The organism is Geodermatophilus sp. SYSU D00708 (genome assembly GCF_054050115.1).
In genome coordinates, this window is record NZ_JBJGYS010000025.1 from 1 (window position 1) to 56634 (window position 56634).

Here is a 56634-nt window from a genome sequence, read left to right on the forward strand (position 1 = left end):
CGGGCGGGCGCGGGGGCCCCCGCCCCGCGCGGGGCGGGCCCCCCCCCCCCCCCCCCCCCCCCCCCCCCCCCCCCCCCCCCCCCCCCCCCCCCCCCCCCCCCCCCGTCCGCGGCGGGCGTCCCGGACACGCGGATCAGCCCCGCGGTCGACGACCGTGGCGTGGTGGGGGTGTCGGGGACCGGCGCCGGCGGAGACACGTCTCGCCGGCGCCGGCCGGTCGTGAGGCCTCCCTGCACGGTCCCGCCGCGAGCTGGCGGGGGGCGGGGAGGTCCTTCAGGCGTTCTGCGGGAAGCCCAGGTTCAGGCCGCCGTGGCTGGGGTCGAGCCAGCGGCTGGTGATGACCTTGCCGCGGGTGAAGAAGTGCACGCCCTCGGCGCCGTGCGCGTGCGAGTCGCCGAAGAGGCTGTTCTTCCACCCGCCGAAGGAGTAGTAGGCCATCGGCACCGGGATCGGCACGTTGATGCCGATCATCCCGACCTGCACCTCGTTCTGGAAGCGCCGCGCGGCGCCGCCGTCGTTGGTGAAGATCGCGGTGCCGTTGCCGTACTCGTTGCGGTTGATCAGCTCGACGGCGTGCTCGTAGGTGTCCACCCGCAGCACCGACAGCACCGGCCCGAAGATCTCGTCCTTGTAGACGCTCATGTGCGGCTCGACGTGGTCGACCAACGTCGGGCCGAGCCAGAAGCCGTCCTCGGCGCCGTCGGGCTCCACCCGGCGGCCGTCGACGACGATCTTCGCGCCCTCCTCCTCGCCGGCGTCGACGTAGGAGGCGACCCGGTCGCGGTGCTTCTTGCTGATCAGCGGCCCCATGTCGCAGCCCTTGCGCCCGTCGCCGGTGCGCAGGGTGTGGGTCCGCTCGGCGATGCGCGCCACCAGGTCGTCGCCGATCCCGCCGACGGCGAGCACGGCGCTGATCGCCATGCACCGCTCGCCGGCCGAGCCGAACCCGGAGTTCACCGCCTGGTCGGCGGCGAGGTCGAGGTCGGCGTCGGGCAGCACCACCATGTGGTTCTTCGCGCCGCCGAGGGCCTGCACGCGCTTGCCGTGGCGGGTGCCGGTCTCGTAGACGTACTGGGCGATCGCGGTGGAGCCGACGAAGGACACCGACTGGATGTCGGGGTGCTCGAGCAGCCGGTCGACGGCGACCTTGTCGCCCTGCACGACGTTGAACACGCCGTCGGGCAGCCCGGCCTCCTGCCACAGCTCGGCCATCCACAGCGCCGCCGACGGGTCCTGCTCGCTGGGCTTGAGGACGACGGTGTTGCCGGTGGCGATCGCGATGGGGAAGAACCACATCGGGACCATCGCCGGGAAGTTGAACGGGCTGATGACCGCCACCGGGCCGAGCGGCTGGCGCACCGAGTGGACGTCGACGCCGGTCGAGGCGTTCTCGGTGAAGCCGCCGCGGACCAGCGACGGCACGCCGCAGGCGTACTCGACGACCTCCTGTCCGCGGGAGACCTCGCCGAGGGCGTCGTCGAGGACCTTGCCGTGCTCGGCGGTGATGATCGCGGCCAGCTCGGGCTTGCGGGCGTTGAGCAGCTCGCGGAAGCGGAACAGCACCGCCGTCCGCTTGGCCAGCGAGGTGTCCCGCCAGCCGGGGAAGGCCGCGGTGGCCGCGGCGACGGCGGCGTCGACCTCACCGACGTCGGCGAGTGCGACCTCGCCGATGACCTCGCCGGTCGCCGAGTCGGTCACGTCGCCGGTGCGGCCGCTGGAGCCCTCCCGGCGGGCGCCGTCGATCCAGTGCGGGATGTGCGTGGGCATGGCTGCCTCTCGAGGTCTAGGGAGCGGGAACGGTGGTCCGCTGGGGAGCGGGGCGGGGTGCCACGGTGGCGGAGAACGCGTCGCCGGGGAAGTGCTTGGTGACCAGGTCCCGGATCGCGGCGAGCATCCGTACCCCGGACTCGCGGGCCTGGTCGTCCCAGCCGAACACGCAGGTGGTGAGGACGCCGTCGAAGCCGATCCCCGCCAGGGCGGCGAAGGCCTCGTCGAAGTCGACGTCCCCGCGGCCGATCTCCATGTGCTGGTGCACGCGCACGGGGTTGCCCGGCGGGTTGGTGATGTAGCGCAGCCCGTCGGAGGCGGTGTGGTCCATCGAGTCGGCGACGTGCACGTGGGTGAGCTTCTCGCCCGCGTGCGCGATGATCCCGGCCGCGTCGTCACCCTGGTGGAACGTGTGCGGCAGGCAGTACAGGAACGAGACGTACGAGCTGTCGATGCCGCGGACCATGTCGACGGCGGGGTGCCCGAGCTCGATGAAGTCGTCCGGGTGCGGCTCCAGGGCGAGCTTGACGCCCTCCCGCTCGAACACCGGCAGCAGCTCCTCCATCGACCGCCAGAACATCGCCTCGGCGAGCTCGGGCGCCTCCGGGCGGCCGTTGAACTCGGAGTTCATCGTGTCCACGCCGAGCTCGACGCAGATCTCGATGGCCCGCCGCCAGTACCGGACGGCGGCCTGCCGCTCCACCTCCCCGGGGCCCGACCAGCGCATCACCGGCAGCAGCGAGGTGACGCCCACGCCGGCCGAGGCGAGCTTCTCCCGGAACGCCCGCACCGTGGCGAGGTCGACCCGGGGGTGCTTGAAGAACGGGATGAAGTCCTCGCGCGGCGAGAGCTCGATCCACTCGTACCCCATGCCGGCGACGACGTCGGGCAGCTCCAGCAGCGGCGTGGTCCGCAGCATCTGCGGGTCCAGGGCGATCCTCACCGCGACTCCATCCGCACCTCGGTGCGCTGCCCGGAGCGCAGCGCCGCCACGCCGGCCGCGCACACGGCCGAGGCCGCGTAGCCGTCCCACACCCCGGGCCCGTCGATGGTGCCGCGGCGGGCGGCGTCCACCCAGCGCTGCAGCTCGATGTCGTAGGCGCGGCCGAAGCGCTGCCGGAAGTCGGGGGCGACGGCCGTGCCGCGGGTCGCACCGCCGGGGCCGGCCGACTGCCGGACCAGGCCGAGGTCCAGGCCGATCATTGCGCTGCCGTCCTCGCCGACCACCTCGGTACGCACCTCGTAGCCCACGCCGGTGCTCACGAAGCACTCGACGTCGACGACCCGGCCGCTCGTGGTCTCGAGCAGCACCAGCAGCGGGTCGGACAGCCCCTCGCGGGCGTGCCGCGTCGCCCGCGGCCGGACCACGGTGACCGCGGCGATCTCCTCGTCGAGCAGGAACCGGGTGACGTCGACCTCGTGCACCACCGAGTCGGTGACCATCATCTCGGTGGTGAAGCGCGCGTGGACGCTGGCGTTGCGGTGCGCGCAGTGGACCACCAGCGGCTCGCCGATGTCACCGGACGCGACCAGCGCCCGCAGCTGCGCGTACTCGGGGTCGAAGCGGCGCATGAAGCCGACCTGCACCAGCCGCCGTCCGGTGCGCTCCGCGTACTCGTCCTCGGCCCGGACGACGGCCAGCGAGCTGTCGGCGTCCATGGTCAGCGGCTTCTCGCAGAGCACCGGCTTGTCGTGCTCGATGCAGGCGAGCACCTGCTCCTCGTGGAACTCCCCGGGCGTGGCGATGACGACGGCGTCGACCTCGGGGTCGGCGATCGCGGCCCGCGGGTCCGCGACCACCCGGCACCCGGGCACCGTCGAGGCGACCTGCTCGGCCTTGTCGGCGAAGGCGTCGCTGACGACGGTGACCCGGGCCCCGGAGATCCGGCTGTGGATGCGGGCGACGTGGTCGGCGCCCATCAGCCCCACGCCGAGCACGGCGACGCGCAGCTCGGCGGCGGGGACGTCGGCCAGCTCCGGCAGCACGCCGGCGGCGGTCTCGGTGGTGGTCACGCCGAGGCCTCCGATCCGGCGGCGTTGGCCTTGGGGGCGCCGATCTGCAGCGACGGGAACCCGCAGCTCGCGATGTAGCGGTGGGTCCGCTGGGCGATGGGGAAGGGCACGTCCGGCGGGCACGGGTACAGGTCGTGCTCGACGATCGCGAACACGTCCAGGCCGAGCTCCTCGATGGCCTCCAGCAGCGGCGGATAGGCCGGCACGCCGTTCGGCGGCTCCACCATCGCGCCCATCTTCACCGCCTCGGGCCAGACGATGTCGTCGGCCAGCACGCGGTCGATGACCGCCGGGTCGACCTGCTTGAGGTGCAGGTAGCCGATCCGCTCGGGGTAGCGGCGGATGAGGTCGAGGTTGTCGCCGCGGTAGTAACTGACGTGCCCGGTGTCCAGGCACAGCGGCACGTACTGCGGGTCGGTGTCGGCGAGGAACCGCTCGATGTCCTGCTGGTGGCCGACGTGGGTCTCGGCGTGCGGGTGGAAGGCGATCGAGAGGCCGTACTCCTCCTGCACCGCCCTGCCCAACTGGGTCACGCCGGTCGTCTTCGCCTGCCACGCCTCGGGGGTGAGGTGGCGGGACTCGACGTCCGCGCCGGTCTTCTGGTCGCGGAAGGTGTCGGGGATGACGACGACGTGGGTGCCGCCCATGGCCTGGGTCAGCGCGGCGACGTCCTTGACCTGGCCCCACACGGCGTCCCAGGAGTCGGGCCGGTGCAGGTGCTCGAACACGGTGCCGGCCGACACCCGCAGCCCGCGGGCCCCGAGCTCGTCGGCCAGCTGCGCGGGGTCGGTGGGCAGGTAGCCGTAGGGACCCAGCTCGATCCACTCGTAGCCGCAGGCGCTCACCTCGTCGAGGAACCGCTGCCAGGGCACCTGTTCCGGGTCGTCCGGGAACCAGACGCCCCACGAGTCGGGCGCCGACCCGACACGGATGCGGGCGCGGCCAGCCGCGGGGTGCTGCGCGGTCATGTGTTCTCTCCTCCGGGACGGCGGGGGTGGGTCAGGACTGGGCGGTGGGCTCGGACGGGGCGAGGTAGGCCGGCCGCTGGACGGACTTCCAGCGGTCGTAGACGGCGCGGGCGTCCTGGGTGCTCTGCAGGGTGGAGACCTCGCTGACCGGCACGTCCCACCACGACTCGCTCGAGGGCGCGTCGACCAGCGGGTCGGTCTCGACGTGCACGACCGTCGTCCGGTCGCTCGCCTTCGCCTTGCGCAGCGCCGCCTCGAAGCTGGGCCCGTCCTGGGCGACGAGGACGTCGACGCCGAGGCTGGCGGCGTTGGCGGCGAGGTCGACCGGCAGCACGTCGCCGTCGAGCCGGCCGGACGCCGACCGGTAGCGGTAGCGGGTCCCGAAGCGCTGGGAGCCCAGCGACTCCGACAGCGCGCCGATCGAGGCGAAGCCGTGGTTCTGCACCAGGACGACGACGATCTTGACGCCCTCCTGGACGGCGGTGACCAGCTCGGTCGGCATCATCAGGTAGGAGCCGTCGCCGACCATCACGAAGACGTCGCGGTCGGGGTCGGCCATCCGGATGCCGATGCCGCCGGGGATCTCGTAGCCCATGCAGGAGTACCCGTACTCGACGTGGTAGCCCTTGCGGTCGCGGACCCGCCACATCTTGTGCAGGTCGCCGGGCATGGACCCGGCTGCGCAGACCACCACGTCGCGCGGGGCGGAGACCTCGTTGACGATCCCGATGACCTCGTTCTGGGTCAGCCGGCCGCCCTCGCCCGCGCTCGGCGTCTCCGGGTGGTAGGCGGCCTCGACGGTGGCCTCCCACTGCTCGGCCAGCTCGGCGGTGCGGGTGCGGTACGCGTCGTCGACCGACCAGCCGGCCAGCGCGTCGGCCAGCGCGGTGATCGTCTCGCGGGCGTCGGCCTGCACGGTCACGCCGGCGTGCTTGGCGGCGTCCATCGCCGCGACGTTGACGTTGACGAACCGCACGCCGGGGTCGTTGAAGGCGGTGTGCGAGGCGGTGGTGAAGTCCTGGTAGCGGGTGCCGATCCCGATGACGACGTCGGCCTCCCGTGCCAGCGCGTTGGCCGCGGTGGTCCCGGTCGAGCCGATCGCACCCACCGACTGCGGGTGGTCGTAGGGGAGGGCGCCCTTGCCGGCCTGGGTCTGCCCCACCGGGATGCCGGTGGCCGAGACGAAGGCGTCCAGCGCCTCGGTGGCGTCCGAGTAGACGACCCCGCCGCCGGCCACGATCAGCGGCCGGCGCGCCGACCGGATCACCTCGACGGCCCGTGCGAGGGCGGCCCGCTCGGGCAGCGGCCGTCCCACGTGCCAGGTCCGCTCGGCGAACAGCTCGACCGGCCAGTCGAACGCCTCGGCCTGCACGTCCTGCGGGAAGCACAGCGTCACCGCGCCGGTCTCGGCCGGGTCGGTGAGCACCCGCATCGCGCTCAGCAGGGCGCCCGGCAGCTGCTCGGGCCGCCAGATGCGGTCGAAGTAGCGCGACACCGGCCGGAACGCGTCGTTGACGGTCACGTCGCCGCTGTCGGGCCGCTCGAGCTCCTGCAGCAGCGGTCCGGCCGAGCGGGTGGCGAAGGTGTCGGCCGGCAGCAGCAGCACCGGCAGCCGGTTGATCGTCGCCAGCGCGGCGCCGGTGAGCATGTTCGTCGAGCCGGGGCCCACGCTGGTGGAGACCGCCCAGGTCTGCAGCCGGTCCCTGGCGCGGGCGTAGGCGACGGCGGTGTGCACGACGGCCTGCTCGTTGCGGCCCAGCACGTACGGCAGCGCACCGGGTTCGTCGATCTCGGCCTGCAGCAGCGCCTGGCCCAGCCCGGCGACGTTGCCGTGCCCGAAGATCCCGAAGCAGCCGGCGAACAGCCGCTGCCGCTGCCCGTCGCGCTCGGTGTGCTGCTGGGCCAGGAAGCGGACGACGGCCTGGGCGACGGTCAGGCGCACGGTCTCGGTGCGTGCCGGTGCGGGGTGCTCGCTCACGGTCGGGAGGCTCCGTTCTGCTCGGTGCCGGCGGGGGAGTGCAGGGGCAGCCGGGGGTCGACCGGCTCGTCGTCCCAGGTGCCGCGGATCCAGGCGTGCGCGGGGTCGTCGACGATCCGCCAGGCCCGCTCGGGGCCGGGGCCGGCCATGACGTTGAGGTAGTAGAGGTCGTGGCCCGGCGCGGCGATCGACGGGCCGTGCCAGCCGTGCGGCACCAGCACGACGTCGCGGTCCCGGACCTCGGCGAGGACGTCGATCGGCCGCTCGGCGGTGCCGTACACCCGGTGGTAGGCCAGGCCCGGCTGGCCCTGGGGCCCGGCGGCGACCTCGAAGTAGTAGATCTCCTCCAGCTCGGTCTCGACGTCGGAGGTCTCGTCGTGCTTGTGCGGCGGGTACGACGACCAGTTGCCGCCCGGCGTGATGACCTCGCAGGCGATGACCGCGTCGGCCTCGAAGACGTCGGCGGTGGCGAAGTTGTTGACCTGGCGGCTGCACCGGCCCGCGCCGCGCAGCTCGACCGGGACGTCGGCGGCCGGGCCGTACCGGACCGGGAGCCGGCGACGGGCCCGAGCGCTGCACAGCGCGAACCGCCCGCCGTCCCGGCTGGAGAGGTCGGCGGTCACGCCGAGGGGGAGGTAGGCGAAGTCGGTCGGCCCGGCGAAGACCCCGCTGCGCCCGGCGAGGGTGAGGACCTCGCCGTCGCACTCGACGGTCAGCCCGCCCTCCAGCGGGACGACGACGACCTCGTCGGGGCCGGTGTCCAGGGTGGAGCTGCCACCGGCGGGCAGCTCGAGCACCCGCAGGCCGGAGTGCGTCCAGCCGGCGGACTCGGGGGTCACCTCGAGGGCGTACGGGCCGGCGGCGGCGCTGCCGGCGGGCAGGTGCAACGACGCGGCGGTCGCGGTCATCGGCTGCTCCTTCAGTGGACCAGGGAGACGGCGGTGTCGACGGCGGCGGCCACGTCGTCGTCCGGCGGGTAGAGCAGGGTCCGGCCCACGACGAGGCCGCGCACGGCCGGGAGGGCCAGGGCGTCGCGCCAGGCGGCGTAGGTCTCCTGCGGCCGGCGGGAGGGGTCGCCGCCGAGCAGCAGGGTGGGCAGCGTCGTGGCGTCCATGACCCGCTCCATCTCGGCGACCACCGGCAGCTTCAGCCAGGTGTAGGCCGAGGTGGCGCCCAGCCCCTGGGCGATGTGCACCGACCGGATGACCGCGTCGGGGCTCAGGTCGTTGGTGACCCGGCCCTCCACCCGGCGCGAGATGAACGGCTCGAGCATCGCCACGACCCCGGCCCGGGCCAGCTCGGTGATCGCCCGGCCGGAGGTCTCCAGCATGGCCACGGTGCTGGGGTCGTCGAGGTCGATGCGGTTGAGCATCTTCGCCGCGTCGAAGCGGGCCTCGATGACTCCGGCGACGTCGTAGCCGGTCATGCGGTCGTCGAGCTCGAAGCTGGCACCGGCCAGGCCGCCGCGGTTCATCGAGGCGACGACGACCTTGTCCTCCAGCGCCCCAAGGAGCAGCAGGTCCTCCGCGACGTCGGCGGTGGCCAGCAGCCCGTCGACGCCGGGGCGGTCCAGCGCGGTGCGCAGCCGGTCGAGCATCTCGGTGCGGCTGTACATCGCCGTCGGCCGGCCCTGCGCGGAGAACGCGCCGCGGGCGGGGTGGTCGGCGGCCAGCAGCATCAGCCGGCCGTCCTCCGGGAGGAACGCCGGCCGCCGGCGGCGGGCGGCCAGGGCGCGGCCGACGGCCTCGGGGTCCCGGCTGCGCAGCTCGGTGACGTCGGCGTAGGTCGTGCACACCGGCGGCGGGGCGAGCACCGCGTCGGGGGAGAGGGCGGTGTCAGACACGGGTGTCCTCCAGGGAGGTGGCGGCGGCGACGTGCGCCTCGACCTCGGCGGCGGTCGGCATCGCGGTGGAGCACTCCAGGCGGGAGGCGACGATCGCGCCGGCGGCGTTGGCGTTGCGCAGGAGCTGCTCCAGCGGCAGGCCGGTGAGCAGCCCGTGGGCCAGGGAGCCGCCGAACGCGTCCCCGGCGCCGAGGCCGTTGACGACCTCGACCGGCGTGGGCGGGACGACGACCCGCTCGGTGCGCGTCTTGCCGAGGACGCCCCGCGGTCCCTGCTTGACGATCGCCAGCTCCACCCCGGCGTCGAGCAGCGCGTCCGCGGCACGGTCGGGGTCGGTCTCCCCGACGGCGACCTCGCACTCCTCCCGGTTGCCGACGGCGACCGTGACGTGGGGGAGGGCGGCGCGGACCTGCTCGGTCGCCTCCTCGCGGGAGGCCCAGAACACCGGCCGGTAGTCCAGGTCGAGCACGGTGTGCCGGCGGCGGCCGCGCGCCTGCCAGGCAGCGAGGTGCGCCGACCGGCTGGGCTCCTCGGACAGCCCGGTCACCGTCGCCCAGAACAGGGCGGCGTCCCGGACGGCCGCCCGGTCGAGGTCCTCGGGCCGGATCTGGAGGTCGGGGGCCTTGGGCCGGCGGTAGAAGTACAGCGGGAAGTCGTCGGGCGGGAAGATCTCGCAGAAGGTGACCGGCGTGGGGTGCTCGGGGTCGACGACGACGAACCGGTCGTCCACGCCGAGGTCGCCCAGCGCCCGCCGGACGAACCGGCCGAAGGGGTCGTCACCGACGCCGGTGACCAGCGCGACGGAGTGGCCGAGGCGGGCGGCGGCGACGGCGACGTTGGCCGCGCTGCCGCCGAGGAACTTGCCGAACGTCTCGACGTCCTCCAGGCCGACGCCGACCTGCAGGGGGTAGACGTCCACCCCGCTGCGACCCATCACCACCATGTCGAGGGCGTGTCCCACAGCTCTCCGTCCCCCTGCGTCGTCGGTCGCCGTCCTGTCCGAACTGTGCTCCGGGACACACTGCGGTGTCAAGGGTTTGTAAAGACATACGGGCAACAGGACGTGGCGATGTCGGGCTGCCCCGATGAGGTGAGGACAGGATGGGTGGCCGGGGTGGGATCATGGCCGTCACGGGGGGTGTCGCGGGGTCGGCCCCACCCGCGGCCCACGCCGAGGAGGGACCGGTGGCACCTGTGCTGACGTTCGACATCGACCGCTCCAGTCCGACGCCGCTGTACTTCCAGCTCGCGCAGGCGATCGAGGGTGCGATCACCGGTGGCGCGCTGCCGGCCGGATCGCGGCTGGAGAACGAGGTCCTGCTCGCCCAGCGCTACGGGCTGTCCCGCCCGACGGTCCGGCGGGCGGTGCAGGAGCTGGTCGACAAGGGCCTGCTGGTCCGCAAGCGCGGCGTCGGCACGCAGGTGATCCAGCCGCACGTGCGCCGCTCGGTCGAGCTCACCAGCCTCTACGACGACCTCTCCCGGGCCGGCGAGGCGCCGACCACCGAGGTCCTCTCGCTGGACCGCGGCCCCGCGCCGGCCGACGTCGCCGAGGAGCTCGACCTCGCCGAAGGGGACGAGGTCGTGGTGGTGCGGCGGCTGCGCCGCTCCCGCGGCGAGCCCCTGGCGCTGCTGACCAACCACCTGCCCGGCCGCTTCACGCCGACGATGGAGGACCTCACCGAGCGGGGTCTGTACCAGTACCTCCGCGCCCAGGGCGTGCACCTGCGGGTGGCCCACCAGCGCATCGGCGCGCGGCTGGCGCGGGCCGAGGAGGCCCGGCTGCTCGACGAGCCGCCGCGGTCGGCCCTGCTGACGATGTCGCGCACGGCGTTCGACGACCAGGGCGTGGCCGTCGAGTACGGCCGGCACGTCTACCGCGCCTCCCGCTACGACTTCGAGACGACGCTCGTCGGCCGCTGACCCGCCCGGGCCCTCGTCATGACCTGACGGCGTCAGGGCCGGCGCCGGGTCGTGGTGCCGGCCACACCTGCCACCCCGTGGTGGTGACACTCACACGCCGAGAGCGAGATCTGCCAGGCAGGTTGTCCGAACATGGGAAGGGCGGCACCGCGCCGCCCTTCCTCTCAGTCCGGAGACCCGCCATGCCCCGCAGCCTCCTCGACGCCCTCGGCCGCGCCCGCGCCGAGCGCCGTGCCCGCCGCGTCCTCGAGCAGGAGCTCGCCGACTACGCCACCCCTGCCGACCGCGACGAGCTGGCCGCCCTCTTCGCCGGCCGCGGCCCCTCCGGCAGCGAGGCGGCCGCCATCCTCGCCCGTCAGGCCGGCGTGCAGCTCTTCCGCGTCAGCTGAAGGGGTTCTCGCCGGCCTCGATCTCGGCGGCGAACTCCGCGATCGCCGCGCGGTCCGGGGTCGCGCCGGCGGAGCGCACCACGGCCTCCAGTGCCGCGGCGACCTCCTCGGCCGGCCGGCCGGACAGGCGCTCGCCGACCTCGGCCAGTGCCGGGGCGACCCGCTCGCTGACCAGCTCGGCCCGGCGCGGCACCGGCGGCTGCAGGAACCGCAGCAGCTCGCGCTGCAGGTCCCCCCTCGTCCGGCGCATCCGCACCCCCGGATCTCGTGGCCCGGTCCCGCCCGGGCCCGCACTGTGGACTGTGTCACATCCACTGCCAGGCCTGGGGTGGGCCGGGGGAGCCGCCTAGCCTGGACACCAGACCGTCGACACGAATCCCGGCCCCGGTCCTCGGGGCGCCCGTCGTGGGGAGAGGTCCCATCACCCGTCGTCATCCTCCGGTACGTACCAGCCCGGTGCGCAGCGCGGACGGAACGCTGCTGCGCGCCTGGTCCACCGAGCAGGACGGCGTGCCGGTCCTGCTGTGCAACGGCCTCGGCGCCTCGCCCGCGGCGTGGCCGGCCCTCCTCGCCCCGGACAGCGGCTTCCGGGTGGTCGGCTGGGACCACCGCGGGCTCGGTGCCTCGCACCGGCCCCGGGACCCGTCGCGGGTCCGGGTCGAGGACCACGTCGCCGATGCCCGCGCCGTCCTGGAGGCCTTCGACCTCTCCTCGGCCCTGGTCGTGGGCTGGTCGCTGGGCGTCAACATCGCCTTCGAGCTGGCGCTGGAGGACCCGCAGCGGGTGCTCGGCGTGATGGCCGTGGCCGGTGTCCCGGGGGGCAGCTTCTCGTCGCTGTTCGGGTCGCTCGGTCTGCCGCGGCGGCTGCGCCCGTCGGCCGGGCGGCACGGCAGCCGGCTGCTGCCGGTCGTCGGGCCGTTCCTGCCGCTGGTCACCGGGAGCCTGCGGCAGTGGCAGCCGCTGCTGTCCCTGGCCGCGCCGGAGCGGGCGAGCGACGCCGCCCGGCTGGCCGGCGTCCTGGCCGTCGCCCATGAGTTCGCCGGTCAGGACTGGGCCTGGTTCCGCCACATGGCCGTGGCCGCCGCCGACCACGCCCCGCTCGACCTCTCGCCGTTGTCCGGTCCGGTCACCTTCCTGGCCGGCCGCTACGACGTGCTCGTCGACGTCGCCGACGTGCGGGCCGCGGCGGGCAGCCTCCCCGGCGCGCGGTACCGCGAGCACCCGGCGTCGCACTTCCTGCCGCTGGAGCGGCCGGACGTGATGGTCGACGAGCTCCGCCGGCTCGCCGGGGCGGGCGCCGTCGCGGCCTGATCCGCCGTCCGGCGCCCCCGTGCCGGCCGGTCCCTGGCGCTCGCGGGAGCGGGGCGCGCACCGCTCCGGCGACCGGCGTTTCGTCAGCGGAGGGTGGGGCACACCAGGGACCGGACCGGCCCCGGCGTGGCCGTGAAACCCCCGCGCCGGGGCCGTGGCGTGCCCGCGGCCGGTCGCCCGCTCAGCCTCGCGGGGCGGCGAGCGCGGCGCGGACGGTGTCGGAGAGCGGCCCCTGGGGTGCGTCGGTCCACTGCTGGACGGCGACGCGCCGGGTCGCGAGGAAGCCGGCCGCCAGCACCCGCGAGTGCAGGCCGGCGTCGGGCCCGGTCAGCCGGCGCGCCAGGTCGGCGGCCACCTCGCGCTCGACCGCCGGTCACCGTCGGTAGCGCCCCGGGTGTGAGCGACGTGGACGACCAGGGCCGTCCCGAGCCACCGCTGGCCGGCGACGAGACCGCCACCCTGCTCGGCTTCCTGGAGTACCAGCGGGCGACCCTGGCGTGGAAGTGCCGAGGACTCGACGCGGTCGGGCTGCGGGCGACGGTCGGCGCCTCGCCGGTGACCCTCGGCGGGTTGCTCAAGCACCTGGCCTACGTCGAGGACGACTGGTTCTCGCGGTGGCTTCGCGGGCGGGATCGGCTGCCGCCGTGGGACGCCGTCGACTGGAGCGCCGATCCCGACTGGGACTGGCACTCGGCCGCGGAGGACAGCCCCGAGGAGCTCCGGCAGCTGTGGGAGGACGCGGTCGCGCGGTCGCGAGCAGCGGTCGCGGAGGCGCTCGCCGACGGGGGCCTGGGGCGACCGACCCGGCGCACCTGGCCCGACGGGCGGGCGCCGAGCCTGCGGTGGGTCCTCGTCCACCTGATCGAGGAGTACGCGCGGCACAACGGGCACGCCGACCTCCTGCGCGAGGCCGTGGACGGCCTCACGGGGGAGTAGGGCCGGGTCAGGACGCGGTCTCGGCGAGCAGCCGGCGGACCGCGGGGGAGTGGCGCAGCGCCACCGCCCGCCCCGCCCGCTCGGCGGCGGCCAGGGTGTCGCGCAGGAGGTCGAGCCCGGGGCCGGACAGCGAGGTCACCGACCCGGCGTCGATCGCGGCGACCCGCACCGGCTCCCGGCCGTAACGCCGCAGGAAGGTGTCGACGACGGCCGCGTCGACCGCGCCGGCCAGGCACAGCACGCCGCCGTCGGCGGTGTTCAGCAGCCGGACGACGCCTCGCACGCCAGAGGACTCCGGGCTCACGAGCCCAGTGTGCCGGTGCTCCGCGTCGTCGGCCCGGCCCGGTGAGGGGCGCTCCCGCGGGGTAGGGAGCGGGCGTGGACTGGCTCTCCGACCCGGGCTACTGGTCGAGCCGGCTGGTGTTCACCCGCGGACTCGCGCTGGTCTACCTGGTCGCCTTCGTGGCGGCGCTGCGCCAGTTCCGGCCGCTGATCGGCACGCGCGGGATGCTGCCGGTGCCCCGCTTCCTGGCCCGGACGCCGTTCCGCCGGGCCCCGAGCCTGTTCCACCTGCACTTCTCCGACCGGTTCTTCGCCGCCGTCTGCTGGATCGGCATCGCCTGCTCGGCGGCCGCCCTGGTCGGCCTGGTCGACCGGGCGCCGCTGTGGGCCTGGATGGCGGTCTGGGCGCTGATGTGGGCGCTGTACCTGTCCATCGTCAACGTGGGACAGATCTGGTACGGATTCGGCTGGGAGTCGCTGCTGGTCGAGGCGGGCTTCCTCGCGGTCTTCCTCGGCCCGGCCCACGTGGCACCGCCCACGCTGGTGCTGTGGTTGCTGCGCTGGCTGCTGTTCCGGCTGGAGTTCGGCGCCGGCCTGATCAAGCTGCGCGGTGACCCCTGCTGGCGGGACCTCACCTGCCTGCGCTACCACCACGAGACCCAGCCGATGCCCAACCCGGCCAGCTGGTGGTTCCACCACCTCAGCCCCCGGCTGCACAAGGTCGAGGCGCTGGCCAACCACGCCACCCAGCTGGTCGTCGTGTGGGGGCTGCTGCTGCCGCAGCCGGTGGCCACCGTCGCCGCGCTCGTGGTGATCGTGACCCAGGGCTACCTGGTGCTCAGCGGCAACTTCGCCTGGCTGAACTGGCTCACGCTGGTCCTCGCGACCTCGGTCGTCGACGGCCGCGTCTGGGACGCCGTGCTGCCGGTGGACCCGCCGGCGGACCTGGCCGCGCCGACCTGGCACACCGTCCTCGTCGTCGTGGTCACCGCGGGGCTGCTGGTGCTCAGCTGGCGGCCGGCCCGCAACCTGGTGTCGCGGCGGCAGCGGATGAACGCCAGCTTCGACCCGCTGCACCTGGTGAACACCTACGGCGCCTTCGGGTCGGTCACCCGCACCCGCTACGAGGTGGTCGTGGAGGGCACCGACGACCCGCACCCCGGCCCGGACACCCCCTGGCAGGAGTACGAGTTCCGCGGCAAGCCCGGCGACGTGCGCCGTCGTCCGCCGCAGTACGCGCCCTACCACCTGCGGCTGGACTGGCTGATGTGGTTCGTCGGCATCGACCCCGGCTACGGCAGCCGCTGGCTGCGGCCCTTCCTCCAGCGGCTGCTCGAGGGGGACCGGGCCACGCTGCGGCTGCTGCGCCGGTCGCCGTTCCCGCCGGAGTCGCCGCCGGCGTTCGTCCGCGTCCGGCTGTACCGCTACCGGTTCACCACGCGGCAGGAGCGGCGGGAGACCGGCGCCTGGTGGTCGCGCACCTCCGCCGGCGTGCTGGTCGACCCCGTCTCCCTGGACCAGCTGACCTCGCCGTCACGGTGATCCGGGACGACCCGGTTCGTCGGGCCGCGTTCAACCGCCGGTCACGTCGCTGCCGTGGGGAGGTCGCGCTCGACGGCGAGCGTTCGCGGCGTGATCCCCCTCGACGTCGCCCGCACCCGCCCCGCCCCGCCGCTGGCCCGCGCCCACGCGTCCGGCACCGGCGCCCGCCGTTCCCTCGGGGACGCCCTGCACTCCGGCTGCACCAGCGTCGAGGTGGGCGTCCGGCTGGTGGACGGCGAGCTGCGGGTGGACTGCGACCGGGCCGGCACCCGGCCCGGGGTCACCCTCTCGGCGCTCTACCTGGACCCGCTGGCCGCCCGGGTGGCCGCGCTCGGGGGCGCGGTGCACCGCGGCTGGGCCGGGTCGCTGCAGCTGCTGGTCGACGTCCGCAGCGAGGACCGGACCACGCACGCCGCGCTCGAGGGGCTGCTGCGCCGCTCCCCGCGGCTGGTCACGCACTGGACCGGGGGCACCGTCCGGCGCCGCCCGGTCACCGTGGTCGTCAGCGGCAACCGCCCGCCGGTGGCCCTCGCGGCCGCGCGGCTGCGGTTCTGCGCCCTCGACGGCCGGCCCGCCGACCTCGGCACCGGCTTCCCGCCGTCGCTGGTGCCGGTCGTCAGCGACGACTGGAGCGCCCGCTTCACCTGGACCGGCGTCGGGGCCATGCCCGCGACGGAGCGGGAGGACCTGCGCGCCCTGGTCACGGCCGCCCACGCCCGGGGCCACCGGCTGCGGTTCCGGGCGACGCCGGAGGGCTCGGCCGCGGTCCGCGAGGCCGTCTGGGGCGAGCTGCTCGCGGCCGGCGTCGACCACATCGGCAGCGACGACCCCGCGGCCCTGCAGGCGTTCCTGCGCCGCGCCGACGCGGTGGTGGACGAGCACGTCGCCTGAGGGAGCGCCGCGCCGCGGCTAGCGTGGGCGGCGTGCGGATCGCCTCCCTGCTGCCGGCGGCCACGGAGATCGTGACGGCCCTGGGGCTGGCCGACCGGCTCGTCGCGGTGACCTTCGAGTGCGCGCCGCAGGCCCGGGAGCGCTGCCCGGTCGTGGTGGACACGGTGATCCCGCCGGGCCTGACGCCCGCCGCGATCGACGCGCTGGTGCACGAGCGGGCCGCCCGCGGGCTGCCGCTGTACGAGCTGGACCGCGCGGCGCTGGCCGCGGCCGATCCCGACCTGATCCTCACCCAGGACCTCTGCCGGGTCTGCGCGCTGCCGGCGGCGACGGTGGAGGAGGCCTGCCGGGCCATCGGCACCGACGCCGCGGTGCTGTCGATCGACCCGCACAGCCTCGACGACGTGCTGGCCGCCGTGGCCGCGGTCGGCCGCGCGGCCGGCGCCGCCGACGCCGGCGAGGCGCTGGTCGCGGACCTGCGGGCCCGGCTGCGGGAGGTCGAGCGGGCGGTCGCCGGGCGGCCCCGGCCCCGCGTGCTGGTGCTGGAGTGGACCGACCCGCCCTACCTCGCCGGGCACTGGGTGCCCGAGCTGGTGCGCCGGGCCGGCGGGGAGCCGGTGGGCGCGGTCGAGGGCGGGCGCAGCGTCGCCGTCGCCTGGGCCGACCTGCCGTCGGCCGACCTCGTCGTCGTCGCGCCGTGCGGCATGGGGCTGGCGGCGGCCCTCGACCAGTGCGGCCCGGTCGGCGAGCACCTGCCGGGGGTCCCGCTGCTCGCGATCGACTCGGCCGGCTACGTGGTGCGGGCCGGCCCCGCCCTCGTCGACGGCGTGGCGGCGCTGGCCTGGGCGCTGCACCCGGACGCCGTCCCGGCACCCCCGCCCGGCCGCGTGGCGCGCCCGGCCTGACCGATCAGCCGGCCCCGTCGAGGAGCAGGTCGAGGAACGCGCGGGCGCTGGGCGTGGAGGGTGCGGGGGCCCGGTGCACCAGCCCGATGGGGTGCCGCGCCGCGGCGTCGTCGACGGGCAGGACGGCGACGCCGGGCACCTGCGCGGCCGTCGACGCGGGAACCAGCCCGGCGCCGAAGCCGAGCCCCGCGAACCGGGCGACGGCCTCGGAGGTGCCGAGCTCGAAGGCGAGCGCCCGCTCGACGCCGGCGCGGGCGAAGGCCGCGTCGGCCTGCAGGCGCAGGCCCGACTCGTCGGGCATCTCCACGAACGGACCGGTTGCGGCCAGCTCCCGCAGCGAGACGCCGGCGCGCCCGGCGAGGGGGTGGGTGCGGGCGACGACGGCCACCAGGGGCTCGTCGGCGAGCAGGTGGTGGACGACGCCGGGCGGGACCTGGTCGCCGAACAGGCCGACGAAGGCCAGGTCCAGGTCCCCGGTGCGGACCTGCTCGGCCATGCTCCGGCTCCCGGTGTCCTGGACGGCGATCTCCACCGCGGGGTGCCGCTCGTGGAACGCCAGCAGGGTCTGCTCGACCAGGGGCACGCCCCTCCCGGCCGTGCCGACCATGCCCAGCCGCAGCCGCCCGGTGACGACCCCGGCGAAGGCGTCCAGCTCGGCCCGGGCCACCTCGGCGCCCCGGAGGAGGGCCCGGGCGTGGGGGAGGAGCAGCTCCCCGGCGGGAGCCAGCCGGACCGAGCGGCTGGTGCGGTGGAACAGGGTCACGCCCAGCTCCCGCTCGAGCCGGGCGACCTGGGCGCTGAGCGCCGACTGGACGACGTGGCAGCGGGCGGCCGCCCGGGTGAAGCTGCGCTCGTCGGCCACAGCCACGACGTACTCCAGCTGGCGCAGATCCATCGCCGTCTCCGATCAGTGGGGCCGCATCGACGAGGTCGACAGTGTGGCCGAGGCGCCGGCAGGGCACTGTCGACACGATTGTTGACAATTCTGTCGACGGGTTTAGGGTGATCGGCAGAGGTCACGGGAGGGCGCATGGAGGACGGGGCGCACGGCCGCGTCGCGGCCGAGAGCCGGCTGCGGCACGCCATCACCCGCGGCGACCTGCCGCCGGGGCACCGGCTCGTTGAGGCCGACCTCGCCGAGGGGTTCGGCGTGAGCCGCAACGCCGTCCGCCTGGCGCTCGACGCGCTCATCGCCGACGGGCTGGTCGAGCGGATCCCCAACCGCGGCGCCCGGGTCCGCACGGTCTCCGTCGCCGAGGCGATCGAGATCACCGAGTGCCGCGCCGTGCTCGAGGGCCTGCTGGCCGCGAAGGCCGCCGAGTGCGTCACCGAGGCCGAGGTCGACCGGCTGCGCGACCAGTGCGAGCGCATGCGGCAGGCCGTGGCCGACGGCGACCTGCTGGAGTACTCCGCCCTCGTCGCCCAGTTGCACGCGCTCATCCGCGAGGCCGCGCGCCAGGCCACGGCCGGCCGGCTGATCGAGCGCCTGCAGGCGCAGATCGTGCGCCACCAGTTCCAGTTGTCGCTGCGGCCCGGCCGCGCGCAGCAGTCCCTCGCCGAGCTCCGGCGGGTCGTCGACGCCATCGCCGACCGCGACCCGCCGGCCGCCGAGTCGGCGGCGCGCAGCCACTTCCGCAGAGTCGTCGCCGCCCTCACCGAGTCCGTCGCCGACTGATGTCCCGTTCCCCCCACCCCCGAGGAGCCGTCCGTGTCCCACCCCCACTCCGCGAAGCGCGCCGTTGCCCCGGCGGTGACGGCATGAGGACCGTCGTCGTCACCGACCCGCCCCGGGCGGACGCCGGCGAGGCCGAGAAGCTGGGCACCTTCGGCGTGGCGACCGTGCACGAGGCGCTGGGCCGGGTCGGCTACCTCGGCCCCGAGTACCGGCCGGCGTGGCCGGGCGCGCGGATCGGCGGTACCGCCGTCACGGTCGTGTGCTGGCCCGGGGACAACCTGATGATCCACGTCGCCGTCGAGCAGTGCCGGGCCGGCGACGTCCTCGTGGTGGCCACCAACTCGCCGTCCACCGACGGGCTGTTCGGCGAGCTGTTCGCCACCGCGCTGGCCCGCCGCGGCGTGCGGGGCGTGATCCTGGCCAGCGGCGTCCGCGACGTCGCCGAGTTGCGCGAGATGGGCTTCCCCGCCTGGTCGCGGGCGATCAGCGCGCAGGGCTCGGTCAAGGCCACCGCCGGCGCGGTCAACGTGCCGGTGGTCCTGGGCGGCCAGACGATCCACCCCGGCGACGTCGTGCTCGGCGACGACGACGGCGTGATGGTGGTGCCCCGGGCCGACGTCGCCCGCGCGCTGACCGCCTCGCAGGCCCGCCTGGACAAGGAGGCCGCCGCCCGCGCCGCCTTCCAGGAGGGGCAGCTGGGGCTGGACCGCTACGGCCTGCGGGAGCGGCTGCCCGAGTTCGGCATCGAGTACCTGACCTACGAGGAGTACCGGAAGGAGGCCGGCGGTGACTGACGCCTCCGGCTACGACGACGCCGGCGTCCGCTGCACGATGCTGCGGGGTGGCACGTCCCGGGGGCTGTTCTTCGAGCCGGGCGACCTGCCCGCCGACCCCGCCGCCCGCGACGACCTGCTGCTGCGGCTGATGGGCACCCCCGACCCGCGGCAGATCGACGGGCTGGGCGGCGGGACGTCGCTGACCAGCAAGGTCGCCGTCGTCGGGCCGTCGGAGCACCCGGACGCCGACGTCGACTACCTGTTCCTGCAGCTGGGGGTGGACGAGGCCACCGTCGGCACGCAGCAGAACTGCGGCAACATCCTGGCCGGCGTCGGCCCGTTCGCGGTCGAACGCGGCCTGGTGCCCGCCGGCGCGGAGGAGACCACCGTGCGGATCCGGATGGTCAACTCCGACAGCGTCGCGGTCGCCACGTTCGCCACCCCGGGCGGCCGGGTCGAGTACCGCGGCGACGTGGCGATCGCCGGCGTGCCGGGCACGGCCGCGCCCGTGGTGCTCGCCTTCACCGACACCGAGGGGTCGGCGACCGGCAGCCTGCTGCCCACCGGCCACCTCCGCGACACCGTCGACGGGGTCGAGGTCACCTGCGTGGACAACGGCATGCCGGTGGTCGTCGCGACGGCGGAGTCCCTCGGGCTGACCGGCTACGAGCCGCACGAGCAGCTGGCCACCGACACCGCGCTGCTCGAGCGGGTCGACGCGCTGCGCACCAAGGCCGGGCAGCTCATGGGCCTCGGGGACGTGAGCCGCTCGTCGGTGCCCAAGACCGTGCTGGTCGCCCCCGCCCGGGACGGTGGCCAGGTGTGCACCCGGTCGTTCATCCCGGTGCAGCCGCACACCTCGATCGGCGTGCTGGCCGCGGTGAGCGTCGCGACCGGCATGCTCCTGCCCGGGGCGGTCGGGCACGAGCTCACCGCCGCCTGGGACGCCGGCCGGTCGCAGGTCGACGTCGAGCACCCCACCGGCCACCTGCTGGTCGACGTCGTCGTCGACGCCGCGGCCACCCCGCCGCGGGTGGTGCGCTCCGGGGTCGTGCGGACGGCGCGCAAGCTGTTCGACGGGACGGCGTTCCCGCGTGCCGCGGCGGGTGCCCGGTGACCGCCCGCATCGCGCTCCTCGGGCTGGGCGAGGCGGGATCGGAGATCGGCCGCGGCCTCGTCGCGGCCGGCGCCGACGTCCGGGGCTACGACCCCAAGGGGATCGTGGTCGAGGGGGTGCAGCCGCGCGGCAGCGAGGCCGAGGCGGTCGCCGACGCCGACCTGGTGCTCAGCGCGAACAGCTCGCACGACGCGGTCACGGCGCTGGTCAACGCCCTGCCGGCGCTGCGTCCCGGCACGGTCTGGGCCGACCTGAACACCGCGTCTCCCGGGGTGAAGGCCGCCCTGGTGGAGCAGCTGGCCGGCCGCGACGTCCCGGTCGTCGACGTCGCGCTGATGTCGCCGGTGCCCGGCAAGGGGCTGCGCACCCCGATGCTGGTCTCCGGCGAGGGCGCGGAGCGCTACGCCCAGCTCCTGGCCGGCTTCGGGATCTCGGTGACGATCCAGCCGGGTCCGGCCGGGGAGGCGATCTCCCGCAAGCTGCTGCGCAGCGTCTTCTACAAGGGGCTGGCCGCCGCGGTGGTCGAGGCGCTCGCCGCGGCCGAGGCCGCCGGCTGCGCCGACTGGCTGCGCGGCAACATCAGCGCGGAGCTGGCCGGCTTCGACGAGCGCACCATCGACCGGCTCGTCGACGGCACCCACCGGCACGCCCGGCGCCGCGCCGACGAGATGACCGCCGCCACCGACCAGCTCACCGAGCTCGGCGTGCCGCCCCGGATCGCCGCGGCCGCCCGCGACCTGCTCGGAGAGCTGCGCGACCGGCAGGACGGCTGAGCGGCACGGCGCCCCCCACCCCCACGCGAGGAGAGACCGCATGATCATCGACTGCCACGGCCACTACACGACCGCGCCGGCGCCGCACACCGCCTGGCGCACGGAGCAGGAGCAGGCGTTCGCCGCCGGCGCGGAGCCGCCCGCCTACCCGCAGATCTCCGACGACGAGATCCGCGAGACGATCGAGGGCAGCCAGCTGCGGCTGATGAGCGAGCGGGGCATCGACCTCACCGTCTTCTCGCCGCGCGCCTCGGCGATGGGCCACCACCTGGGGGACGAGGCGGTGAGCACCCACTGGGCCCAGGTCAACAACGACCTCATCGCCCGGGTCGTGGAGCTCTACCCGGACAACTTCATCGGGGTCTGCCAGCTGCCGCAGTCGCCCGGCGTCCCGATCGGCAACTCGGTGGCCGAGCTGCGCCGGTGCGTCGAGGAGCTCGGTTTCGTCGGGTGCAACCTCAACCCCGACCCCAGCGGCGGCTCCTGGACGTCGGCGCCGCTGACCGACCGCAGCTGGTACCCGTTCTACGAGGCCATGGTCGAGCTCGACGTCCCGGCCATGGTCCACGTGTCCGCGGTGACCAACCGGAACTTCCACGCCACCGGGTCGCACTACCTCAACGCCGACACGACGGCGTTCATGCAGTTCGTCCAGGCCGACCTGTTCAAGGACTTCCCCGACCTGCGGTTCGTCATCCCGCACGGCGGCGGGGCCGTGCCCTACCACTGGGGCCGCTTCCGCGGGCTGGCCGACATGCTCGACCGGCCCGCCGTCGAGGAGGCGGTGATGGGCAACGTCTTCTTCGACACGTGCGTCTACCACCAGCCGGGCATCGACCTGCTCTTCGACGTCATCGACATCGACAACATCCTGTTCGGCTCGGAGATGGTCGGCGCCGTCCGGGGGATCGACCCGCGCACCGGGCAGTACTTCGACGACACCCGGCGCTACGTCGAGGCGCTCGACCTGACGCCGGAGGACCGCACGAAGGTCTTCGAGGGCAACGTCCGCCGGGTGTACCCCCGGCTCGACGCCGCCCTGGAGGCCCGCGGCCGCTGAGCGGAGGGGGGGGGGGGGGGGGGGGGGGGGGCGGTGGCCGCCACCGTTGTCGGCGGCGGGGGCGGCGTGGGGGGGCGGGTGGGGCGGGGGGGGGGGGGGGGGGGGGGGGGGGGGGGGGGGGGGGGGGGGCCCCCACCCCGGTGCGGTCGTCGCGGCCGCGGCCGATCGCGCCCCGCGATCGCTGCGGCCACACCATGGCGTTGGACTGATCGCTGGGCCTCTCGCAGACTCGGGGCGTGACGCGAGCCACGCCCTCGGCCCGTCCGCCCCCGCACCCCGGATCGTCGACTGGAGAGGTCATGCCCCCGCTGCACGAGATCGCCCACCTGGCCCACGTCGAGCTGCGCACCCCGGTGCTGGAGGAGAGCGTCGAGTTCTTCACCCGGTACCTCGGGATGACGGAGAACGGGTCGTCGGGCGACTCGGTCTACCTCCGGGCGTGGGACGACTACGAGCAGGCCACCATCAAGCTCACCGCGCACCGCACCTCCGGCGTCGGCCGGACGAACCTGCGCGCGGCCAGCCCCGAGGCGCTCCAGCGGCGGGTCGAGGAGATCGAGGCGACCGGGCGGGGGATCGGCTGGCAGGACGGCGACCCGGGGTACGGGCCGACCTACGTGTTCACCGACCCCGACGGCCACGAGCTGGGGCTGTACTACGAGTCGGAGTGGTACACCCCGCCGGCCGACCTCAGGCCGGCGCTGAAGAACCAGGCCCAGGCCTACCCCTCCTCCGGGGTCGCCGTGCGCCGGCTGGACCACATCAACTACCTCGGCGTGGAGCCGGTGGTGAACCGGGACTTCCTGCGCGACACCCTCGGTGCGCTGGTCACCGAGCAGATCGTGATGGACGACGGCACCGTCGCCGGCAGCTGGACCACCTTCACCAACAAGACCTACGACGCGGTGTACACCCGCGACTGGACGCAGACCCCCGGCCGGCTGCACCACATCGCCTTCGCCGTCGACACCCGCGACGGCATCCTGCGCGCCGCCGACATCGCCCTCGAGCAGGGCGTGCACATCGAGACCGGGCCGCACAAGCACGCCATCCAGCAGACGTTCTTCCTCTACGTCTGGGAGCCCGGCGGCAACCGGATCGAGCTGTGCAACGCCGGGGCGCGGGTGATGCTGGCCCCCGACTGGCAGCCGGTCGACTGGACCGAGGCCGAGCGGGCCAAGGGTCAGGCGTGGGGGCTCAAGACGATCGAGACCTTCCACACCCACGGCACCCCGCCGGTCGACACCCCGGGGCACTGACCGCCCGGCACCCCCTCCGCACCGACGCCCCTCCCGCAGCCGCGGGAGGGGCGTCGATGCCGTTGCGGGCGTTGCCGGCCGGTCACGAGCCGGGCGTCTCGGGCGCCCCGGGGGTCTCGGGCGTCCCGGGTCCCTCGGCGAGCAGCAGGTAGATCGACCGGCGGGCGTCGGCCAGGACCCGCGCCGCCGCGGCGCGCTGGGCGTCGGTGCCGGTGCGGGCGACCTCGCGGACGGCGCCGTGCAGCTGCTGCACCAGGCCGGGCAGGTCGTCGCCCGGGCCCGCCTCGCCGCGGCCGGCGAACGGGTCGGGCCAGGTCTGCTGCCGGGTCTCCAGGTGCTCGCGGCCGGCGTCGGTGAGCGTCACGAGCTTGCGGCCGGCCTCGGCGGTGACCGTCACCAGGCCCTCGTCCTCGAGCTGGGCGATGGTCGGGTAGATGGCCCCCGGGCTCGGGCTCCACCGCCCGCCGCTGCGCTCGGCGATGGCCTGCATCAGCTGGTAGCCGTGCATGGGCTCCTGGGCCAGCAGCAGCAGGACCGCGGTGCGGACGTCGCCGCGCGGGGCGCGTCCCCGGCCGCCGCGGCGGTGCGGCCGCGGGGGGCCGTCGGGCGGCCCGAAGGCGCCGTGCCGGGGGTGGTGGTGGCGCAGGCCGGGGTGCCGGCCGTCGTGGTCTCGCATGGGTCTCATGCTGTCCTCCTGTCGTATCGGATGACGGTAACGATACATCGTTACCGTCATCCGTCGAGGGGCTTCGGGAGCGGATCCCGCGGGAGGGCCGCCGCCCTCGCCGCACGGCGCGCGGAAGGCGACGACGTCACGGGTCCGGCGCCCGGGGAACGGGCGGCAGCGCCCCGACGTGTTCACAGCGACCGCCCAGCCGCCGCACCGGATCCGTCGAGGAGGGGCGTGCACCGTCGTCCTCGACCGAGGAGGCGCCCATGCCCACCGCACCCGCCCCGACCGCGCCGGCGCGGCCCGTGGCCGGCGACGCCCGCGTCCTGGTCGTCGTCGCCGGCCTGCCCGGCAGCGGCAAGACGACGCTGCTGCGGCGGCTGCTGGGCCCCGGCGTCCCCGGGGTGGCGGCCTACGACTCCGAGCAGGTTGCCGCCCGGCTCCGCAACCCGCTGCGCCTGCCCTACCGCCTGCTGCGCCCGTGGGTCCACCTCCGGCACCGGGTGCGGGTCCTGCGCGGCGTCGGCGGGCCGGCGCCGGTCGTCGTCCTCACCGACCCGTGGACCAGCCGGACCTGGCGCGCCGCCGTGCTGTGGGCCGCCGGGCGGGCCGGCCGGTCGGTGCGCCTGGTGCTCCTCGACGTGCCCCGGGAGCTGGCCGAGAGCGGGCAGGCCGCCCGGGGACGGCGGATCCCGGTCCGCCGGATGCGTCGGCACGCCGCCCGCTGGGCGCGGCTGCTGCAGGACCCGGGCCCGGGGGAGGTGCGCCGCCTCGACCGGGAGCGGGCCGGCCGGACGAGCCTCGCCGAGGTCCTGGGCGCGCGGACTCCGTAACAGCGGCTCAACAGGGGCGACACGTCGCCGGGGGACCGTGAGGAGGTGGGCACCACCGGGCGGGGGACGACGGCGTGACGCGCGGCTACCTGCCCATCGAGGAGCACGCGGTCATCGGCGACCTGCGCACCACCGCGCTGGTGGGCACCGACGGCACCATCGACTGGTACTGCCCGGGCCGCTTCGACGCGCCGTCGCTGTTCGCGGCGCTGCTGGACGCCGAGCGCGGCGGCTCGTTCGCGCTGTCCTGCCGGACGGCGGCGCGGCCCAAGCAGCTCTACCTGCCCGACACCAACATCCTCATGACCCGGTTCCTCGCCGCCGACGCGGTGGGCGAGGTCGTCGACTTCATGGTCCCCGAGACCAGCAGCAGTGCCGCGCCGCGCGACCTGCTGGTCCGGCAGGCGCGCGCCGTCCGCGGGCGGGCCACCTTCGAGCTGTCCTGCACCCCGGCCTTCGACTACGGCCGGGCCACGCACACCGTCGACGTCGTGGAGGGCGTCGGTGCGGTGTTCCGGTCGGCCGCCGGCACCTGCGTGCTGCGCACGCCGGTGCCGCTCAAGGTCGAGGACGGCGGGGGAGTGGGCGCGACCTTCACCCTCGACGCGGGCGAGACGGTCGACTTCGAGCTCGAGTGGCGCGGCGAGGTGCGGCCGCTGCAGCCGGGAGAGACCGACCGGCACTTCGAGGAGACCTCGCAGTTCTGGCAGCGCTGGCTGGCGCAGTCCCGCTACCGCGGCCGCTGGCGGGAGATGGTGCAGCGGTCCGCGCTCACCCTCAAGCTGCTCGTCTACCACCCCACCGGCGCCCTGGTCGCCGCGCCGACGACCTCGCTGCCGGAGGAACTCGGCGGCAGCCGCAACTGGGACTACCGCTACGCCTGGCTGCGCGACGCCGCCTTCACCACCTACGCGCTGATGACGCTCGGCTTCCTGGAGGAGGCCGCGGCCTTCATGGAGTGGATCCAGCAGCGCTGCGAGGCCGCGACGCCGGAGCGCGACGTCATGATCATGTACGCGGTCGACGGCAGCGAGCACCTGCCCGAGACGGTGCTCGACCACCTCGAGGGCTACCGCGGGTCGGCGCCGGTGCGGATCGGCAACAACGCCGTCGGCCAGCGGCAGATCGACGTGTACGGCGAGCTGATGGACTCGGTCTGGCTCTACAACCGCGAGGTCCCGATCTCCTACGACCTGTGGACCGGGCTCTCCAAGCGCCTCGACTGGCTGGCCGACCACTGGGAGGAGCCCGACGAGGGGGTGTGGGAGGTCCGGGGGCCGCGGCAGCGGTTCACCTACTCGGCGCTGATGACCTGGGTGGCCTTCGAGCGGGCCGGCCGGCTGGCCCGCGACCGCGGCCTGCCGGCGCCGGTGTCGAGGTGGCGCAAGCTGGCCGGCGCCGCCTACCGCTTCGTGCAGGACGAGTGCTGGGACCCGCGGATCGGCGCCTACGTCATGCACCCGGGCAGCACCGCCCTGGACGCGTCGCTGCTGTGCATGCCGCTGGTGAAGTTCGCCGGCCCCACCGATCCGCGCTTCCTCTCCACCCTCGACCGGATCGGCGAGCAGCTCGTCTCCGACAGCCTCGTGCACCGGTACGCCATGACCGGCCACGACGGGCTGACCGGCAGCGAGGGGACCTTCAACCTCTGCTCGTTCTGGTACGTGGAGGCGCTGACCCGGGCCGGCCGGGTCAAGGAGGCCCGCATGGTCTTCGAGAAGATGCTCACCTACGCCAACCACGTCGGCCTCTACGCCGAGGAGATCGGCCCCTCCGGGGAGGCGCTGGGCAACTTCCCGCAGGCGTTCACCCACCTGGCGCTGATCAGCGCCGCGGTGAACCTCGACCGCGCGCTCGGCGGCTCCTGACCTCCTCGGCTCAGCGGCCGCCGGCCACGTCGACGACGGTCGCCGTCACGTAGGAGGCCTCCGGGGACAGCAGCCAGGCGACGACGGCGGCCACCTCCTCGGGGTCCCCGCCGCGGCGCATCGGCACCGTCGGCGCCAGCCGGTCCACCCTCCCCGGCTCCCCGCCCGACGCGTGGATGTCGGTGCGGATGAGCCCGGGCCGCACCGAGTTCACGCGGATCCCGTCGGCCGCGACCTCCTTGGCCAGCCCGACCGTGAGCGCGTCGACGGCGGCCTTCGCGGCCGCGTAGTCCACGTACTCCTCCGCGCCGCCCAGGACGGCGGCCCGCGAGGAGACGTTGACGATCCCGCCGCCGTCCCCGCCGTGCCGGGTGGACATCGCGCGGACCGCCTCGCGGGCGCACAGGAACGCCCCGAGCGTGTTGACCGCCAGCGTGCGCTCGATGCGGGCCGCGTCGAGGTCCTCGACCCGCGACTGCAGGCCGAGCGCCCCCGCGTTGTTCACCAGCCCCCGCACCGGGCCGAGCGTGGCCGCGGTCGCGAACAGGCCGAGCACGTCGGGCTCCCGGGACACGTCGGCCCGGACGGCGACGGCCTGCCCGCCGGCCGCCCGGCAGGCCGCGGCCACCTCCTCGGCCGGCTCCTCGCGGCTGGTCCAGGACAGGCACACGTCCCAGCCGTCGCGGGCCAGCCGCAGGCTCGTGGCCGCGCCGATGCCACGGCCGCCCCCCGTCACCACGCACACCCTCCGGCCCACCGCCGACACCTCCGGGAACGCTCGGGACACCGGTCGGCGAGTCTGGCAGGCGTGGGGTCAGTCGTCGTCCCAGTCGTCGTCCTCGTCGTCCCAGCCGCCGTGGTGGCCCCAGTCCTCGCTCCAGCCGCCGCCCCCGCCGCTGCCGTCGTCCGACATCGCGGCCCCACTCAGGGCCCCGACGAAGAGGAGGAACAGGGCGGCGACGACGAGCACCACCGCCACCCGCGCCGCCCGCAGCCGGCCGGTGACCGAGGAGGTCAGCGAGGCCCGCACCTGCTCCCCGGCGAGCGTCCCGAGCGACCGCCAGCCCGGCGCCGTGCGGGGGGCGGGCGCCGGCGGGAGGTCCTCGGTGAGCGGGCCGAGGTCGTCCCGGTGGACGGCGGCGAACGCGTCGGCCATCCGCTCGCTGCCCTCGTCGGGCGTCAGCAGGCCGCGGGCCACGGCGTCCTGCAGCTGCGTGACGGTGGCCAGGCGGTCGGCGTCCGAGGCGCGCATCCGCGGCGGGGCCTGGGCCGCGGTGTCCAGGTCGATCAGGGGTGGCATGGCTGCTCCTCCCGGTGGCGCGACGTGGAGAGGGGCCCAGGGTGCACCCGCACCGGGGGGTGCGGGCGGGTCCCGGCGCACGCCGGTCCGGAAACGGCGCGAGGCCCCTGCCCGGCGGGTGTGCCGGGCAGGGGCCTCGTGCCGTGCGGTCAGGCGCCGACCGGCGCGGACAGCGGCTGCGGGGTGAACATCGGCGGCTCCTGTTCGGGGGTCAGCGCCGTGGGCCCGTAGAGCCAGTCCACGAAGCCGTAGTCGTGGACGTCGCGCTCCCGCAGGAGGTGGTTGCGGTCCTCCCGCTCCGCACCGGTGAGGTGCCACAGCTCGCCCCAGGCGCGGGCGGTGGTCAGCACCCGCCGGCAGTGCTCGGGCCGCACCGCGTCGTAGGCGGCGAGCGCGACGTCCCAGTCCAGCCGCCCCTCCGCCAGCTGCGCGCCGACGTGCTCGGACAGCACCCAGGCGTCCTCGATCGCCATCACCGCACCCTGCGCGAGGTACTGCAGCGGCGGGTGGGCGGCGTCCCCGGTCAGCGCCAGCCGGCCCTGGACCCAATGCGGGATCGGGTCGCGGTCGTACATCCGCCACCACCGGTCGCGCCACATCAGCGGCAGGCCGGCCCGCACCTGGTCGCAGGCGCCGGCGAAGGCGGCGTCCAGCTCGTCGGGGGTGCCCCAGTCCTCCTCGCCGGCCAGCGCCTTCGGCGACCGGAACACCGCCACCTGGTTGAACATCTCGCCCCGGCGCAGCGGGTACTGCACGAAGTGGCAGTGCGGGCCGACGTAGAGCACGACGTCGCTCATCGAGACGTCGGCCTCCGCGACCTGCTCGGCGGGGATCGCGCCGCGGTAGGCGACGTAGGCGGAGCTGACCGGCTGGTCGTCGCTGATCAGCCTGCGGGCCACGGAGTACAGGCCGTCGGCGGCGAGGACGACGGGCGCGGTCTCCCGGCCGCCGGCGGAGACCACCGTGACGCCGCCGTCCACGTGCTCGTAGCCGGTCACCTGCACGTCGTTGACCAGGTCCACGCCGGCGGCGCGGCAGGCCCGCAGCAGCGTGCCGTGCAGGTCGCTGCGGTGGATGACGACGTACGGGGAGCCGTACCGCTGCCGGGCGTCGGCCAGGTCGAGGCGGGTGAGCACCGAGCCGTCGACGGCGTCCCTCATGACCAGGTTCTCCGGCTGCACGCCGAGGGAGAGCACCTCGTCGAGCAGCCCCCAGGACTCGAGGATGCGGGTGCAGTTGGGGGCGATCTGCAGGCCGGCGCCGACCTCGCCGAACTCCGACGCGCGCTCGAGGACGCGCACCCGCAGCCCCCTGCGGGACAGCGCCAGGGCGTTGGCCAGCCCGCCGATGCCGCCGCCGACGACCAGGACGTCGGGAGTGGTGCTCATCAGATCCCCTCGAGGGCCACCGGGTCGGCGACGATCGTGTTCTCGCACCGCCCCAGGCCGCTGATCTCCGTGGTCAGGCGCTGCCCGACCTCCAGGTAGCGGGCCGGCTTGCGCGCGTGGCCGACGCCGCCGGGTGTCCCGGTGGCGATGACGTCGCCCGGCCGCAGGGTGGCGATCGTGGACACGTACTCGACCAGCGCGACCGGGTCGAACAGCAGGTCGCCGGTGGTGTCCTCCTGGACCGTCTCGCCGTCGATCCGCGTGCTGATCTCCAGCTTCGGGCGGACGCCGCCGGGCAGCTCGTCCGGCGTGACCAGGTAGGGGCCCAGCGGGGTGGTCGCCTCCCAGTTCTTGCCCTGCAGCCACTCGCGGGTGCGGAACTGCCAGTCGCGGCAGGTCACGTCGTTGAGCACCGTGAACCCGGCGATCGCCGCCTCGGCCTGCGCTCCGGTGGCCCGGCGGACCGGCGCGCCGATGACCACGGCCAGCTCGCACTCCCAGTCGAACTCGGTGGTCTCCGGCGGCTTGACGATGTCGTCGTTGGCCCCGACGAGGGTGTCGGCGAACTTGGAGAACAGCGTCGGGTACTCGGGCAGGTCCCGGCCCATCTCGAGGATGTGGCTGCGGTAGTTGAGCCCGACGCAGACGACCTTGCCCGGCCGCGGGACGACCGGCGCGAAGGCCGCGCCCCGGGAGTGGGACACCTCCCCGGACGCGGCGGCGGCCCGCTCCGCCCAGCCCGGGTCGGCGAGGAACGCGCCCAGGTCGTCGGCCCCGAGGTCGACGAGGCGGTCGTCGTCCACCCGGACCGCGCGGGTCGCGCCGTCGAGGGTGCGGATGGTGGCCAGCTTCATCGGGTCGTGTCCTCCACGTGGACGCGGTCGAGGTGCAGGGCCTCGAAGATCGGGGTGTCGCTGAACCGGAACAGGTCCAGCGCGCCGGAGTCGGAGTCGCTCGGGCCGGCCTCGGAGCGCACCGACAGCGGCTGCCACGAGGGGACGACGACCAGGTCGCCGCGCTCCACCCGCCAGGAGGCCTCGCCCACGGTCACCGTGCCCGTGCCGTCGAAGACCTGGAACACCGAGGAGCCGGCCTCGCGCCGGGGCGCGGTCTCGGTGCCGCTGCGGACGCGGTGCACCTCGGCGCGGATGGTCGGCAGCACGTCGCCGCCGGTGGTCGGGTTGGTGTAGCGGACCGCGGCGTGGCCGGGCTCGACCACGCCGGGCGCGCCCTCGGCCTCCAGCTCGAGCTGGTCGGTGAGCGCCGCGTCGGTGTCGGCCCACCGGTAGTTGAGCAGCGGCGTGCCGGGCGTGGCGCCGGGCGCGGACACCGGGCGCAGGCCGGGGTGTCCCCACAGCCGCTGCGACCGCGACCGCTCCGGCGTCGTCTTCTCCTCGTCGCTGATCCGGTCGCGGCCGAACTCGAAGAACTGCGACTCGGAGTTGTACTGGAAGGGGATGTCCAGCCCGTCGATCCAGGCCATCGGCCGGCTCGCGGCGTTGTGGTGGGCGTGCCAGTTCCAGCCGGCCTGCGGCAGGAAGTCGCCGCGGTTCATCGGCACCGGGTCGCGGCCGACCACGGTCCACACGCCCTCGCCCTCGACGACGAAGCGGAACGCGTGCTGGGTGTGCCGGTGCTCGGGGGCGTCCTCGCCGGGCATGAGGTACTGGATGGCCGCCCACAGCGTCGGGGTGGCGTAGGGCTTGCCGCCCAGCGCCGGGTTGGCCAGGGCGATGGCCCGCCGCTCGCCGCCGCGCCCGACCGGGACCAGCGAGCCGGCGCGGTCGGCCAGCTGCAGCAGGTTCTGCCACCGCCACACGTGCGGCACGGCCCGCGACCGCGGGTGCACCGGCATGAGGTCGCCGATCTCGGTCCACAGCGGGACGAGCAGCTCCTGCTCGAAGCCGCGGTACAGCTCCTCCAGCTCCGGCGTCGGCGTCGGCTGGTCGGGGGAGTCGACGGCGGTCAGCGAGACCGGCGAGGCGAGTTGCTGCGTCATGACAGGGGTACCTCCCGTGCGGCGGTGGTCGAGTCGGGGGGACGTCGCCCTCCCCGGTGGTCCGCGTGCTCCAAGCGTCCCGATTTTCCGCAGCAGGGGATACCGTTTTCTGTTGTGAAGAACCGCCCTGCGTACGCGATCGCGTCGGTCGACTCGGCCCTGCTCCTGGCCACCCTCCTGCAGCAGGAGGGAGCGATGCGGGTGACCGACGCCGCCGAGCGCCTGGGGGTCTCGGTGTCGACGGCGCACCGGCTGCTCGGGATGCTCGTCTACCGCGACTTCGCCGAGCAGCTGCCCGACCGCCGGTACGGGGCCGGGCCCGTGCTGCGCAGCGGTCCCGTGCCGCAGGAGCCCGCCGCCCGGCTGCGCGAGGTCGCGGTGCCGCACCTGCGGCGGCTGGTCGACGCGCTGGGGGAGACGGCCAACGTGATGGTCCTGGCCGGCACGGAGGTGCGCTTCGTCGCGACCGTGGAGTGCGACCAGGTCCTGCGGGTCGGCGACCGCACCGGTCGCACGCTCCCGGCGCACCAGAGCTCCGGGGGCAAGGCGGCGCTGGCCACCCTCGGCCGCGAGCAGCTCGCCGCCGCCGTGGCCGGGCTCGACGAGGCGTCGTCCGCGCGGCTGGAGCGGGAGCTGCGCACGATCCGGCGGCGCGGCTTCGCGGTCAACGACCAGGAGACCGAGACCGGGCTGACGGCGATCGGTGTCGCGGTGCCCGACCCCGCCGGTGCCGCCCGCGCCGCGCTGTCCCTGGCCGTGCCGACGGCCCGCTACTCCCGCGACCGGCTGCCGGTCTGGAGCTCCGCGCTGGCCTCGACCGCCGCGGCGGTGGCCCGCGACCTCGCCCTGACCTGACCTGACCTGACCCGGTCCCGCGGGTCACCGGCCCGCGGCGGCGGTCAGACCTGCGGCCGCAGCGCGCCGAGCGCCGGCGAGGACCGGACGGCGACGGTGAGGTCGTGCAGCGCCGCCCCGTGCGCGGCCGCCAGCGCGGCGCTGTCCTCGGTGAGCGTGGTGCGGTCGACGTACCCGCCGTGGTCGAGGTACAGCCCCGGCGCCAGCACCTGGACGGCGAAGAAGCCGGCGAGCACGTCGCGCAGGTCGTTGACGGCGAGGAAGTGGGAGCCGCTGGCGCCGGTGAGCACGACCGCGGCGGCCTTGCCCTGCAGCGGCGCGGTCGTCTCGCCCCACTTGCCGCGCTCGAGGCGCTCGAGGACGCCCTTCAGCAGGGCGCTGTAGGTGGCCCGGTACACCGGGCTGCCGACGACGACGGCGTCGGCGGCCTCGACCGCGGCGACCACCTCGTCCTGCGTCACGGCGCTGAGCTCGAGGGCGGACACCCGGGCGCCGGACTCCTCCGCCCCGGCGAGGACGGCCGCGATCGCGGTGCTGGTCCGGCCTCCGGTCTCGGGCCCGCCTGCCAGTCCGACGATCGTCGTCATCGCGCCTCCAGGTCAGGGGGCGGTGCCCGGTGGCACGGCCCTGCCCTCCCGAGGCTAGGGCGGCGCGCAGCGCTCGTCAGGATGGTCCCGTGACCTCTGCGACCCCCGGTCCGGCACTCCGCGTCGATGCTCCGCCGACGTCCCCGGCGGTCCCCGCCGACGGCTTCCCCGCCGAGGTCCGGGCGGCCGCGCGGCGGCTGGTGGGCGTGGCCGAGCGCACCCCGCTGCAGCGCAACGCCCGGCTGTCGGCCGCGACCGGCGCCGACGTGTGGCTCAAGCGCGAGGACCTGCAGGTCGGCCGCTCCTACAAGGTCCGCGGCGCGTACAACACGATCAGCCAGCTCGACGAGGCCGCGCGGGCGGCCGGCGTGGTCTGCGCCAGCGCCGGCAACCACGGGCAGGGGGTGGCGTACGCCTGCCGGGCCCTGGGGGTGCGCGGCAAGGTGTTCGTCCCCGGCACGACGCCGCGGCAGAAGCGGGACCGCATCACCGCACTCGGCGGGGACGTGGTGGAGCTGGTCGTGACCGGCGACTCCTACGACGAGGCGGCCGCCGCCGCGCTCGCCGCCGCCCGCGCGGGCGGGGCCACCCTGGTGCCGGCGTTCGACGCGCTGCCGACCGTCGTGGGGCAGGCGACGGTGGCGGCGGAGGTCCTCGAGCAGTTGCCGCAGCCGCCGGACGTCGTCGTCCTCCCGGTCGGCGGTGGGGGACTGCTGGCCGGTTGCGCGACCTGGCTGCGGGCGCACCACCCTGCCACCCGGGTGGTGGGTGTCGAGCCGGCCGGTGCGGCGAGCATGGCCGCCGCGCTGGCCGCGGGCCAACCGGTCGAGCTGGCGGACATGGACACCTTCGTCGACGGTGCCGCCGTCCGCCGGGTCGGCGACGTGACCTTCCCGCTGGTCCGCGACTCCGGCACGGAGCTGGTGGCGGTGGCCGAGGGGCAGATCTGCACCGAGATGCTCGACCTCTACCAGGTCGACGGCGTCATCGCCGAGCCCGCCGGTGCGCTGGCCACGGCCGCGCTGGCCGGCGGGCTGGTGACGGTCGAGCCGGGGCAGACGGTGGTCTGCCTGCTCTCCGGCGGCAACAACGACGTGAGCCGCTACGCGGAGGTCGTCGAGCGGTCGCTGGTGCACCGCGGGCTCAAGCACTACTTCCTCATCGAGTTCCCGCAGGAGCCGGGGGCGCTGCGGCGGTTCCTCGACGAGGTCCTCGGCCCGGACGACGACATCGTGCTGTTCGAGTACGTCAAGCGGGACAACCGGGAGACCGGCGCGGCGCTGACCGGCATCGAGCTGGGCAGCGCCGCGGACTTCCCCGCCCTGCTGCGCCGGATCGAGGCCAGCCCGCTGCGCATCCAGCACGTCGCCCCGGGGACGACCGCCTACCGATTCCTGGTCTGAGCCCGGGGTCGGGCCGCCGGTCGGCTCGTCGAGGGCGGCGCCCGGCGGCCGCATTCTGGCCTGCAGAATCCGCTGCGGAAAACGACGTGCCGTGGGTCACGATCCGCTCGGTACCGCGACGAGGAGCAGGGAGGGCACGTGCCGGATCAGGGCGAGCAGGCCGAGGACCAGCGGAGGGCACTGGCCGAGGCGAACCAGATCCTCGTCGACCAGCGCATCCTCGACGGCTTCGGGCACGTCAGCGTCCGGTGCGCCGACGACCCCGGCGCGTTCCTGCTGTCGCGCAACCTCGCCCCGGGGCTGGTGCAGCCCGACGACGTCCAGCGGATCACCCTCGACGGGACGACGGACGACCCGCGGCCCTCCTACCTCGAGCTGTGGATCCACGCCGAGATCTACCGGGCCCGCCCCGACGTCTCCGCCGTCGTGCACAGCCACTCGCCGGCGGTCATCCCGTTCGGGGTGTCCACGACGCCGCTGCGGCCGGTCCTGCACATGGCCGGCTTCCTCGCGCCGGAGGTCCCCGTCTTCGAGGCCCGGGACACCCTCGGGCCGGCGTCGGACCTCCTGATCCGCGACGCCGGGTCCGGTGCCACCCTGGCGGCGTCCCTGGGGCCGGCCTCGGTGGTGCTCATGCGCGGCCACGGGTCCACCGCGGTGGGCGCGACGCTGCCGGAGGCCGTCTACCGGGCCGTCTACACCGAAGTGAACGCCGGCGTCCAGGCCGAGGCCCTGCGCCTGGGGGAGCCGACGTACCTCACCGACGAGGAGGCCGCCGCCACCGTGGCCACCATCACCCCGCAGATCGCCCGCGCCTGGGGCTTCTGGCGCGACCGCGTCCGGTGACCTCGCCGCACCCCCGTCCCCCGTCGCACGAAGGAGTTCGACCGTGATCGCAGCCAGGGCGCGCGCCGTCGCCGCCGGTGCCGCCGCACTGCTCACCCTCGCCGCCTGTGGCGGCTCCGACGACGCCGGCGGCGGGGGAGGGGGAGCCGACGGCGGCCTGACCCCCGTCACCATCGGCACCCAGCCGATCGTCGACTCAGCGCCGCTCTACCTCGGCGTCGACCAGGGGTTCTTCGAGGAGGAGGGGATCGACCTGACCATCGAGAGCGCCTCGGGCGGGGCGGTCGTCGTCCCCAGCGTGGTCTCCGGTGACTACCAGTTCGGCCGCGGCAACGTGCTCTCGACGATGATCGCCGTCGACCAGGGCCTGCCCCTCACCTGCATCACGAACGCGAACTCCACCGCCGGCAACCCCGACTTCGGCGCCGTGGTGGTCCCGGCGGACTCGCCGATCCAGTCGATGGCCGACCTGGGCGGCACGACGGTCTCGGTGAACACGCTGAACAACATCGGCGACACGACCATCCGGGCCGTCGTCGAGGACGCCGGCGGTGACCCGCAGGCGGTCCAGTTCGTCGAGATCCCGTTCCCCGACGCCCCGGCCGCGCTGCAGAGCGGCCAGGTCGACGCCGCCTGGATCCTCGACCCGTTCCTCACCGAGGCGGTGGACGCCGGTGCCCGGGTGCTCTCCTACAACTTCTCCGACTTCCACCCGGAGCTCGACATCTCCTGCGTGTTCACCTCGCAGCAGCTGATGCAGGAGGACCCGGAGCTGGTCGCGGCCTTCCAGCGGGCCATGGACAAGTCGCTGGAGTTCTCGCAGCAGAACCCGGACGAGGTCCGCCGGATCACCGGCACCTACACCGAGATCGACCCCGCCGTGCTCGAGCGGATCGTCATCCCGACCTTCCGCACGGAGTTCAGCGAGGAGGCGATGGCGCTGCTCGGGCAGAAGGCGACCGAGTACGGGACCCTCTCGAAGGAGCCCGACCTGGACCAGTTGCTCCCCTGAGCGGCACGTCCCGCCGGACGAGAGGGGCGGCGCCGGGCGAGTGCCCGGCGCCGCCCCTCTGCGTCTCCACGCTCGCCCCGAGCGTGCGAGTGGTGAGGAGGACGGGGTCCTTCCTCAGTCGCAGTCGCCGTCGTGACAGTTGCAGCCGCACTCGCCGGTGCAGAAGGTGTGGTTGCCGTGGTCGCACGGGGTCATCGAGAGGGCTCCTCGGGCGTCGTTGCCGGTGGGTGCGCGCCGGCACCTCCGGTGAACGGAGTGTGGCGGCGGCCACACCGTACGTGCCGGACCGGCGTTCCGCCTGACGAGCGGACCGAGTCCCGGTGGCGTGTCGCGGTCCCTGCCATCGGCGCCGTTCGTCGACCAGACTGGAGGGGCGACGAGCGGAGGCGACGCTCATGACGCGTCCGTCGAACCGAGGACCAGGAGGCCCCGCACGCGCGGGCCGGCCGCCGTGGGGATGGCCGCCGGGCCGGAGCGCGGTGTTCTCCGACGGCCCGGTCGTCATCGGCCACCGGGGCCTCGGGTGCGGCGTCGTGTCGGGGCTCCGCGAGAACACGCTGGCGTCGTTCGCGTCCGCGGCCGCGCTCGGGATGGCCTGGGTGGAGGCCGACGTCCGCCGTACCCGGGACGACGTCCTCGTCGTCGAGCACGACGAGGCCTACCCGGACGGCACCCGGCTGGCCGACGTCCCGGCGGCCGAGGCCGACCGGCGCGGGACCCTGCGGCTGCAGGCGCTGCTGGACGGGCTGCCCGCGGGGGTGGGGCTGGACCTGGACCTCAAGTCCTGCATCGAGGACGGCCTCCGGGAGCCGGCCCGCACCACCGCGGGGCTGCTCGGGCCGGTCGTGGCCGCCGCGGCCGACCGGCGCAGCCTCGTCGTCTCCTCGTTCGACCCCGCCGCCCTGGCCCGGCTGCGCGCGGTGGCACCGCGGGTCCCACTGGCCTGGCTGACCTGGCGCTCGTTCCCGCTCGGGCCGGCGGTCGCCGGGTGCGCGCACATGGACGTCGACGTCCTGGGGCTGCACGTGGGGTCCCTGGGCGGGGACCCGGGCGGCGGTGCGGTCGACCCCACCGCGGTGGAGCGCGCGGTGGAGTACGTGCACGGGGCCCGGCGCCGGCTCATGGTCTGGTGCCCGGCGGTCGCGCCGGCGCGCGCACTCGTGGCGGCCGGCGTCGACGCGGTCGTCGTGGACGCGGTGCCCGGCGCCCTCGACGTGCTCAGCGCCGACGTGCTCCGCGCCGACGTCCGCCGGTCCGCCCGGGCGCGCCCGGACGCGCGGTCGGCATAGCGCGGTCGGCCCAGCGCGGTCGGCCCAGCGCGGTCGGCCCAGCGCGGTCGGCCCAGCGCGGTCGCGCCGCGCGCCGTTGCGGGCGCTCGCGGCCCGGCCCATGCTGCTGCCACCCGGCTCGAGCGGAGACCCGCGTGGACGCTGTCGACGTGCTCGCCGACGCGGTGGAGAACCTCTACCCCGCGCGGATGCAGATGGCGCTGTCACTGGGCTGGCACATCATCTTCTCCTGCTTCGGGATCGCCTTCCCGCTGCTCACGGTGTTCGTGGAGTGGCGCGGCCACCGGCGCCGCGACGAGGTGCTGCTCGGCCTGGCGCACACCTGGTCGAAGGCGATGGGCGTGCTGTTCGCCGCGGGGGCGGTGTCCGGGACGCTGCTCTCCTTCGAGATGGGCATCCTCTGGCCCGGCCTGATGGACCGCTTCGGGGAGGTCTACGGCTTCCCCTTCGTGCTCGAGGGGTTCGCCTTCTTCATCGAGGCCATCTTCGTCGGCGTCTACCTGTTCGGCTGGAACCGGCTGTCCCCGCGGGCGCACATGCTCAGCGCGCTGCCGATGATCGTCTCGGGCATGGCCGGGGCGTTCTTCGTCGTCGCGGCGAACGCCTGGATGAACAACCCGACCGGGTTCCGGCTCGACGCGCAGGGGCGGGTGATCGACGCCGAGCCCTGGGCGGCCATGTTCGGCCCCTCGACCTGGCCGCAGGTCGTGCACATGCTGCTGGCCGCGTACATGGTCACCGGCTTCACCGTGGCGTCGGTCTACGCCGTGGGCATGCTCCGCGGCCGCTGCGACCGGCGGCACCGGCTGGGGCTGCTCGTACCGCTGGCGATGGGCGCCGTGGCCGCTCCCGTGCAGCTCGTCGTCGGTGACTGGATCGCCGCGACCGTGGCCGAGAACCAGCCCGCCAAGCTCGCCGCCATGGAGGGGCTCTACGAGACCACCGCCGGCGCCCCGCTCACCATCGGCGGCTGGTTCTCCGACGACCGGATGCGCTGGGGCCTGGAGATCCCGAACGGTCTGTCGCTGCTGGTGCACCGCGACCCCGACGGGGTCGTTCCCGGCCTGGCGGAGTTCCCGCCCGACGAGCGGCCGCCGGTCAACGTCGTGCACCTGGCCTTCGACACGATGGTCGGCCTCGGGTCCGCGCTGCTGCTGCTGGCCCTCTGGTTCGGCTGGGTGTGGTGGCGGCGCCGCCGGATCCCGGACACCCCGTGGTTCCTGCGGGCGGTCGCGGTCTCCGGCGTCGCGGCGGTCGTCGCGCTGGAGGCGGGATGGGTCACCACCGAGGTGGGCCGCCAGCCGTGGGTCGTCTACGGCATCCTGCGCACCGCCGACGCGGTCAGCCCAGCCCCCGGGCTGTACCTCGGCTTCTACGCGGTGGTGGTCGTCTACCTCGCGCTGACCGCCCTCACCGTGTACGTGCTGCGGCGGTTGGCGCTCAGCGCCGACACCCCCGCGCCGCAGGAGGTGGGTGCCCGGCCACCCGATCCGCACAGCGGCGAGGTGGCGGTCCGATGACCCTGGCCGACGTGGTGCTCAGCGTCATGTTCGTCGGGCTGGTCGCCTACGGGCTCTTCGGCGGCGCGGACTTCGGCGCCGGCATCTGGGACCTGCTGGCCGGCGGGACCCGCCACGGCGCCCGCCAGCGCGAGCTCATCGAGCGGTCGATCGCCCCGGTGTGGGAGGCCAACCACGTCTGGCTGATCTTCGTCCTCGTCGTCCTGTGGACGGCGTTCTCCGGGGCGTTCGCCGCCGTGGTGACCACCCTCTACGTCCCGCTCACCCTCGCCGCCTTCGGGATGATCGCCCGGGGGGCGGCGTTCGCCTTCCGCAAGAGCATCAGCACCCTGGGCATGCGCCGGTTCCTCGGTGCCGGGTTCGCGCTGTCGTCGCTGCTCACCCCGTTCTTCCTGGGTGCCGTGGTGGGTGGGGTCGCCTCCGGCCGGGTCCCGCCCGGCATCGCGGCCGGGAACGTGGTCACCAGCTGGCTGAACCCGACGTCCGTGCTCGGCGGGGTCCTCGCCGTGCTGGTCTGCGCGTACCTCGCCGCGGTGTTCCTCTGCGCGGACGCCCGGCGGGAGGGCGCCGACGACCTGGTCGCCCAGTTCCGCACCCGTGCCCTGGGGACGGCGGCGGTCACCGGCGCCGTCGGCATCGCCGGCCTGTTCGTCCTCCGCGCCGACGCGCCGCAGCTGTTCGAGGGCCTCATCGGTCGGGCGCTGCCCGTGGTGCTGCTGTCGGTGGTCGCCGGCCTGGCCGCGCTGCTGTTGCTCTGGACGCGGCGGTACGTGCCCGCGCGGGCGGCCTCGGGAGTCGCCGTGGCGGCGATCATGTGCGGCTGGGCGGTCGCCCAGTACCCCTACGTCCTGGTCCCGGACCTCACCATCGAACAGGCCGCCACCGGCCGGGCGACGCTGGTCGCGATGCTCGTCGCGCTGGTCGCGGGCTCGCTGGTCCTCCTGCCGGCGCTGGTCTACCTGTACTGGCTCTTCCAGCACTCCGAGCGCCGCGGCGGCGAGGCCGGGCGGGCGCCGGCCGTGCGGTCCGGCGCCTCCTGACGCCGGGTCCCCGGTCCTCCGCAGCGGACGCGGGGTCTCCGGGCGGACGCGGGGTTTCCGCCCCTGCCCGTCCGGGGCAGACCCCGGCCGTCCGGACGGCTCGGCGAGGGGGAGGCCCGATGCGGGCGATGGTGTACCGGGGGCCCTACCGCGCGGCACCACCTCATGGACCCCGTCGTCGTCGCCGCACCGTGGGTCCTCGCCGGGCTCGGCGCCTGGGCCGGGCTGCGCCGACTCGCGCGGGCCGTGCGGGGGTGAGCCCGCTGCCCGGCCGCGGGGTGCCGCCGCCCCGGCGGCCTGGCACCGTGGAGGCGTGACCCCGCTGACCGGCCTGCCCGAGGCCGTGCGGACCCGGTTCCGGGCACGGGTCTCCGGCGACCCCACCGGCGTGCCCGGCTGGGTCCGCGACATCGGGCGGGTGGGGGAGGGGCCCGGCTGGTTCGAGCCCGGCGGCGTCGTCTGGTGGGTCCACGGCGACCTCTCCACCCTCGTCGGCGGGATCGCGGCGCTGCTCGGGCAGGCCGCGCACCCGCTGGCCCTGGCCGGGGTGCGCCGCCACTCGGCCTACCTGGCCGACCCGTGGGCGCGGCTGGCCGGCACCGCCCGCTGGCTGGTGGTCACGACGTTCGGGTCGGCGGAGCTGGCCGAGCTGGAGGCCGCCCGGGTCCGCGGCCTGCACGCGCGGGTGCGGGGCCGGGCCGAGGACGGCCGGGCCTACTCCGCCGGGGACCCGGAGCTGCTGCGCTGGGTGCACCTGGCGTTCACCGACGCCTTCCTCGCCGCGCAGCGGGCCGTCGGCCGACCGCCGGAGGCGCGCTTCGGCCGCCGCTGGCCCGACACCTACGTGCACGAGTGGGCCGCCAGCGCGCAGGCCCTGGGCGCCGGCGACCTGCCGGAGACCGAGGCGGAGCTGGCCGAGGCGCTGGCGGCCCTCCGGCCGGGACTGGAGCCGGTGCCGGCCGAGCTGCGGACGTTCCTCACCGCGCCGCCCGGGCTGGGCCCGGCCGAGCAGGTGTTCTACCAGGGGCTCGCCTCCGCCGCGGGCCTGGTCGTGTCGCCGGCGCTCGCGCCGTTCGCCGGGGTGCCGGGGCGGGGGAGCGGCGTCGTGCGGCTGCCGGTGACCCGCGCGCAGCTGCGGGCGCTGCAGGTGCTGCTCGGGCCGCGCAGCCCCTCGGAGGAGGCGGCGCGCTGGCGGCTGGGGATGGGCCCGGCGCCGACGTGGGCCGCCGACCGTACGGTCAGCGCGGCAGGGTGATCTTGTACTGCGCCATCTTGCGGTAGAGGGTGGCGCGGCCGATGCCGAGCTCCTCGGCGGCCCGGGTGATCGTCGTCCCGGGTTCGGTCAGGCAGCGGACGATCTCGTCGCGCTCGAGCCGCTCGAGCCGGGTGAGCGATCGGCCGCCGGCGTCGAGCACCTCCGGCGGCAGGTGGTGGACGTCGACGAGGTCGGCGCGGGCCGCCGCGTCCCGGACCACTCGCCGCAGCTGGCGCACGTTGCCGGGCCAGGAGCAGGCGGTCAGCGCGCGCTCGGCGCGGTCGGTGAAGCCGACGGCGCGGTGCCGCTCCTGCTCGGCGAACCAGCGGGCCAGCGGCACCACGTCGTCGGTGCGGTGCCGCAGCGCGGGCACCTCGACGACGGTGTCGACCAGCGTGGCCAGCTGACCGGGCACCGCGGTGAAGTCGGCCGCGGTGAGCACGTACGGCTGCGGCCGGCCGGTGCGGCGGACCGCGCCCAGGATCTGCCCCAGCTCGTCGGCGGCCCAGGCGGGCAGGTGCGGCAGCCCGGAGACGACGACGAGGGTGTCGGGGTCGCGCAGCTCCGGCGTCCACAGCTCCAGCCAGGCCGCGACGTCCCCGCCCTCCGGCGCCCGGGCGTGCAGCACCCGCTGCCGGGGCGCGACCCGCCGGCGGGCCAGGGCGGCCAGCGCCGCCTTGCCTGCACCGGGCTCGCCGACGACCGCGGTGACCCGGTCGGCCGCCGCGGCGGCGTCGGCGAGCGCCGTCCGCCAGCCGGCCGACACGCACGGGTCGCCGGTCTCGGCGGCGCGGTGCCCGCCGACGACGTGGAAGACCTCGCCGCGCGGGGCCGGTCGCACCGTCCGCCCGCCGGCGCGGACCAGCATCAGCGCGCTGGTCGCGCTCGCCGCCGCCTGCGCCAGGCCGAGCAGCAGCTCGGAGGAGGAGTCCGACCAGGTGGTCAGGTTGATGCTGCCAGCGAGGTCCCCGCTGACCGGGTCCACGACCGGCACCGCGGCGCAGGTGAACCCGCGCAGCTCGGCGCACCAGTGGTCCTCGGCACGGACCAGCGAGGGGGCACGGTCGGCGAGGGACAGGCCCAGCCCGTTGGTGCCGGCGTTGCGCTCGGCGTAGGAGAACCCCGGCGCGAGGTGCACCCGGTCCAGCGACCGCAGGATGCCGGCGTCGCTGCACAGCCTGGCGAGCACCAGCCCGTCGGCGTCGGCGACCATGAGGCTGACCGGCTCGTTCGGGATGGTCGCATGCAGGTCGGTGAGCACCCGGTGCGCGCACTCGTACAGCAGCGAGCCGGTGTCCAGGGAGCCGGTGAAGACCGGGACGACCTCGTCGGGGGTGACCCCGTAGCCCTGGCTGCGGCGCCACGAGGCCCGCAGCCGGGACGGCGCCGGCCGGGCGGCCAGCGCGGGGTCGGCGAGGGGACCGGGGGCGGCCCGGGGCACGTCCACGGGACACCTCCTGGGCGGGACGAGAACCGGTCGTTGTGGCCCGCGCCACAGCAATGTAACCCCGCAGGACGCCGTCCGGGGGGCGTTCCAAAGTGAGACACCGACCGGCTTCTGCCGCCGTCCGGCCCTGCCTAGCGTCGCTGGCACCAGCGTGACCGGCGCCACAGAGAGGACCGGAGATGTACACGAAGGACGGCGAGAAGTACTACGTGGTCGACGCCCACATCGCGCTGTGGGACGGGCGCCCGGAGAACCAGCGCAACATCCACGGCAAGCAGTTCATCGACTGCTTCTACGACTACCACCGCAACCTCAGCCCCGAGTCGGAGGTCTGGGGGTACGAGGAGTACCTCTACCAGGGCGGCGAGCGGCTGATGCGGGACGTGTTCGTCGACGGGATCGTCGACCACGCGATCTTCCAGCCGGCCCGGCTGGCCGAGTTCTACCACCGGGGCTTCGGCCAGACCGACGAGGCGTTCGCCCTGACCCAGGCCCACCCGGACAAGCTGACCTACAACCACTACTGGGACTCCCGCGACGGCGAGAACGGCCTGGAGCAACTGCGGGCCGACGCCGAGCGATTCGGCCTCAAGGGCGTGAAGCTCTACACCGCCGACTGGCACGGGGAGTCCCGCGGCTGGAAGCTCGACGACCCGATGGCCTACCGGTACTTCGAGCTGTGCCGCGAGCTCGGGATCACCAACATCCACATCCACAAGGGCCCGACGATCCGGCCGCTGGACCGCGATGCCTTCGACGTGGCCGACGTCGACCACGTGGCCAGCGACTTCCCCGACCTGACCTTCGTCGTGGAGCACTGCGGCCTGCCGCGGCTGGAGGACTTCTGCTGGATCGCCACCCAGGAGCCCAACGTGCACGCGGGCCTGGCCGTCGCGATGCCGTTCATCCACACCCGGCCGCGGTACTTCGCGCAGATCATCGGCGAGCTCGTCTACTGGATCGGCGAGGACCGCATCCTCTTCTCCAGCGACTACGCGCTGTGGACGCCGAAGTGGCTGGTCGAGCGCTTCGTGGACTTCCAGATCCCCGAGGACATGACCGAGTACGCGCCGCTGACCACCGCGGTGAAGAAGAAGGTGCTCGGCCTCAACGCGGCGCGGCTCTACGACCTGCCGGTGCCGCAGGAGCTGCAGCTGCCCGAGGCGGGGGAGCCCGCGACCGGCCCGCGCGAGCCCGGTGCCGCCGACCTGGCGATGGCCTGAGGGCGGCGCGATGACCGCGGTCCTGCCCGACCTCGCCGCTGAGGTCCGCAGTGCGCTCGGCGCCGTCGTCGACCCCGAGCTGGACGAGCCGATCACCGACCTCGGCTTCGTCCGCTCGGTGTCGGTGGACGGGTCCGACGTCGAGGTGCACCTGCGCCTGCCGACGTCGTTCTGCGCGCCCAACTTCGCCTGGCTGATGGTCTCCGACGCCCGGGAGGCGGTCGCCGCCGTCCCCGGGGTGGCGCGGGTCGTGGTGGCCCTCGACGACCACTCCGACTCCGACCTCATCAACCGGGGGCTGGCGGCGGGCGCCGACTACCGGACCACCTTCGCCCACGAGGCGGAGGAGTCCCTCGACGAGCTGCGGGCCACCTTCACCCGCAAGGCGCACACCGCGGCGATGGAGCGGGCGCTCACCGCCCTGCTGCGCGCCGACCCGTCGCGCTCCGAGGCCGACGTCGCCGGCGTCATCCTCGCCGACCTGCCCGCCGACGCCCCCACCACCGCGGCGCTGCTGCGCCGCCGCGCCGCCCTCGGGCTGCCGGTGGACGGCGACGCGCCGGTGCTGGTCGGCGAGGACGGCAGCCGCCCGGACCCCGCGCAGGCGCCCCTGGTCCTGCGCCGGGCGCGGTCGGTGCGCATCTCCGTCGACGGCAACGCGCACTTCTGCCGCGGCCTGCTGGCCACCCGCTACCCCGGCGCGGAGGCCGACCAGGTGCCCCGTCCCGAGGACCGCCCCCTGCTCCCGCTCACCGTCTCGAAGGGAACCCGCCCGTGAAGGCCGTCCGCGTGCACGAGTACCACGCCGACCCCACGATCGACGACATCCCCGAACCGCAGATCCAGGGCCCGCTCGACGTCATCGTCAAGATCGGCGGCGCCGGGGTCTGCCGGACCGACCTGCACATCCTCGAGGGCCAGTGGGCCGATCTGCAGAACCCGGACCTGCCCTACGTGATCGGGCACGAGAACGCCGGGTGGGTGCACGCGGTCGGGGAGGGGGTCACCAACGTCGCCGTCGGCGACACGGTGATCCTGCACCCGCAGCCCAGCTGCGGCCTGTGCACCGCCTGCCGCGCCGGCCGGGACATGCAGTGCGACAACGCCTTCTTCCCCGGGTTGTCGAACAACGACGGCGGCATGGCCGAGTACCTGCGCACCACCGCCCGGGCCTGCGTGAAGCTCGACCCGTCCACCAACCCCGCCGACGTCGCCGCACTCGCCGACGCCGGCATCACCGCCTACCACGCCGTGCGCAAGGCCCTGCCGCTGCTGCACCCGGGCACGACGGCGGTCGTGCAGGGCGCGGGCGGTCTCGGCCACATCGGCGTCCAGTGCCTGGCCGCCCTGTCGGGCACCCGGATCATCGTCGTCGACCGCAACCCCGACGCCCTGGAGCTCGCCCGGCAGATCGGCGCGGACGAGACCGTGGTCGCCGACGGCAATCAGGTGCAGGCCGTCCAGGACCTGACCGGCGGGGGCGCGAACGTCGTCCTCGACTTCGTCGCCGAGCAGGGGGCGGAGATGGACGGCTGGCACATGACCGGCCCGGCCGGCTCGTACTTCGTCATCGGCTACGGCGGCGAGCTGCGCATCCCGACGCTGGACTTCGTCGCCGGCGAGAAGAACATCGTCGGCAACATCGTCGGGACCTACACCGACCTGGCCGAGCTGATGGTGCTCGCGCAGGCCGGCAAGGTCACCCTGCACACCCAGCAGTACCCGCTCGACCGGGCCGTGGACGCCCTCCGCGACCTCGACGCCGGGAAGGTCCGGGGCCGGGCGATCCTCGTCCCCTGAGAAAGGACCTCCCTGCCCCCCACCGCTCGCAGGCTCGCGGCGGGCCCCTGCAGGGAGGCCGCCCTGCCCCTGTGCTCGCCCGGGCCCGGCCCCCGTCAGGCCCGGGCGAGCACGGCCACGGCGGCCTCGGCGCAGGTGGTGTCCTCCTGCGGCGTCGCGCCGCTCACGCCGACGCCGCCGACGACCTCGCCGTCGCGCAGGACCGGCAGGCCGCCGCCCAGCGTGGTCGGACGGAACCCCAGGTGCTCCCCGGCGGCGAGCAGCACCTCCGGGCGGCGCTCGGCCACCTCGGCCAGCTCCCAGGAGGGACGGCGGAACGCGGCGGCCGTGGCCGCCTTGGACCGGGCGATCCCCGGCGTGAACCCGGGGGTGCCGTCGCCGCGCGCGACGACGACCTCGTGGCCGGCGAGGTCGACCACGGCGACGCTCACCCGCACCCCGATCTCGGCCGCGCGCGCCAGCGCGGCCTCCGCGGCCGCCCGTGCCTCCTCGTACCGCATGCCCTGTCCCATCCCCGTACTCCTCGTCTCGGCGTCCGGAGGCCCACCCTGCCCGACGCGGGTCTCAGGTGTGCCGGGCCAGGGCGGCCGACTGTTCCGCGCAGAGCTCGGACAGGGCCTGCGGCGCGGAGCGACAGATCCGCGGGAAGCTCAGGTAACCGTGCGGCATCGCGACGTACCCGGTCAGGCGCACCGGGACGCCGGCCCGGCGCAGCGCGGCGGCGTAGCGCAGGCCGTCGTCGCGGATCGGGTCGTGCTCGGCCACCTGGACCAGGGCCGGCGGCAGGCCGGAGAGGTCGTCGGCGAACAGCGGCGAGGCGTAGGGGTGGGTCGGGTCCTGGCCGCCGAGGTAGTGGTCGCGGAACGACAGGCAGTCGGCCTTCGTGAGGATCGGCGCGTGCGCGTTCTCCTCGATCGAGGGGCTGCTCATGGTGAGGTCGACCGCCGGGTAGACCAGCCCCTGGTGGGCGATCCGCGGACCGGAGCGGTCGCGGGCCATCAGGCTGACCACGGCCGCGAGGTTGCCCCCAGCGCTGTCACCCATCACCGCGACACGGCCGGCGTCGGCGCCGAGCTCCGCCGCCCGGTCCACCACGTCGACGAGGGCGCCGTAGCAGTCCTCGGCCGCCGCCGGCCAGCGGTGCCCGGGCGCCAGCCGGTAGTCCACCGAGACGACCACGGCGCCGGTGGTCACCGACACGTGGCTGCACAGCCAGTCCGCCATGTCGAGCGAGCCGATCGTCCAGCCTCCGCCGTGGAAGTTGACGACGAGCGGCAGTCGTCGGTCGGCGGCGCGAGTGGGGCGGTAGACCCGGATCGGCACCGGCCCGACCTCACCCTTCGCCGTCCCGTCCTCGAGGGACACCCCGCCGGCGACGGCACCGAACAGCAGGTCGGTGACCGGGTTGTGGCCCATGTGCTGCTGCTGTGCCCGCCGCAGCCGGTCGTCGTCCATCGAGGACACCGACACGAGGCCGGCCAGTCGGCCCAGCAGCCGCACGCGCAGGTCCATCCGGGTCATGCGGCCATCCTCTCCCCGCGGGGCGCAGCACGCTGACCAGCGGGTCCGTCGGCGTGCGCGACGGGTACGCCGACGGGGCGCCGCCGCACCGCGACCGAGCGACCTGCTCCCAGGGGTGGTTGTCGACTGTCGCCACCTCGATGTCGACACCCCCCGGATACCATGCGGCGGACGAGGAGGTGCACGGTGGACGTCGAGCCCCTGGCCAGCCTGGACCGCAGCACGCTGCGGGAGCGCGCCCTGGAGGTTCTCCGGTCGGCCGTCCTCTCCGGCCGCTACCGCCCCGGCGACCACCTCGGCGAGGTCGAGCTCGCGTCGTCGCTCGGGGTCAGTCGCGGCACCGTGCGCGAGGCCCTGCGCCACCTCCAGCAGGAGGGCCTGGTGACCGCCGGCAACCGGGGGATGCTGCGGGTCAACAGCCTCACCCCCACGGAGGTCCGCGAGCTCTTCCAGGTCCGTGCGGCGCTGGAGGGGCTGGCGGTGCGGGACATCATCGGCTCGCCCCGGCGGGAGGACGCCGTCACCGCGCTCCGGGCGGCCCTCGAGCACCTGTCCGACGAGGAGGACCCGGCCGCGCGGATGGCCGCCGACCTGGCCTTCCACCTGCTGCTGTGCCGGCTGTCGGGCAACTCCATGCTGGTGGAGGCGTGGCAGCGGCTGGAGGGCCGCATGCGGGTCGCCATCCTCAACGGCGCGTCCTGGCAAGCGCCCATGATGGCGCGCGACCGGCACGCCCCGATCGTCGACGCCATCGAGCGCGGCGACGTCGACGCGGCCGTCGAGGTGGTCGACGAGCACATGGCCGCGGCCGCGGAGCACTTCGCCCAGGCCACGTCCGCCTGACCTCCCCGCGCAGGCGGGCAACGTCCGCCTGGCCCTCCCCACCGGCGACGACCGCGCCGGGCTGACCGGCCCCCGACGTCTCCACCGGCGACGGCCGCACCGGGCTGACCGGCCCGACGGCCGCACCGGCTGCCCGGCCCGCGCGCGACCGGCCCCGCCGTCGAGGGCCGCGCGGCTCCGGAGCCTTCCGCCGCGGCTCCTTCTCCGCTCACGCCGGGCCGGCAGGCGCTGCTCGCCAGGGCCCAGAAGTGACTCTTGACACCGTGACACACGCCACCCACACTCGGTCGGGAGTTGACTGTTAACAGTCAACGTAAACGGGGATCACGGCCCATCGCTCACCCGGAGACCACCATGACCGAACGGCACCCACCCGTCCGCGACCCGCACCTCGAGGAGGTCGCCGCCTGGCACCCGATCGAGGGCACCCCGACCAAGAAGAGGGTCGCGGTCGGCTGCTCCGTCGGGGCGACGATCGAGACCTACGACTTCATCGGCTTCGGCATCGCGGCCGCGCTCTACTTCAACACCGCCTTCTTCCCCGCGGACGACCCGCTGTCGGGCACGCTGCTCTCCTTCGCCACCCTGGGCATCGGCTTCGCGGTGCGCCCCCTCGGCGGGATCATCGGCGGCTACCTCGGCGACCGCATCGGCCGCAAGCCGGTCCTCGTCGGCTCCCTGCTGCTCATGGGGATCGCGACGGTGCTCATCGGTTGCCTGCCCACCTACCAGCAGGTCGGCGTCTGGGCCGGGGTCCTGCTGGTCGTCGTCCGGGTCGTGCAGGGCCTCGCGTTCGGCGCGGAGTGGGGCGGGGCCATCCTCATGTGCTTCGAACACGCCCCGTGGCGCAAGAAGGGCCTCTACACCGGCGTCACACAGGCCGGCTTCCCGGTCGGGCTGCTGCTGGCCAACCTCGCCTTCCTGGCCAGCGTCCCGCTGGGCGGGTCGTGGGCCTGGCGGGTGCCGTTCCTGCTCAGCGCCGTCCTGATCGTCGTGGGCATCGTGATCCGGCTGAAGGTCGAGGAGTCGCCCGAGTTCGAGGAGCTCAAGGAAGAGGGCGAGATCTCGAAGAACCCGCTCCTCGAGGTGCTGCGCGACGACTGGCGCAACATCCTGCGCGCCTTCTGCCTGCGGATCACCGAGACCGCCGGCTACGCGGTGTCGGTCACGTTCATGCTGTCCTACGTCGCCGCAGAGGGACTGGCCGACCGCTCGGTCACCCTCACCGCGACGATGATCGCCGCCGGCATCGGCATCTTCGCGACCACGTACTGGGGCGCGCTCACCGACCGCGTCGGGCGGCGCCCGGTGTACCTGCTGGGCACCGCGCTCCACCTGCTGTGGGGCATCCCGCTGTTCCTCGTGGTCAACACCGGCGCGGCCGTGGCGATCGTGATCGCGTTCGTCATCAGCTACGCGGTCCTGCAGAACTGCCTGGCCGGGGTGCAGGGCGCCTGGTTCTCGGAGCTGTTCGCGACCAAGACCCGGACCACCGGCGCGTCGCTGGCCTACCAGATGTCGGCTGTCGTGTCCGGGTTCACCCCGCTCATCACCACCGCGCTCTACGCCGGCTACGGCTGGATCGGCCCGGCGCTGCTGTTCAGCGGCTACGGCCTGCTCGGCCTGGTCGCCGCGCTGCTGACCCGCGAGACCTGGGGGCGGACCGAGCGCGACGAGGTCGCCGCCCTCGAGCGCAGCCTCCGGACGCCGGCTCCGGGCGGGGTCCCCGCGCCCCGCACCCGGGTGGAGGCCACCCGGCCGACGGCCGACTCGGCCACCGACTGACCCGACGACGAGGAGGAACACGTCATGACCTCGCTGACCACCCCACGACCGGCCGGGACCTCGGTCGACCGCACCGAGCGGATCGCCCGCATCCGCCAGGCCGCGTACCGGATCCGCCGCAACGCCCTGGACATGGGGGAGGTGCAGGGCCAGGGCTACATCGGGCAGGCGCTCGGCGTCGCCGACGTCCTCGCCGCCGTCTACACCGACCAGCTGCGGTACCGGCCCGAGGACCCGCACTGGGCCGACCGCGACCGCTTCCTGCTCTCCATCGGCCACTACGCCATCGCCCTCTACGCGGCGCTGGCCGAGGCCGGGACCATCCCGCTGGAGGAGCTGGAGACCTACGGCTCGGACGACTCCCGGCTGCCGATGTCGGGGATGGCCTCCTACACCCCCGGCATGGAGATCTCCGGCGGCTCCCTCGGCCACGGCCTGGCGGTCGCCACCGGGATGGCCCTGGGGCTGCGGCACCTCGGCAACCCCGCCCGGGTGTTCAACCTGCTCTCCGACGGCGAGCTGGACGAGGGCTCGACCTGGGAGGCCGCCATGGCCTGCGCCCACCACGGCCTCGACAACGTCACCGCGATCGTCGACGTCAACGCCCTGCAGGCCGACGGCCCCACGGTCGGCGTCCTGCGGACCGAGCCGGTCACCGAGAAGTGGCAGGCGTTCGGTTGGCACGCCCTGCGCGTGGACGGCAACGACGTCGGCGCGCTCGTCGACGCCCTCGACGAGATCCGGGAGCACCGCGGCTCGCCCTCGGTGCTCATCTGCGACACCCGCATCGGGCGCGGGGTGCCGCTGCTCGAGAACCGGGAGAAGGCCCACTTCATGCGGGTCGAGGAGCACGAGTGGCAGATCGCCCGTGACCAGTTGCAGGAAGGACAGGACCGATGACCAGCACGACCCCCCGGAAGAAGCTGACCACCTCGGCGATGATCGCGTCGTTCGCCGACCCGGGTCAGCGCACCACCAGCGCCCCGTTCGGGCACGCGCTGAACCGGCTGGCCGAGGAGCGGCCCGAGATCGTCGGGCTGTCGGCCGACCTGGCCAAGTACACCGACATGCACGTGTTCCGCGACGCCCACCCGGACCGGTTCTTCCAGATGGGGATGGCCGAGCAGTCGCTGCTCGGGACGGCGGCCGGGTTGGCGGAGGTCGGGCTGGTGCCCTTCGCCTCCACCTACTCGGTGTTCGCGACCCGCCGGGCCTACGACTTCCTCTGCCTGGACATCGCCGAGCCCAACCTGAACGTCAACGTCGTCGGCGCGCTGCCCGGCCTCACCACCGGGTACGGCCCGAGCCACCAGGCCACCGAGGACCTCGCGATCCTCCGCGGCTGCCCCAACCTGACGATCGTCGACCCCTGCGACTCGGTGGACATCGAGCAGGCCGTGCCGGCCCTGGCGGCGGCCCCGGGCCCCACCTACCTGCGGCTGCTCCGCGGCGCGGTGCCCACGGTGCTCGACGAGTACGACTACCGCTTCGAGCTGGGCAAGGCCGCCGAGCTGCGCACCGGTCGGGACGTCGTCCTCATCTCCACCGGCCTGATGACCATGCGGGCGCTGCAGGCGGCGGCCCGCCTCGAGGCCGACTCCGTCGACGTCGCCGTGCTGCACGTCCCGACCATCAAGCCGCTGGACACCGAGGCGATCCTGCGGGCGGCGCGCACCGACCGGCTCGTGGTCACCCTGGAGAACCACACCGTCGTCGGTGGGCTGGCCGAGTCGGTCGCCTCGACGCTGGCGTTCGCCGGCGTGGGCACCCGCGTCGTGCCGATCGCCCTGCCCGACGAGTTCCTCGCCGCCGGCGCCCTGCCCACCCTGCACGACCGCTACGGCCTGTCCACCGACGCCGTCGTCGCCCGGGTCAAGGCCGAGCTCGGCGGCCGCGCGCACGCCCCCTGGGCCGCCGACCCCGCCCCGGCCACCGCCTGACACCCCCACATCCCTGAGATCCCCCGGAGGACCCCCATGACCGTCACCGACAAGACCGCCGTCATCACCGGCGCCGGCTCCAAGCGCGGCATCGGCCGCGCCACCGCCCACGCCCTCGCCGCCGCCGGCTGGAACGTCGCCGTCCTCGACCTGGACGAGGCCAGCGCCAAGGACGCCGCCCACGAGGTCGCCGAGCGCAACGGCGTGCAGGCCGTCGGGATCGGCTGCGACATCACCGACGAGACGTCGGTGGACAACGCGCTGGCCGTCCTCGACGGCGCGCTGCCCCCGGTCGGCGCCCTGGTCAACAACGCCGGCATCACCTCGCCCACGCCGTTCCTCGAGGTCACCGGCGGCGAGTGGGACCGCATCTTCGCCGTGAACGTGCGCGGTGCCTTCAACGTCACCCGGCGCCTGGCACCCGGGATGGCCGAGCGCGGCTTCGGCCGGATCGTGTTCCTCTCCTCGGTGTCGGCGGAGCGGGGCGGCGGCGTCTTCGGCGGGGTGGCCTACTCCGCCGCCAAGGCCGCCGAGCTCGGCTTCACCCGGGCGCTGGCCCGCGAGCTCGGCCCCTCGGGGATCACGGTCAACGCCGTCGCCCCCGGGCTGATCGACACCGACATCACCGGCGGGGCGCTGGAGGGCGAGCGCAAGCAGCAGCTGGTCGCCGGGATCCCGGTGGGCCGCAACGGCCGGGTCGCCGACGTCGCCGACCTGATCACCTACCTGTGCCGGGAGGAGACCGGCTACGTCACCGGGGCCACCTACGACGTCAACGGCGGCTCGCACATCCACTGAGGAAGGGCCTCCCTGCCCCCGCCACTCGCACGCTCGCGGCGGGACCCTGCAGGGAGGCCGACGGCCGGCGACCGGCGGCGGTGTCCCCGCGGACGCACACGGGTGACACCGCCGTCCGGACGTGGTCGAGTACGTACTCCGGTGTCCCGCGGTGTCGCACCCGGGGACCCCCGACCCGACGACAGGCTGTGAGGAACGAGATGTTCGGCAAGGTCCTGGTCGCCAACCGTGGTGAGATCGCCGTCCGGGCGTTCCGCGCCGCCTACGAGCTGGGCATCGGCACGGTCGCCGTCTTCCCCTGGGAGGACCGCAACTCGGTACACCGGCTCAAGGCCGACGAGAGCTACCAGATCGGCGAGGTGGGCCACCCGGTGCGCGCCTACCTGTCGGTCGACGAGGTCGTCGGGGCCGCCCGGCGGGCCGGGGTGGACGCGGTCTATCCCGGCTACGGGTTCCTGTCCGAGAACCCCGATCTCGCCGAGGCCTGCGCGGCGGCGGGAATCACCTTCGTCGGCCCGCCGGCGGACGTGCTGACCCTGACCGGCAACAAGGCGCGGGCGATCGCCGCCGCCCGGGAGGCCGGGCTGCCGGTGCTGGCCTCCACCGAGCCCAGCGCCGACCTCGACACCCTGCTGGCCGCTGCTGACCAGCTGCCGTTCCCGGTGTTCGTCAAGGCCGTGGCCGGCGGCGGCGGGCGCGGCATGCGCCGGGTGGAGGATCCCGCGGAGCTCTCCGCGGCGGTGCAGGCGGCCATGCGCGAGGCCGAGTCGGCGTTCGGCGACCCGACGGTCTTCCTCGAGCAGGCCGTGGTCGACCCGCGGCACATCGAGGTGCAGGTCCTCGCCGACGGCGAGGGCAACGTCGTCCACCTCTTCGAGCGGGACTGCTCGGTGCAGCGCCGCCACCAGAAGGTCATCGAGCTGGCCCCGGCGCCCAACCTCGACCCCGCGCTGCGGGAGCGCATCTGCGCCGACGCGGTCGCCTTCGCCCGCCACATCGGGTACGTCAACGCCGGCACGGTGGAGTTCCTCCTCGACCGCGAGGGCCGGCACGTGTTCATCGAGATGAACCCGCGCATCCAGGTCGAGCACACGGTCACCGAGGAGGTCACCGACGTCGACCTGGTGCAGTCCCAGCTGCGCATCGCGGCGGGGGAGACCCTCACCGACCTGGGCCTGTCCCAGGACACCATCCGGCTGCGCGGCGCGGCCCTGCAGTGCCGGATCACCACCGAGGACCCGGCCAACGGCTTCCGCCCGGACACCGGCCGGATCACCGCCTACCGCTCACCCGGCGGCGCCGGCATCCGGCTGGACGGCGGTTCCTCGCTGGGCGCGGAGGTCGGCGCGCACTTCGACTCGATGTTGGTGAAGCTGACCTGCCGCGGCCGGGACTTCGGCATCGCGGTGGCCCGCGCCCGGCGCGCCGTGGCGGAGTTCCGCATCCGCGGCGTGGCCACCAACATCCCGTTCCTGCAGGCGGTGCTCGACGACGAGGACTTCCGCGCCGGGCGCGTGACGACGTCGTTCATCGAGCAGCGGCCCGAGCTGCTGACGGCCCGCAGCTCCGCCGACCGCGGCACCAAGCTGCTGACCTACCTGGCCGACGTCACGGTCAACCGGCCGCACGGCGAGCGGCCGCACCTGGTCGACCCACTGGAGAAGCTGCCGCCGGTCGACCTGCGCGCCACCCCGCCGGACGGGTCCCGGCAGCGGCTGGTGGCGCTGGGCCCGGAGGGGTTCGCCGCCGAGCTGCGGGCGCAGACGGCGCTCGCGGTCACCGACACCACCTTCCGGGACGCGCACCAGTCGCTGCTGGCCACCCGGGTGCGCACCAAGGACCTGCTGGCCGTCGCCGGGCACGTGGCCCGCACCGCGCCGCAGCTGGTCAGCCTGGAGTGCTGGGGCGGGGCCACCTACGACGTCGCGCTGCGCTTCCTGCACGAGGACCCGTGGGACCGGCTGGCCGCGCTGCGCGAGGCGGTGCCCAACATCTGCCTGCAGATGCTGCTGCGCGGCCGCAACACCGTCGGCTACACCCCCTACCCGGAGGCCGTCACCGACGCCTTCGTGGCCGAGGCGGCGAAGACGGGCATCGACGTGTTCCGCGTGTTCGACGCGCTCAACGACGTCGCCCAGATGCGCCCGGCCATCGACGCGGTCCGGGAGACCGGGACGGCGGTCGCGGAGGTCGCGCTGTGCTACACCGGCGACCTCTCCGACCCGGGCGAGGACCTCTACACGCTCGACTACTACTTGCGGCTGGCCGAGCAGATCGTCGACGCCGGCGCGCACGTCCTCGCGATCAAGGACATGGCCGGCCTGCTCCGCCCGCCGGCCGCCGCGACGCTGGTGACCGCGCTGCGTGAGCGGTTCGACCTGCCGGTGCACCTGCACACCCACGACACCGCCGGCGGCCAGCTGGCCACGCTCCTGGCCGCGTGGCAGGCCGGGGTGGACGCCGTCGACGGCGCGGTCGCCTCCATGGCCGGTACCACCAGCCAGCCGCCCCTGTCGGCCATCGTGGCCGCGACCGACGCCACCGAGCGGGCCACCGGCCTGGACCTGACGGCCGTCAACGACCTGGAGCCCTACTGGGAGGCGGTGCGCCGGATCTACGCGCCGTTCGAGTCCGGCCTGCCCTCGCCGACCGGCCGCGTGTACACCCACGAGATCCCCGGCGGGCAGCTGTCCAACCTGCGCCAGCAGGCCATCGCCCTGGGCCTCGGGCAGCGCTTCGAGGAGGTCGAGGACGCCTACGCCGCCGCCGACCGGCTGCTCGGCCGGCTGGTCAAGGTCACCCCGAGCTCCAAGGTGGTCGGCGACCTGGCGCTGCAGCTGGTGGGCTCGGGTGTCACCGTGGACGACTTCGCCTCCGACCCGGGCAAGTACGACCTGCCCGACTCGGTGATCGGCTTCCTCCGCGGCGAGCTCGGCGACCCGCCCGGCGGCTGGCCCGAGCCGTTCCGCAGCCGCGCCCTGGAGGGCCGCCGGGAGGCCCAGCCGCCCGCCGAGCTGACCGACGACGACCGCGAGGGGCTGGCGAAGGAGCCCCGGGCGACGCTCAACCGGCTGCTGTTCCCCGGCCCGACGAAGGAGTATCTGGCGCACTCCGAGCAGTACGGCGACGTGTCGGTGCTGCCCACCAAGGAGTTCCTCTACGGCCTGCGCACCGGCACCGAGCACGCGGTCGACCTCGAGCCGGGCGTCACCCTGCTGATGGGCGTCGAGGCGGTCTCCGACGCCGACGAGCGCGGCCTGCGCACCGTCATGTGCACCCTCAACGGGCAGCTGCGCCCGGTGAGCGTGCGCGACCGGTCGATCGAGGCCGCGGTGAAGGCCGCCGAGAAGGCCGACCGCAGCGACCCCCGCCAGGTCGCCGCGCCGTTCGCCGGCGTCGTCACCCTGTCGGTCAAGGAGGGCGACACCGTCGAGGCCGGCCAGGGCATCGCCACCATCGAGGCGATGAAGATGGAGGCGGCCATCACCGCTCCTCAGGCCGGCACCGTCTCCCGCGTGGCGATCAGCGAGGTGCAGCAGGTGGAGGGCGGCGACCTGCTCATCGTCCTCGGCTGAGGGGGGGGGGCACGGCTCCCGGGTCCGGGACTCCCAGGCGATCCCCAGGGGAGTCCCAGGCCCGGCCCCGGTCGGGCGCCCAGCATCGGTCCTCCCACCGCGAGAGGACGGAGAACGCATGGCACCCGACCGGGCAGCGACGTACGAGGGGCGGCCCCTGCCGCGACCGCGGGAGGAACTGGTCGACCAGGGGCTCGGCTTCGACGTCGGCACGCTGCTGAGCCGGCGCCGGCTGCTGGCGCTGCTCGGCCTCGGCGCGGCGGGCGCGGGACTGGCCGCGTGCGGCGCGGACGGCGGCGGCCGCGTCGGCATCGAGCTCGGCGTCGGCGGGCGGGACGGTGTCGGCGGGGGAGATCCCCGACGAGACGGCCGGCCCCTACCCGGGCGACGGCTCCAACGGGCCGGACGTGCTCGAGCAGAGCGGCATCG

The 56634-nt window shown here is 74.9% G+C and carries 55 protein-coding genes (1 of these 55 only partly in view); 33 read left to right on the plus strand and 22 right to left on the minus strand.

The window, feature by feature from the left end; all coding sequences use genetic code 11:
• Positions 1-273: 273 nt before the first annotated feature.
• The 8 genes from ACI79D_RS18880 to iolC are packed head-to-tail and all read right to left on the minus strand — an operon-like array spanning position 274 to position 9530.
• Positions 274-1767 carry a CoA-acylating methylmalonate-semialdehyde dehydrogenase gene (locus ACI79D_RS18880; RefSeq protein WP_456920009.1) on the minus strand — a complete coding sequence of 498 codons (1494 nt, stop codon included), beginning with the start codon at positions 1765-1767 and terminating at the stop codon, positions 274-276.
• 16 nt (positions 1768-1783) lie between these two features.
• On the minus strand, positions 1784-2710 hold the full coding sequence (locus ACI79D_RS18885; protein ID WP_456920010.1) for a sugar phosphate isomerase/epimerase family protein: 927 nt from the start codon (positions 2708-2710) through the stop codon (positions 1784-1786).
• Positions 2707-3780, minus strand: a complete 1074-nt coding sequence (locus tag ACI79D_RS18890) for a Gfo/Idh/MocA family protein (protein ID WP_456920011.1) — start codon at positions 3778-3780, stop codon at positions 2707-2709. The genes ACI79D_RS18885 and ACI79D_RS18890 overlap by 4 nt, the downstream gene beginning before the upstream one ends.
• A complete protein-coding gene (locus ACI79D_RS18895; protein WP_456920012.1) occupies positions 3777-4748 on the minus strand; it encodes a sugar phosphate isomerase/epimerase family protein in 972 nt (323 codons plus the stop codon). The genes ACI79D_RS18890 and ACI79D_RS18895 overlap by 4 nt, the downstream gene beginning before the upstream one ends.
• Before the next feature lie 31 nt (positions 4749-4779).
• Positions 4780-6726 carry a 3D-(3,5/4)-trihydroxycyclohexane-1,2-dione acylhydrolase (decyclizing) gene (iolD, locus tag ACI79D_RS18900; protein WP_456920013.1) on the minus strand — a complete coding sequence of 649 codons (1947 nt, stop codon included), beginning with the start codon at positions 6724-6726 and terminating at the stop codon, positions 4780-4782.
• Entirely contained in the window at positions 6723-7634 is a 912-nt protein-coding gene (gene iolB, locus ACI79D_RS18905) for a 5-deoxy-glucuronate isomerase (RefSeq protein ID WP_456920014.1), read from the minus strand. The genes iolD and iolB overlap by 4 nt, the downstream gene beginning before the upstream one ends.
• An 11-nt stretch (positions 7635-7645) precedes the next feature.
• Positions 7646-8569: a class I fructose-bisphosphate aldolase gene (locus ACI79D_RS18910; protein WP_456920015.1), complete on the minus strand. Its 924-nt coding sequence runs from the start codon at positions 8567-8569 to the stop codon at positions 7646-7648.
• Positions 8562-9530 carry a 5-dehydro-2-deoxygluconokinase gene (gene iolC, locus ACI79D_RS18915; RefSeq protein ID WP_456920016.1) on the minus strand — a complete coding sequence of 323 codons (969 nt, stop codon included), beginning with the start codon at positions 9528-9530 and terminating at the stop codon, positions 8562-8564. The genes ACI79D_RS18910 and iolC overlap by 8 nt, the downstream gene beginning before the upstream one ends.
• 224 nt (positions 9531-9754) lie before the next feature.
• On the opposite strand from iolC, the gene ACI79D_RS18920 reads away from it, so the two are divergent.
• Both ACI79D_RS18920 and ACI79D_RS18925 read left to right on the plus strand, forming a co-directional pair.
• Positions 9755-10492, plus strand: coding sequence for a GntR family transcriptional regulator (locus tag ACI79D_RS18920; protein WP_456920017.1), 738 nt, complete (start codon positions 9755-9757; stop codon positions 10490-10492).
• Positions 10493-10674: 182 nt separating this feature from the next.
• On the plus strand, positions 10675-10881 hold the full coding sequence (locus ACI79D_RS18925; RefSeq protein ID WP_456920018.1) for a hypothetical protein: 207 nt from the start codon (positions 10675-10677) through the stop codon (positions 10879-10881).
• On the opposite strand, the gene ACI79D_RS18930 is transcribed toward ACI79D_RS18925, so the two are convergent.
• Entirely contained in the window at positions 10874-11131 is a 258-nt protein-coding gene (locus ACI79D_RS18930; RefSeq protein ID WP_456920019.1) for a hypothetical protein, read from the minus strand. The genes ACI79D_RS18925 and ACI79D_RS18930 overlap by 8 nt on opposite strands.
• Before the next feature lie 206 nt (positions 11132-11337).
• Between ACI79D_RS18930 and ACI79D_RS18935 the strand changes: the two genes are divergently transcribed.
• Complete coding sequence (locus ACI79D_RS18935; protein WP_456920020.1) at positions 11338-12192, plus strand: alpha/beta fold hydrolase; 855 nt, start codon at positions 11338-11340, stop codon at positions 12190-12192.
• A gap of 181 nt (positions 12193-12373) precedes the next feature.
• Here the strand turns inward: ACI79D_RS18935 and ACI79D_RS18940 are convergent, their stop codons facing one another.
• Positions 12374-12547, minus strand: a complete 174-nt coding sequence (locus ACI79D_RS18940) for a hypothetical protein (protein ID WP_456920021.1) — start codon at positions 12545-12547, stop codon at positions 12374-12376.
• Positions 12548-12588: 41 nt separating this feature from the next.
• Here ACI79D_RS18940 and ACI79D_RS18945 point away from each other — a divergent pair, with 41 nt between their 5' ends.
• Positions 12589-13128, plus strand: a complete 540-nt coding sequence (locus tag ACI79D_RS18945; RefSeq protein ID WP_456920022.1) for a DinB family protein — start codon at positions 12589-12591, stop codon at positions 13126-13128.
• 7 nt (positions 13129-13135) lie between these two features.
• On the opposite strand, the gene ACI79D_RS18950 is transcribed toward ACI79D_RS18945, so the two are convergent.
• Positions 13136-13411: a hypothetical protein gene (locus ACI79D_RS18950; RefSeq protein ID WP_456920023.1), complete on the minus strand. Its 276-nt coding sequence runs from the start codon at positions 13409-13411 to the stop codon at positions 13136-13138.
• Between the two features lie 95 nt (positions 13412-13506).
• Between ACI79D_RS18950 and ACI79D_RS18955 the strand changes: the two genes are divergently transcribed.
• The 3 genes from ACI79D_RS18955 to ACI79D_RS18965 all read left to right on the plus strand — a co-directional run bounded on the left by ACI79D_RS18955 (position 13507) and on the right by ACI79D_RS18965 (position 16748).
• Positions 13507-14952, plus strand: coding sequence for a lipase maturation factor family protein (locus ACI79D_RS18955; protein WP_456920024.1), 1446 nt, complete (start codon positions 13507-13509; stop codon positions 14950-14952).
• A gap of 90 nt (positions 14953-15042) precedes the next feature.
• Positions 15043-15843 (plus strand): hypothetical protein, encoded by an 801-nt coding sequence (locus ACI79D_RS18960; RefSeq protein ID WP_456920025.1) that lies wholly within the window; start codon positions 15043-15045, stop codon positions 15841-15843.
• Positions 15844-15875: 32 nt separating this feature from the next.
• Positions 15876-16748, plus strand: coding sequence for an ABC transporter substrate-binding protein (locus ACI79D_RS18965; protein WP_456920026.1), 873 nt, complete (start codon positions 15876-15878; stop codon positions 16746-16748).
• Positions 16749-16752: 4 nt separating this feature from the next.
• Here the strand turns inward: ACI79D_RS18965 and ACI79D_RS18970 are convergent, their stop codons facing one another.
• Entirely contained in the window at positions 16753-17643 is an 891-nt protein-coding gene (locus ACI79D_RS18970; protein WP_456920027.1) for a LysR family transcriptional regulator, read from the minus strand.
• Between the two features lie 135 nt (positions 17644-17778).
• Here ACI79D_RS18970 and ACI79D_RS18975 point away from each other — a divergent pair, with 135 nt between their 5' ends.
• The 6 genes from ACI79D_RS18975 to ACI79D_RS19000 all read left to right on the plus strand — a co-directional run bounded on the left by ACI79D_RS18975 (position 17779) and on the right by ACI79D_RS19000 (position 23408).
• A complete protein-coding gene (locus ACI79D_RS18975; protein ID WP_456920028.1) occupies positions 17779-18423 on the plus strand; it encodes a GntR family transcriptional regulator in 645 nt (214 codons plus the stop codon).
• 83 nt (positions 18424-18506) lie between these two features.
• Positions 18507-19217 (plus strand): 4-carboxy-4-hydroxy-2-oxoadipate aldolase/oxaloacetate decarboxylase, encoded by a 711-nt coding sequence (locus ACI79D_RS18980; protein ID WP_456920029.1) that lies wholly within the window; start codon positions 18507-18509, stop codon positions 19215-19217.
• Positions 19210-20316: a 4-oxalomesaconate tautomerase gene (locus ACI79D_RS18985; protein ID WP_456920030.1), complete on the plus strand. Its 1107-nt coding sequence runs from the start codon at positions 19210-19212 to the stop codon at positions 20314-20316. Before ACI79D_RS18980 ends, ACI79D_RS18985 begins: the two co-directional genes overlap by 8 nt.
• Positions 20313-21089: a DUF1932 domain-containing protein gene (locus ACI79D_RS18990; protein WP_456920031.1), complete on the plus strand. Its 777-nt coding sequence runs from the start codon at positions 20313-20315 to the stop codon at positions 21087-21089. Before ACI79D_RS18985 ends, ACI79D_RS18990 begins: the two co-directional genes overlap by 4 nt.
• Before the next feature lie 40 nt (positions 21090-21129).
• On the plus strand, positions 21130-22149 hold the full coding sequence (locus tag ACI79D_RS18995) for an amidohydrolase family protein (protein ID WP_456920032.1): 1020 nt from the start codon (positions 21130-21132) through the stop codon (positions 22147-22149).
• A 299-nt stretch (positions 22150-22448) separates the two neighbouring features.
• Positions 22449-23408 carry a VOC family protein gene (locus tag ACI79D_RS19000; RefSeq protein WP_456920033.1) on the plus strand — a complete coding sequence of 320 codons (960 nt, stop codon included), beginning with the start codon at positions 22449-22451 and terminating at the stop codon, positions 23406-23408.
• Between the two features lie 82 nt (positions 23409-23490).
• On the opposite strand, the gene ACI79D_RS19005 is transcribed toward ACI79D_RS19000, so the two are convergent.
• Positions 23491-24093: a PadR family transcriptional regulator gene (locus ACI79D_RS19005; protein ID WP_456920034.1), complete on the minus strand. Its 603-nt coding sequence runs from the start codon at positions 24091-24093 to the stop codon at positions 23491-23493.
• Between the two features lie 251 nt (positions 24094-24344).
• Here ACI79D_RS19005 and ACI79D_RS19010 point away from each other — a divergent pair, with 251 nt between their 5' ends.
• Positions 24345-24911 carry an AAA family ATPase gene (locus tag ACI79D_RS19010; protein ID WP_456920035.1) on the plus strand — a complete coding sequence of 189 codons (567 nt, stop codon included), beginning with the start codon at positions 24345-24347 and terminating at the stop codon, positions 24909-24911.
• A 74-nt stretch (positions 24912-24985) separates the two neighbouring features.
• On the plus strand, positions 24986-26779 hold the full coding sequence (locus ACI79D_RS19015) for a glycoside hydrolase family 15 protein (protein ID WP_456920036.1): 1794 nt from the start codon (positions 24986-24988) through the stop codon (positions 26777-26779).
• Positions 26780-26789: 10 nt separating this feature from the next.
• Here the strand turns inward: ACI79D_RS19015 and ACI79D_RS19020 are convergent, their stop codons facing one another.
• The 5 genes from ACI79D_RS19020 to ACI79D_RS19040 form a co-directional block, all read right to left on the minus strand.
• On the minus strand, positions 26790-27518 hold the full coding sequence (locus ACI79D_RS19020; protein ID WP_456920037.1) for an SDR family oxidoreductase: 729 nt from the start codon (positions 27516-27518) through the stop codon (positions 26790-26792).
• A gap of 75 nt (positions 27519-27593) precedes the next feature.
• Positions 27594-28079, minus strand: a complete 486-nt coding sequence (locus tag ACI79D_RS19025) for a DUF1707 SHOCT-like domain-containing protein (protein WP_456920038.1) — start codon at positions 28077-28079, stop codon at positions 27594-27596.
• 149 nt (positions 28080-28228) lie between these two features.
• Entirely contained in the window at positions 28229-29467 is a 1239-nt protein-coding gene (locus ACI79D_RS19030; protein ID WP_456920039.1) for an FAD-dependent oxidoreductase, read from the minus strand.
• On the minus strand, positions 29467-30321 hold the full coding sequence (locus ACI79D_RS19035; protein WP_456920040.1) for a fumarylacetoacetate hydrolase family protein: 855 nt from the start codon (positions 30319-30321) through the stop codon (positions 29467-29469). Before ACI79D_RS19035 ends, ACI79D_RS19030 begins: the two co-directional genes overlap by 1 nt.
• Complete coding sequence (locus ACI79D_RS19040; protein ID WP_456920041.1) at positions 30318-31466, minus strand: cupin domain-containing protein; 1149 nt, start codon at positions 31464-31466, stop codon at positions 30318-30320. The genes ACI79D_RS19035 and ACI79D_RS19040 overlap by 4 nt, the downstream gene beginning before the upstream one ends.
• A gap of 114 nt (positions 31467-31580) precedes the next feature.
• Between ACI79D_RS19040 and ACI79D_RS19045 the strand changes: the two genes are divergently transcribed.
• Positions 31581-32321, plus strand: a complete 741-nt coding sequence (locus ACI79D_RS19045) for an IclR family transcriptional regulator (RefSeq protein WP_456920042.1) — start codon at positions 31581-31583, stop codon at positions 32319-32321.
• Positions 32322-32365: 44 nt separating this feature from the next.
• Here the strand turns inward: ACI79D_RS19045 and ACI79D_RS19050 are convergent, their stop codons facing one another.
• Entirely contained in the window at positions 32366-32908 is a 543-nt protein-coding gene (locus ACI79D_RS19050; RefSeq protein WP_456920043.1) for an NAD(P)H-dependent oxidoreductase, read from the minus strand.
• Between the two features lie 89 nt (positions 32909-32997).
• On the opposite strand from ACI79D_RS19050, the gene ilvA reads away from it, so the two are divergent.
• The 7 genes from ilvA to ACI79D_RS19085 all read left to right on the plus strand — a co-directional run bounded on the left by ilvA (position 32998) and on the right by ACI79D_RS19085 (position 41273).
• The gene (gene ilvA / locus ACI79D_RS19055; RefSeq protein ID WP_456920044.1) at positions 32998-34311 is read left to right on the plus strand and encodes a threonine ammonia-lyase IlvA; all 1314 of its coding nucleotides are present in this window, start codon (positions 32998-33000) and stop codon (positions 34309-34311) included.
• A gap of 138 nt (positions 34312-34449) precedes the next feature.
• The gene (locus ACI79D_RS19060; protein ID WP_456920045.1) at positions 34450-35157 is read left to right on the plus strand and encodes a class II aldolase/adducin family protein; all 708 of its coding nucleotides are present in this window, start codon (positions 34450-34452) and stop codon (positions 35155-35157) included.
• Between the two features lie 43 nt (positions 35158-35200).
• Complete coding sequence (locus ACI79D_RS19065) at positions 35201-36169, plus strand: ABC transporter substrate-binding protein (protein WP_456920046.1); 969 nt, start codon at positions 35201-35203, stop codon at positions 36167-36169.
• A gap of 479 nt (positions 36170-36648) precedes the next feature.
• Positions 36649-37458, plus strand: coding sequence for a glycerophosphodiester phosphodiesterase (locus ACI79D_RS19070; RefSeq protein WP_456920047.1), 810 nt, complete (start codon positions 36649-36651; stop codon positions 37456-37458).
• 134 nt (positions 37459-37592) lie between these two features.
• Positions 37593-38978: a cytochrome ubiquinol oxidase subunit I gene (locus tag ACI79D_RS19075; protein WP_456920048.1), complete on the plus strand. Its 1386-nt coding sequence runs from the start codon at positions 37593-37595 to the stop codon at positions 38976-38978.
• Positions 38975-40018, plus strand: a complete 1044-nt coding sequence (locus tag ACI79D_RS19080) for a cytochrome d ubiquinol oxidase subunit II (protein ID WP_456920049.1) — start codon at positions 38975-38977, stop codon at positions 40016-40018. Before ACI79D_RS19075 ends, ACI79D_RS19080 begins: the two co-directional genes overlap by 4 nt.
• 313 nt (positions 40019-40331) lie before the next feature.
• Entirely contained in the window at positions 40332-41273 is a 942-nt protein-coding gene (locus tag ACI79D_RS19085) for an oxygenase MpaB family protein (RefSeq protein ID WP_456920050.1), read from the plus strand.
• Here ACI79D_RS19085 and ACI79D_RS19090 read toward each other — a convergent pair.
• Positions 41257-42720 carry an AAA-type ATPase lid domain-containing protein gene (locus tag ACI79D_RS19090; RefSeq protein ID WP_456920051.1) on the minus strand — a complete coding sequence of 488 codons (1464 nt, stop codon included), beginning with the start codon at positions 42718-42720 and terminating at the stop codon, positions 41257-41259. The two genes, ACI79D_RS19085 and ACI79D_RS19090, sit on opposite strands and share 17 nt — an antisense overlap.
• Before the next feature lie 179 nt (positions 42721-42899).
• On the opposite strand from ACI79D_RS19090, the gene ACI79D_RS19095 reads away from it, so the two are divergent.
• Genes ACI79D_RS19095 through ACI79D_RS19105 form a run of 3 tightly spaced genes read left to right on the plus strand, consistent with a single transcriptional unit; the run spans position 42900 to position 45743 of the window.
• Positions 42900-43943: an amidohydrolase family protein gene (locus tag ACI79D_RS19095; RefSeq protein ID WP_456920052.1), complete on the plus strand. Its 1044-nt coding sequence runs from the start codon at positions 42900-42902 to the stop codon at positions 43941-43943.
• Positions 43944-43953: 10 nt separating this feature from the next.
• The gene (locus ACI79D_RS19100; RefSeq protein ID WP_456920053.1) at positions 43954-44721 is read left to right on the plus strand and encodes an iron-sulfur cluster assembly protein; all 768 of its coding nucleotides are present in this window, start codon (positions 43954-43956) and stop codon (positions 44719-44721) included.
• Positions 44718-45743 (plus strand): NAD(P)-dependent alcohol dehydrogenase, encoded by a 1026-nt coding sequence (locus ACI79D_RS19105; RefSeq protein WP_456920054.1) that lies wholly within the window; start codon positions 44718-44720, stop codon positions 45741-45743. Before ACI79D_RS19100 ends, ACI79D_RS19105 begins: the two co-directional genes overlap by 4 nt.
• 95 nt (positions 45744-45838) lie before the next feature.
• Here ACI79D_RS19105 and ACI79D_RS19110 read toward each other — a convergent pair whose 3' ends face one another.
• The gene (locus ACI79D_RS19110; protein ID WP_456920055.1) at positions 45839-46255 is read right to left on the minus strand and encodes a GlcG/HbpS family heme-binding protein; all 417 of its coding nucleotides are present in this window, start codon (positions 46253-46255) and stop codon (positions 45839-45841) included.
• A gap of 52 nt (positions 46256-46307) precedes the next feature.
• Positions 46308-47264, minus strand: coding sequence for an alpha/beta hydrolase (locus tag ACI79D_RS19115; protein WP_456920056.1), 957 nt, complete (start codon positions 47262-47264; stop codon positions 46308-46310).
• A 186-nt stretch (positions 47265-47450) separates the two neighbouring features.
• On the opposite strand from ACI79D_RS19115, the gene ACI79D_RS19120 reads away from it, so the two are divergent.
• From ACI79D_RS19120 to ACI79D_RS19150, 7 genes are all read left to right on the plus strand, one after another.
• The gene (locus ACI79D_RS19120) at positions 47451-48107 is read left to right on the plus strand and encodes a GntR family transcriptional regulator (protein ID WP_456920057.1); all 657 of its coding nucleotides are present in this window, start codon (positions 47451-47453) and stop codon (positions 48105-48107) included.
• Positions 48108-48461: 354 nt separating this feature from the next.
• The gene (locus tag ACI79D_RS19125) at positions 48462-49892 is read left to right on the plus strand and encodes an MFS transporter (RefSeq protein ID WP_456920058.1); all 1431 of its coding nucleotides are present in this window, start codon (positions 48462-48464) and stop codon (positions 49890-49892) included.
• A gap of 24 nt (positions 49893-49916) precedes the next feature.
• Positions 49917-50792 carry a transketolase gene (locus ACI79D_RS19130; protein WP_456920059.1) on the plus strand — a complete coding sequence of 292 codons (876 nt, stop codon included), beginning with the start codon at positions 49917-49919 and terminating at the stop codon, positions 50790-50792.
• Positions 50789-51832, plus strand: a complete 1044-nt coding sequence (locus ACI79D_RS19135) for a transketolase family protein (RefSeq protein ID WP_456920060.1) — start codon at positions 50789-50791, stop codon at positions 51830-51832. The genes ACI79D_RS19130 and ACI79D_RS19135 overlap by 4 nt, the downstream gene beginning before the upstream one ends.
• A gap of 36 nt (positions 51833-51868) precedes the next feature.
• A complete protein-coding gene (locus ACI79D_RS19140) occupies positions 51869-52630 on the plus strand; it encodes an SDR family NAD(P)-dependent oxidoreductase (protein ID WP_456920061.1) in 762 nt (253 codons plus the stop codon).
• 188 nt (positions 52631-52818) lie between these two features.
• Positions 52819-56205 carry a pyruvate carboxylase gene (locus ACI79D_RS19145; RefSeq protein WP_456920062.1) on the plus strand — a complete coding sequence of 1129 codons (3387 nt, stop codon included), beginning with the start codon at positions 52819-52821 and terminating at the stop codon, positions 56203-56205.
• A gap of 338 nt (positions 56206-56543) precedes the next feature.
• Positions 56544-56634, plus strand: partial view of an intradiol ring-cleavage dioxygenase gene (locus ACI79D_RS19150; RefSeq protein WP_456920063.1) — the 5' end (the start) only. Its footprint extends 677 nt past the window's final position; 91 of the gene's 768 nt are visible here — the first part of the coding sequence; it begins with the start codon at positions 56544-56546; its stop codon lies beyond the right edge, outside the window.

Bases quoted from the DNA above. Each gene is read 5' to 3' on its own strand.
- ACI79D_RS18880 (WP_456920009.1), bottom strand. From the start codon at position 1,767: ATGCCCACGCACATCCCGCACTGGATCGACGGCGCCCGCCGGGAGGGC.
- ACI79D_RS18895 (WP_456920012.1), bottom strand. From the start codon at position 4,748: ATGACCGCGCAGCACCCCGCGGCTGGCCGCGCCCGCATCCGTGTCGGG.
- iolB (WP_456920014.1), bottom strand. From the start codon at position 7,634: ATGACCGCGACCGCCGCGTCGTTGCACCTGCCCGCCGGCAGCGCCGCC.
- ACI79D_RS18925 (WP_456920018.1), top strand. From the start codon at position 10,675: ATGCCCCGCAGCCTCCTCGACGCCCTCGGCCGCGCCCGCGCCGAGCGC.
- ACI79D_RS18930 (WP_456920019.1), bottom strand. From the start codon at position 11,131: ATGCGCCGGACGAGGGGGGACCTGCAGCGCGAGCTGCTGCGGTTCCTG.
- ACI79D_RS18970 (WP_456920027.1), bottom strand. From the start codon at position 17,643: ATGGATCTGCGCCAGCTGGAGTACGTCGTGGCTGTGGCCGACGAGCGC.
- ACI79D_RS18975 (WP_456920028.1), top strand. From the start codon at position 17,779: ATGGAGGACGGGGCGCACGGCCGCGTCGCGGCCGAGAGCCGGCTGCGG.
- ACI79D_RS18980 (WP_456920029.1), top strand. From the start codon at position 18,507: ATGAGGACCGTCGTCGTCACCGACCCGCCCCGGGCGGACGCCGGCGAG.
- ACI79D_RS18995 (WP_456920032.1), top strand. From the start codon at position 21,130: ATGATCATCGACTGCCACGGCCACTACACGACCGCGCCGGCGCCGCAC.
- ACI79D_RS19000 (WP_456920033.1), top strand. From the start codon at position 22,449: ATGCCCCCGCTGCACGAGATCGCCCACCTGGCCCACGTCGAGCTGCGC.
- ACI79D_RS19005 (WP_456920034.1), bottom strand. From the start codon at position 24,093: ATGAGACCCATGCGAGACCACGACGGCCGGCACCCCGGCCTGCGCCAC.
- ACI79D_RS19010 (WP_456920035.1), top strand. From the start codon at position 24,345: ATGCCCACCGCACCCGCCCCGACCGCGCCGGCGCGGCCCGTGGCCGGC.
- ACI79D_RS19025 (WP_456920038.1), bottom strand. From the start codon at position 28,079: ATGCCACCCCTGATCGACCTGGACACCGCGGCCCAGGCCCCGCCGCGG.
- ACI79D_RS19030 (WP_456920039.1), bottom strand. From the start codon at position 29,467: ATGAGCACCACTCCCGACGTCCTGGTCGTCGGCGGCGGCATCGGCGGG.
- ACI79D_RS19035 (WP_456920040.1), bottom strand. From the start codon at position 30,321: ATGAAGCTGGCCACCATCCGCACCCTCGACGGCGCGACCCGCGCGGTC.
- ACI79D_RS19040 (WP_456920041.1), bottom strand. From the start codon at position 31,466: ATGACGCAGCAACTCGCCTCGCCGGTCTCGCTGACCGCCGTCGACTCC.
- ACI79D_RS19050 (WP_456920043.1), bottom strand. From the start codon at position 32,908: ATGACGACGATCGTCGGACTGGCAGGCGGGCCCGAGACCGGAGGCCGG.
- ACI79D_RS19080 (WP_456920049.1), top strand. From the start codon at position 38,975: ATGACCCTGGCCGACGTGGTGCTCAGCGTCATGTTCGTCGGGCTGGTC.
- ACI79D_RS19095 (WP_456920052.1), top strand. From the start codon at position 42,900: ATGTACACGAAGGACGGCGAGAAGTACTACGTGGTCGACGCCCACATC.
- ACI79D_RS19100 (WP_456920053.1), top strand. From the start codon at position 43,954: ATGACCGCGGTCCTGCCCGACCTCGCCGCTGAGGTCCGCAGTGCGCTC.
- ACI79D_RS19110 (WP_456920055.1), bottom strand. From the start codon at position 46,255: ATGGGACAGGGCATGCGGTACGAGGAGGCACGGGCGGCCGCGGAGGCC.
- ACI79D_RS19115 (WP_456920056.1), bottom strand. From the start codon at position 47,264: ATGACCCGGATGGACCTGCGCGTGCGGCTGCTGGGCCGACTGGCCGGC.
- ACI79D_RS19125 (WP_456920058.1), top strand. From the start codon at position 48,462: ATGACCGAACGGCACCCACCCGTCCGCGACCCGCACCTCGAGGAGGTC.
- ACI79D_RS19130 (WP_456920059.1), top strand. From the start codon at position 49,917: ATGACCTCGCTGACCACCCCACGACCGGCCGGGACCTCGGTCGACCGC.
- ACI79D_RS19135 (WP_456920060.1), top strand. From the start codon at position 50,789: ATGACCAGCACGACCCCCCGGAAGAAGCTGACCACCTCGGCGATGATC.
- ACI79D_RS19140 (WP_456920061.1), top strand. From the start codon at position 51,869: ATGACCGTCACCGACAAGACCGCCGTCATCACCGGCGCCGGCTCCAAG.